43 protein-coding genes, 1 pseudogene and 4 CRISPR repeat arrays (1 of these 48 only partly in view) are annotated in these 57,671 nt (G+C 73.7%); of the genes and pseudogenes, 23 read left to right on the top strand and 21 right to left on the bottom strand.

Annotated features, from left to right (window positions below):
- From RM844_RS22690 to RM844_RS22680, 3 genes are all read left to right on the top strand, one after another.
- Nucleotides 1-836, top strand: the 3' portion of a protein-coding gene (locus RM844_RS22690; protein WP_311669184.1) for a rhamnogalacturonan acetylesterase. 235 nt of this gene lie to the left of the window's left edge; the window shows 836 of its 1,071 coding nt (coding positions 236-1,071); its start codon lies beyond the left edge, outside the window; the stop codon is at nucleotides 834-836.
- Between the two features lie 438 nt (nucleotides 837-1,274).
- The gene (locus tag RM844_RS22685) at nucleotides 1,275-1,784 is read left to right on the top strand and encodes a GNAT family N-acetyltransferase (RefSeq protein ID WP_311669224.1); all 510 of its coding nucleotides are present in this window, start codon (nucleotides 1,275-1,277) and stop codon (nucleotides 1,782-1,784) included.
- Nucleotides 1,785-1,905: 121 nt separating this feature from the next.
- Entirely contained in the window at nucleotides 1,906-2,424 is a 519-nt protein-coding gene (locus RM844_RS22680; protein ID WP_311669183.1) for an RDD family protein, read from the top strand.
- Nucleotides 2,425-2,466: 42 nt separating this feature from the next.
- Here RM844_RS22680 and RM844_RS22675 read toward each other — a convergent pair whose 3' ends face one another.
- Nucleotides 2,467-3,483, bottom strand: a complete 1,017-nt coding sequence (locus RM844_RS22675) for a LacI family DNA-binding transcriptional regulator (protein WP_311669182.1) — start codon at nucleotides 3,481-3,483, stop codon at nucleotides 2,467-2,469.
- 304 nt (nucleotides 3,484-3,787) lie between these two features.
- Here RM844_RS22675 and RM844_RS22670 point away from each other — a divergent pair, with 304 nt between their 5' ends.
- The 5 genes from RM844_RS22670 (at nucleotide 3,788) to RM844_RS22650 (ending at nucleotide 17,950) form a co-directional block, all read left to right on the top strand.
- Nucleotides 3,788-4,621, top strand: a complete 834-nt coding sequence (locus tag RM844_RS22670) for a DeoR/GlpR family DNA-binding transcription regulator (RefSeq protein WP_311669181.1) — start codon at nucleotides 3,788-3,790, stop codon at nucleotides 4,619-4,621.
- A gap of 176 nt (nucleotides 4,622-4,797) precedes the next feature.
- On the top strand, nucleotides 4,798-5,157 hold the full coding sequence (locus RM844_RS22665) for a hypothetical protein (protein ID WP_311669180.1): 360 nt from the start codon (nucleotides 4,798-4,800) through the stop codon (nucleotides 5,155-5,157).
- Between the two features lie 366 nt (nucleotides 5,158-5,523).
- Entirely contained in the window at nucleotides 5,524-6,894 is a 1,371-nt protein-coding gene (locus RM844_RS22660) for an MFS transporter (RefSeq protein ID WP_311669179.1), read from the top strand.
- The gene (locus tag RM844_RS22655) at nucleotides 6,894-10,337 is read left to right on the top strand and encodes a type I polyketide synthase (protein ID WP_311669178.1); all 3,444 of its coding nucleotides are present in this window, start codon (nucleotides 6,894-6,896) and stop codon (nucleotides 10,335-10,337) included. Before RM844_RS22660 ends, RM844_RS22655 begins: the two co-directional genes overlap by 1 nt.
- A complete protein-coding gene (locus tag RM844_RS22650) occupies nucleotides 10,334-17,950 on the top strand; it encodes a MupA/Atu3671 family FMN-dependent luciferase-like monooxygenase (protein ID WP_311669177.1) in 7,617 nt (2,538 codons plus the stop codon). The genes RM844_RS22655 and RM844_RS22650 overlap by 4 nt, the downstream gene beginning before the upstream one ends.
- A 34-nt stretch (nucleotides 17,951-17,984) precedes the next feature.
- Here the strand turns inward: RM844_RS22650 and RM844_RS22645 are convergent, their stop codons facing one another.
- On the bottom strand, nucleotides 17,985-19,211 hold the full coding sequence (locus RM844_RS22645) for a type III PLP-dependent enzyme domain-containing protein (protein ID WP_311669223.1): 1,227 nt from the start codon (nucleotides 19,209-19,211) through the stop codon (nucleotides 17,985-17,987).
- 174 nt (nucleotides 19,212-19,385) lie between these two features.
- Here RM844_RS22645 and RM844_RS22640 point away from each other — a divergent pair, with 174 nt between their 5' ends.
- The 4 genes from RM844_RS22640 to RM844_RS22625 all read left to right on the top strand — a co-directional run bounded on the left by RM844_RS22640 (nucleotide 19,386) and on the right by RM844_RS22625 (nucleotide 22,887).
- The gene (locus tag RM844_RS22640) at nucleotides 19,386-20,711 is read left to right on the top strand and encodes a D-arabinono-1,4-lactone oxidase (protein WP_311669176.1); all 1,326 of its coding nucleotides are present in this window, start codon (nucleotides 19,386-19,388) and stop codon (nucleotides 20,709-20,711) included.
- A gap of 124 nt (nucleotides 20,712-20,835) precedes the next feature.
- Nucleotides 20,836-21,129, top strand: coding sequence for a hypothetical protein (locus tag RM844_RS22635; protein WP_311669175.1), 294 nt, complete (start codon nucleotides 20,836-20,838; stop codon nucleotides 21,127-21,129).
- A 71-nt stretch (nucleotides 21,130-21,200) separates the two neighbouring features.
- Nucleotides 21,201-21,956 carry an N-acetyltransferase gene (locus tag RM844_RS22630; RefSeq protein WP_311669174.1) on the top strand — a complete coding sequence of 252 codons (756 nt, stop codon included), beginning with the start codon at nucleotides 21,201-21,203 and terminating at the stop codon, nucleotides 21,954-21,956.
- Nucleotides 21,957-22,218: 262 nt separating this feature from the next.
- On the top strand, nucleotides 22,219-22,887 hold the full coding sequence (locus RM844_RS22625) for a class I SAM-dependent methyltransferase (protein WP_311669173.1): 669 nt from the start codon (nucleotides 22,219-22,221) through the stop codon (nucleotides 22,885-22,887).
- Between the two features lie 3 nt (nucleotides 22,888-22,890).
- Here the strand turns inward: RM844_RS22625 and RM844_RS22620 are convergent, their stop codons facing one another.
- From RM844_RS22620 to RM844_RS22610, 3 genes are all read right to left on the bottom strand, one after another.
- Entirely contained in the window at nucleotides 22,891-25,455 is a 2,565-nt protein-coding gene (locus RM844_RS22620) for an NACHT domain-containing protein (protein ID WP_311669172.1), read from the bottom strand.
- A 24-nt stretch (nucleotides 25,456-25,479) separates the two neighbouring features.
- A complete protein-coding gene (locus RM844_RS22615; protein WP_311669171.1) occupies nucleotides 25,480-26,544 on the bottom strand; it encodes an AraC-like ligand-binding domain-containing protein in 1,065 nt (354 codons plus the stop codon).
- Between the two features lie 139 nt (nucleotides 26,545-26,683).
- On the bottom strand, nucleotides 26,684-27,376 hold the full coding sequence (locus RM844_RS22610; protein ID WP_311669170.1) for a GntR family transcriptional regulator: 693 nt from the start codon (nucleotides 27,374-27,376) through the stop codon (nucleotides 26,684-26,686).
- Nucleotides 27,377-27,514: 138 nt separating this feature from the next.
- On the opposite strand from RM844_RS22610, the gene RM844_RS22605 reads away from it, so the two are divergent.
- Complete coding sequence (locus tag RM844_RS22605) at nucleotides 27,515-29,254, top strand: IlvD/Edd family dehydratase (protein ID WP_311669169.1); 1,740 nt, start codon at nucleotides 27,515-27,517, stop codon at nucleotides 29,252-29,254.
- A gap of 101 nt (nucleotides 29,255-29,355) precedes the next feature.
- The gene (locus RM844_RS22600; RefSeq protein WP_311669168.1) at nucleotides 29,356-30,759 is read left to right on the top strand and encodes a GntP family permease; all 1,404 of its coding nucleotides are present in this window, start codon (nucleotides 29,356-29,358) and stop codon (nucleotides 30,757-30,759) included.
- A gap of 98 nt (nucleotides 30,760-30,857) precedes the next feature.
- Here the strand turns inward: RM844_RS22600 and RM844_RS22595 are convergent, their stop codons facing one another.
- From RM844_RS22595 to RM844_RS22575, 5 genes are all read right to left on the bottom strand, one after another.
- Nucleotides 30,858-31,808 (bottom strand): sigma-70 family RNA polymerase sigma factor, encoded by a 951-nt coding sequence (locus RM844_RS22595; RefSeq protein WP_311669167.1) that lies wholly within the window; start codon nucleotides 31,806-31,808, stop codon nucleotides 30,858-30,860.
- An 18-nt stretch (nucleotides 31,809-31,826) separates the two neighbouring features.
- The gene (locus RM844_RS22590) at nucleotides 31,827-33,038 is read right to left on the bottom strand and encodes an NAD(P)/FAD-dependent oxidoreductase (RefSeq protein WP_311669166.1); all 1,212 of its coding nucleotides are present in this window, start codon (nucleotides 33,036-33,038) and stop codon (nucleotides 31,827-31,829) included.
- Between the two features lie 321 nt (nucleotides 33,039-33,359).
- Entirely contained in the window at nucleotides 33,360-33,845 is a 486-nt protein-coding gene (locus RM844_RS22585) for an NUDIX hydrolase (RefSeq protein ID WP_311669165.1), read from the bottom strand.
- 168 nt (nucleotides 33,846-34,013) lie between these two features.
- Nucleotides 34,014-35,420 carry a S28 family serine protease gene (locus tag RM844_RS22580; RefSeq protein ID WP_311669164.1) on the bottom strand — a complete coding sequence of 469 codons (1,407 nt, stop codon included), beginning with the start codon at nucleotides 35,418-35,420 and terminating at the stop codon, nucleotides 34,014-34,016.
- Nucleotides 35,421-35,557: 137 nt separating this feature from the next.
- Nucleotides 35,558-36,241: a Rossmann-fold NAD(P)-binding domain-containing protein gene (locus tag RM844_RS22575; protein WP_311669163.1), complete on the bottom strand. Its 684-nt coding sequence runs from the start codon at nucleotides 36,239-36,241 to the stop codon at nucleotides 35,558-35,560.
- Between the two features lie 251 nt (nucleotides 36,242-36,492).
- Here RM844_RS22575 and RM844_RS22570 point away from each other — a divergent pair, with 251 nt between their 5' ends.
- The gene (locus tag RM844_RS22570; RefSeq protein WP_311669162.1) at nucleotides 36,493-37,389 is read left to right on the top strand and encodes an aminoglycoside phosphotransferase family protein; all 897 of its coding nucleotides are present in this window, start codon (nucleotides 36,493-36,495) and stop codon (nucleotides 37,387-37,389) included.
- Nucleotides 37,390-37,496: 107 nt separating this feature from the next.
- Here the strand turns inward: RM844_RS22570 and RM844_RS22565 are convergent, their stop codons facing one another.
- Entirely contained in the window at nucleotides 37,497-39,995 is a 2,499-nt protein-coding gene (locus RM844_RS22565) for an SdrD B-like domain-containing protein (protein WP_311669161.1), read from the bottom strand.
- Between the two features lie 401 nt (nucleotides 39,996-40,396).
- Between RM844_RS22565 and RM844_RS22560 the strand changes: the two genes are divergently transcribed.
- Nucleotides 40,397-41,089, top strand: a complete 693-nt coding sequence (locus RM844_RS22560) for a hypothetical protein (RefSeq protein ID WP_311669160.1) — start codon at nucleotides 40,397-40,399, stop codon at nucleotides 41,087-41,089.
- A gap of 7 nt (nucleotides 41,090-41,096) precedes the next feature.
- Here RM844_RS22560 and RM844_RS22555 read toward each other — a convergent pair whose 3' ends face one another.
- Nucleotides 41,097-42,443: a right-handed parallel beta-helix repeat-containing protein gene (locus tag RM844_RS22555; protein ID WP_311669159.1), complete on the bottom strand. Its 1,347-nt coding sequence runs from the start codon at nucleotides 42,441-42,443 to the stop codon at nucleotides 41,097-41,099.
- A 104-nt stretch (nucleotides 42,444-42,547) separates the two neighbouring features.
- Between RM844_RS22555 and RM844_RS22550 the strand changes: the two genes are divergently transcribed.
- A complete protein-coding gene (locus tag RM844_RS22550; protein ID WP_311669158.1) occupies nucleotides 42,548-43,714 on the top strand; it encodes a Dyp-type peroxidase in 1,167 nt (388 codons plus the stop codon).
- A 258-nt stretch (nucleotides 43,715-43,972) separates the two neighbouring features.
- Here RM844_RS22550 and RM844_RS22545 read toward each other — a convergent pair whose 3' ends face one another.
- Entirely contained in the window at nucleotides 43,973-44,812 is an 840-nt protein-coding gene (locus tag RM844_RS22545) for an alpha/beta fold hydrolase (protein WP_311669157.1), read from the bottom strand.
- Between the two features lie 171 nt (nucleotides 44,813-44,983).
- On the opposite strand from RM844_RS22545, the gene RM844_RS22540 reads away from it, so the two are divergent.
- The 3 genes and pseudogenes from RM844_RS22540 (at nucleotide 44,984) to RM844_RS22535 (ending at nucleotide 46,536) form a co-directional block, all read left to right on the top strand.
- A complete protein-coding gene (locus tag RM844_RS22540) occupies nucleotides 44,984-45,313 on the top strand; it encodes a GyrI-like domain-containing protein (protein ID WP_311669156.1) in 330 nt (109 codons plus the stop codon).
- A 37-nt stretch (nucleotides 45,314-45,350) separates the two neighbouring features.
- Nucleotides 45,351-45,504 (top strand): annotated as a pseudogene (locus tag RM844_RS33765) (IS1380 family transposase); the annotation flags it as partial.
- Nucleotides 45,505-45,729: 225 nt separating this feature from the next.
- Nucleotides 45,730-46,536: a class I SAM-dependent methyltransferase gene (locus RM844_RS22535; RefSeq protein ID WP_311669222.1), complete on the top strand. Its 807-nt coding sequence runs from the start codon at nucleotides 45,730-45,732 to the stop codon at nucleotides 46,534-46,536.
- A 33-nt stretch (nucleotides 46,537-46,569) separates the two neighbouring features.
- Here RM844_RS22535 and RM844_RS22530 read toward each other — a convergent pair whose 3' ends face one another.
- From RM844_RS22530 to RM844_RS22520, 3 genes are all read right to left on the bottom strand, one after another.
- Nucleotides 46,570-46,824 (bottom strand): recombinase, encoded by a 255-nt coding sequence (locus RM844_RS22530; protein ID WP_311669155.1) that lies wholly within the window; start codon nucleotides 46,822-46,824, stop codon nucleotides 46,570-46,572.
- Between the two features lie 95 nt (nucleotides 46,825-46,919).
- Nucleotides 46,920-47,414, bottom strand: coding sequence for a hypothetical protein (locus tag RM844_RS22525; RefSeq protein WP_311669154.1), 495 nt, complete (start codon nucleotides 47,412-47,414; stop codon nucleotides 46,920-46,922).
- Between the two features lie 47 nt (nucleotides 47,415-47,461).
- Nucleotides 47,462-47,923, bottom strand: coding sequence for a hypothetical protein (locus RM844_RS22520; RefSeq protein WP_311669153.1), 462 nt, complete (start codon nucleotides 47,921-47,923; stop codon nucleotides 47,462-47,464).
- Nucleotides 47,924-47,966: 43 nt separating this feature from the next.
- Here RM844_RS22520 and RM844_RS22515 point away from each other — a divergent pair, with 43 nt between their 5' ends.
- The gene (locus tag RM844_RS22515) at nucleotides 47,967-48,245 is read left to right on the top strand and encodes a hypothetical protein (RefSeq protein ID WP_311669152.1); all 279 of its coding nucleotides are present in this window, start codon (nucleotides 47,967-47,969) and stop codon (nucleotides 48,243-48,245) included.
- Here the strand turns inward: RM844_RS22515 and RM844_RS22510 are convergent.
- On the bottom strand, nucleotides 48,232-48,750 hold the full coding sequence (locus tag RM844_RS22510; protein ID WP_311669151.1) for a pyridoxamine 5'-phosphate oxidase family protein: 519 nt from the start codon (nucleotides 48,748-48,750) through the stop codon (nucleotides 48,232-48,234). The two genes, RM844_RS22515 and RM844_RS22510, sit on opposite strands and share 14 nt — an antisense overlap.
- A gap of 383 nt (nucleotides 48,751-49,133) precedes the next feature.
- Between RM844_RS22510 and RM844_RS22505 the strand changes: the two genes are divergently transcribed.
- The gene (locus RM844_RS22505) at nucleotides 49,134-49,823 is read left to right on the top strand and encodes a phosphotransferase (RefSeq protein WP_311669150.1); all 690 of its coding nucleotides are present in this window, start codon (nucleotides 49,134-49,136) and stop codon (nucleotides 49,821-49,823) included.
- Nucleotides 49,824-50,240: 417 nt separating this feature from the next.
- A CRISPR array of direct repeats spans nucleotides 50,241-50,879; the repeat unit is 29 nt; unit sequence CCGCTCCCCGCGCACGCGGGGATGTTCCC.
- Nucleotides 50,880-51,029: 150 nt separating this feature from the next.
- Here RM844_RS22505 and RM844_RS22500 read toward each other — a convergent pair.
- Nucleotides 51,030-51,701 carry a CatB-related O-acetyltransferase gene (locus RM844_RS22500; protein WP_311669149.1) on the bottom strand — a complete coding sequence of 224 codons (672 nt, stop codon included), beginning with the start codon at nucleotides 51,699-51,701 and terminating at the stop codon, nucleotides 51,030-51,032.
- Nucleotides 51,702-51,799: 98 nt separating this feature from the next.
- Here RM844_RS22500 and RM844_RS22495 point away from each other — a divergent pair, with 98 nt between their 5' ends.
- Complete coding sequence (locus tag RM844_RS22495) at nucleotides 51,800-52,426, top strand: TetR/AcrR family transcriptional regulator (protein ID WP_311669148.1); 627 nt, start codon at nucleotides 51,800-51,802, stop codon at nucleotides 52,424-52,426.
- 158 nt (nucleotides 52,427-52,584) lie between these two features.
- Here RM844_RS22495 and RM844_RS22490 read toward each other — a convergent pair whose 3' ends face one another.
- The 3 genes from RM844_RS22490 to RM844_RS22480 form a co-directional block, all read right to left on the bottom strand.
- A complete protein-coding gene (locus tag RM844_RS22490) occupies nucleotides 52,585-53,148 on the bottom strand; it encodes a CGNR zinc finger domain-containing protein (protein WP_311669147.1) in 564 nt (187 codons plus the stop codon).
- Between the two features lie 253 nt (nucleotides 53,149-53,401).
- The gene (locus tag RM844_RS22485) at nucleotides 53,402-54,298 is read right to left on the bottom strand and encodes an alpha/beta fold hydrolase (protein WP_311669146.1); all 897 of its coding nucleotides are present in this window, start codon (nucleotides 54,296-54,298) and stop codon (nucleotides 53,402-53,404) included.
- A gap of 526 nt (nucleotides 54,299-54,824) precedes the next feature.
- Nucleotides 54,825-55,097: a CRISPR direct-repeat array (repeat unit 29 nt).
- Nucleotides 55,098-55,188: 91 nt separating this feature from the next.
- Nucleotides 55,189-55,523: direct repeats of the CRISPR family, unit length 29 nt.
- A gap of 251 nt (nucleotides 55,524-55,774) precedes the next feature.
- Nucleotides 55,775-56,964: a CRISPR direct-repeat array (repeat unit 29 nt; unit sequence CTGCTCCCCGCGCGTGCGGGGGTGTTCCC).
- Nucleotides 56,965-57,220: 256 nt separating this feature from the next.
- The gene (locus tag RM844_RS22480; RefSeq protein WP_311669145.1) at nucleotides 57,221-57,589 is read right to left on the bottom strand and encodes a YciI family protein; all 369 of its coding nucleotides are present in this window, start codon (nucleotides 57,587-57,589) and stop codon (nucleotides 57,221-57,223) included.
- Between the last annotated feature and the right edge of the window lie 82 nt (nucleotides 57,590-57,671).

The raw sequence follows: 57,671 nt of genomic DNA, 5'->3' as shown, positions 1-57,671 counted from the left end.
TCTCCGCCGAGACCCGCCGCACGATGGTCCCCGAGACCGTGACCGAGCCGGGCGAGGTGGTGCGGCGCACCTTCACCGTGGACGTGCGCGACCCGCAGGGACAGCCAACCGACCCGGCCGGCGAGCACCCGGGCCTCGACCTGCGGTTCGTCGGCTCCGCGCCGCAACTCGCCGGCCTGCGCGTGACGCCCGCCCCACGCACCCCGCAGGTCCTGCTGATCGGCGACTCCACCGTCAACGACCAGCGCGCCGAGCCGTACACCGGCTGGGGGCAGGAGCTGCCCCAGTTCTTCCGGGACGGCGTCTCGGTGGCCAACCACGCCGACAGCGGCGAGAGCACCCAGAGCTTCCTGGACAACCCCCAACTGTTCGACGCCCTGGAGCCGCGCGTCGACCGCGGCGACCTGGTCCTCATCCAGCTCGCCCACAACGACAAGACGACCACCCGCGACCAGTACCGGGCCAACCTGACCGAGATGGTCGAACGCGTCCAGGCCAGGGACGGCGACGCGGTCCTCGTCACGCCCGTGGTCCGCCGCCGCTTCGACGGCGACGGCAGGCTCAACTCCGTCGCCCTGCACGTCACCGGGCAGGCCGACCTGCCCGCCGAGACACGCTCCCTGGCCCAGGAGTTGGACGTCCCGCTGATCGACCTGACGGCGCTCACCCAGGAGTTGGTCGAGGGACTGGGCGAGACCGCCTCCCGGGACCTGTACCTCACCGACGTCAACGGCGACAACACGCACACCTCCGTCCATGGTGCCCGCACCTTCGCCGGCCTGGTGCTGGACGAACTCCGGGACCAGCGGCTGGTCCCCGGCCGCGTCATCCGCTGATCCCGGCTCCGCTCCCCGGCGTTGCCGGGTGCCGGGGAGCGGACGTGTTAGCGTTGCTCAAGCAGGGACAACTGGGTCAACTGCGGGACCAGAAGGGGGAGGTGAGTCGATGTCTGCCGTGCAGGCCGCTGCCGTACGCAGCGCACGCCGGACCATCCTCACGTCCCGGGCCCCGGTCTGACCTGACGTTCATCCCCCGCCCAAGCCTCACGGCGCACGGGGGCGGAGCTTCGCGCTCGACGGGGCCCTCGTTCAAGGGTCTCTACGTTGTCTCACTCTCCATTCGATCGTGCTCAGCCGTGTGCCGACGCGCGACTGTCCGCAGCCGAGGTGCCCGAGGTGGCACCCGGCACAGACATGCTGGTCACCAGCGACATGACCGGGCAGGGCCCGGACACCCCGACGGACGTCCCGCACCGCACCACGGAGAACGAAACCATGACCACCTGGACCGCCCGCCCCGAAACCGCCGCCGACGTTCCCGCCGTCCGTGACATCCTCCTCGCGGCCTTCCCCACCCCCGCAGAGGCCGACATCGTGGACGCCCTGCGCGCCGACCCGCGGGCGTGGATCGACGGCCTGTCGGTGGTCAGCGCGGCCCCCGACAGCACCCCGGTCGGGTACGCGCTGCTCACCCGCTGCCACGTCGACGGTCAACCTGCCCTCGCCCTGGCCCCGTGCGCGGTACGGCCCTCGGCCCAGCGCGCCGGTGCTGGCTCCGCGGCCATCCGCGCCGCCCTGGCCGCCGCCCGGGCCACGGGGGAGAACCTCGTCCTCGTCCTGGGACACCCCGACTACTACCCTCGGTTCGGCTTCACCCCGGCCTCCCGCTTCGGTATCCGGGCCCCGTTCGACGTACCTGACGAGGCCATGATGGCCATGGCCCTGGACGGCACCCGCCCGGTCCCGACGGGCACCATCCGGTACCCCGCCGCGTTCGGCGTCTGACCGCTGCGGTGGCGTCCCGGGGCCCGTTCCCCGAGGCGCCACCGCCGCTCCGGGCCGCGGGACGGTGCGGTCACACCGGGGCGGCGCCCTCCGGGCCGCCGGCTGCCTCTACGATCACGCCATGACTGACTCCCGTGACCCAGCGAGACCGAAGCCGTTACCCGAACCGATACCGGTCACCGGGGACGGCTACCGCTGGCTCAGCTGGCTCTCCCCCGTCACCAAGGCCGGCCAGGAGATGCTGGCCGACTTCGGCGACCGGTGCGCCAGCTTTCTGATCGACGCCGCGTTCTTCCTGCTCCTGCTGCGCGCGCTGGCCGCCGTGGCCGACCGGGCCGACCTCCACCCGGCGGCGCACAGCGTGCTCATCGGGGTGCTGGTCCTGGTCTACTCCCCGCTGTGCACCGCGCGGTGGGGTGGCTCACCGGGGAAACTGCTGCGCGGCGCCCGGGTCGCCGACGTGCCCAAGGGCGAGAACCTGCCCTACCCGCGGGCGTTGGGGCGGCACCTGACGCACTGGGTCCTGGCCTGTGTGCCGATCCTCAACTGGGTCAACTACCTGTTCCCGCTGTGGGACAAGCCGCTGCGGCAGTGCCTGCACGACAAGGCCGTGGGCACGGTGGTGGTCATCCGGCTGTGAGGGCGCCCCTCCGGACGCTGCCGGTCCGTGCGCGGCCGGCGGTCAGGGCCGGTCGGGGTGGCCGGGCGTGGTGGTGCGGCGGGTGAGGACGGGCGTGACGAGCTGCTCGTCCGGCAGGTCGGTCCGGCCCTGGAGCCGGGCGAAGAGCGCGTCGACCGCGCGCCGGGCGAGCGGCCGGGACTCCGTGGAGACGTTGGTCACCGGCAGCCGCAGGCGCCGCGCCACGTCGTCCTCGCACATCGCGACGAGCGCGGTGTCGCGGGCCGGGTCCAGGCCCGCCTCCAGCAACAGCTGGAGGACGCGCTCGGCGACCTGCGGGGTGCGGGCGACGAGCCCGCCGCGCCGGGCACCCTCGACCAGCCGGTCGCGGACCGCCAGCACGCCGGCCCAGCCGCGTTCCGGGGGGCGCACCAACGCGACGGGCACGCCGGCGCGTTCGGCCGCCTGCCGGGCGCCGTCCTCGAAGTCCGCGATGAACCGGTGCTCCTCGCCCGGCTCGCCCACCGGCTCGCCGAGCACGATCACCTCGCGGTGACCGACCGCGACCAGCTCCTGGACCGCCAGCTCGCCGGCCCGCCGGCCGTCCAGGTCCACCCAGTGCAGGCCCAGCGGCTCGTCCGGGCGCCCGATCAGCACGGTCGGCCGGCCGAGCCGGGCCAGCGTGCCGAGCCGCGGGTCCCGCCGGGTGACGTCCATGACCAGGAACGCGTCCACGATGCCGCGCCGGGCCAGCCGTTCGAGCCCGGCGTCCCCCTCGTCGCCGGTGACCAGCACCACGTCGTACTCCCGCTCGCGGGCGGCGCCGGTGACGGTCTCGACGAAGGGCAGCACCCCGGCCAGCTCGGTGCGGGCGGTCACGTGTACGACCAGGCCGAGCACGTGCGCGCGTTGGCCGGCGAGCGCGCGGGCGCTGGCGTTGGGGTGGTAGCCGAGCTGCTCCATCGCCGCCTCGACCCGCGCCCGCGTCGCGGGTGAGATGGACCGGCTGCCGGACATCACATAGGACACGGTGCTCTGTGAGACACCGGCCAGCGCCGCCACGTCCTTACTCGTTACCACCGCGTCTCCCCGCAACGGGTGACCGACCGCTTGGGGTCCGCCCAGCTTCTCGGTGCTCGTCTTCGGCCGGGTCCGAGGATACGGGGTGGCCCACCCCGGCGGAGTCACGGGACGCGGCCGGGGCCTTCGCCGGCCGTCGTGCGGCGCTTCGAGGGCTTGGCCATCGGAAAGCAACGCGCTGGGAGTTCGGTCAACGAAACCGTGCGCAAGGCCGAACCGGGCGTTGACGGGCGCCGATGGAGCGCGGCCGGGCCGGGTTGGCAAGGAATTGACAGGGAAGGGAGGGCTGGGAAAGATCGCTGCCATGGTGGTCAACCTGGCGGGCGTACCCGCCGAGGAGCGTCGTCAGCGGATCGCGGCCACGGTCGAGGAGCGCGGTTTCGTGCACGTCGGCGACCTGGCCGAGACGTTCGGCATCTCCCGCGTCACGGTGCGCACCGACCTGGGCATCCTGGAGAAGCAGGGCCGGCTGCACCGGGTGCGTGGTGGCGCGCTGGCGCGCAACCGGGGTGGCGGGATGCCGGCGAGTCGGGCGGCCGGCGCGTTCGAGTCCTCCTTCGAGGAGGCGGTGGGCGCCGCCGGCGCGGAGAAGGCGGCGATCGGCCGGCTGGCCGCGGGGCTGGTCGGGCCCGGCGAGAGCGTCATCCTGGACGCCGGCACCACCACCCTGGCGGTGGCCAGGGCGCTGGTCGAGCGGGCTGACCTGCACGACGTGGTGCTCTTCACCAACGGCCTGGCGATCGCGCGGGAGTTGGAGCCGGCGATCCCGCGGTTCACGGTGGTCGTCACCGGCGGCACGCTCCGGCCGCTCCAGCACTCGCTGGTCAACCCGCTTGGCGCGGGCATCCTGGAGCAGGTCAACGCGGACACCGTCTTCCTCGGCTGCAACGGGGTGCACCCGCGTCGGGGCCTGACCAACCTCAACCTGCCGGAGGCGGAGCTGAAGCAGGCGATGCTGCGCTCGTCGGCGCGGTGTGTGGTGGTCGCCGACGGCTCGAAGCTGGGGCGGGTGGAGCTGGCCCCGATCTGCGGCATCAACAAGGTGGACACCCTGGTCACCGGCGCCTCCGCGGACCGGCGGGCGGTCCAGGACTGCCGGGACGCGGGCCTGGAGATCGAGGTCGCGGAGAGCGACTGACGCCGGCGGGCTTTCGCATCCCTTTCGTTTCTTGCGGTATGACAGGCCCTGGCGTCGTTCGGGCCGGGGCGTCGGCGCCGCCGTGCGATGGGTTCCCGGGAATCGCGCGCGCCGAACGCGGCGGCGTCCGTAGGGTGGCGGCCGGGCCACGGCCCGCCAGAGGGAGGGGCCCCGGGATGCGTAAGGACGGCCGACTCCGCCGCCTGGTGGTGGGCGACACGACGTGGTGGTGGTCGGTGCGCCACAAGCACCGTCCCGCCTGCCACGAGGTGCTCTCGCTGCACCGCCAGCACCACCCCGGGGGCAGGACCACCCTGCGGATCCTCTTCCCCGCCGGGCCCGGCCGGTTCGTCGCCGAGGGCCACTGGTACGCGGGCTCGGTCACCAACGGCCAGGGCGACCTGCTCAACCTTCACGAGCCGGGCGTCGTCCACCAGTTCCTCCAGGCGGCGGCCGCCCGCGGCCTCGTGCCCGAAGCCCCCGGCGAGACCCGGCTCGACGGCTGGCCCCTCTTCGACTCACTGATCGGGCGGTAGGCCCGAGACTCGGCGGCTTCAAGGCTCGCCGGCCGGCACGCGGGCGCGCGTGGTCGAACGGCGGCTTCCGGCGGAGGCGCACGGGCCGGCTCGGCGACTTCGGTCGTGGGCCGCCTCCGCGGGGGGCGTGTCGGGAGCCGGCTGGGCGGTGCCGCGCGTGGCGCGCACCGTACGTAACCGCTGTGCGGCCGGGGTTAAGCGCGCGACCGGTGGGCAGTGCTTGTGCGAGTTGGCGGGGTGTGTGGGGCGCGGGGTGCGGGGTGGTGCGGAGGGGGTGTCGGACGACGGTCCGGCGTGACGCGGTGAGCGGGGAGGGGGCGTCGGCGATCCCGAGCGTGCCCTCCTGTCGTCCAGGAAAGGGTGCGCATGAAGCACTTCCGGCTGCTCGTGCTGGGCAACGGCATCTCGGCGTACGGCAGTTACCTGAACATGGTGGCGCTGAGCGTCTTCGTCTACGACGTGACCGACAGCGCGCTGGCCGCCGGGCTCTTCATGGCGGTGCGGCTGGTCACCAGCGTCGGCGCCGGCTTCGTCGCCGGCCGGCTGGTCTCGGCGTACGACCGCAAGCGGCTGATCATCGGCGCCGACCTGTGTCAGGCGGCGGCGCTGCTGGCGCTGCTGCTGGCCCCCGAGGCGGGTCGGGTGCCGCTGCTGTACGGGCTGGCCGTGGTCACCGGCAGCTGTTCGACGCTCTCCCAGGTGGCGCTGCGCAGCAGCATCCCGGAGATCGTGGGTCCGGAGCACCGGACCCGGGCCAACAGCTGGCTGGTCACCGGCCGTTCGCTGGCGATGATCGCGGGCTTCTCGTCGGCGGGCGTCGTGGTGGCCCAGCTGGGCTACACCGCGGCGTTCCTGCTGAACGTGACCACGTTCGTGCTGTCCGCCTCGATCCTGCTGGTGCTGCCGATCCGGACCCGGGCCGCCGGCGGCGAGGCGGGCGGCGACGGTGCGGGGGACGAGGGCGCGCGCTGGTCGGTGCGGCTGCTGCTGGCCACCGCGCCGGTGCTGATGGCGATGATCGCCCTGCGGGCGGTCGACGGCCTGGGGTCCTCCTCGCACAACGTGGCGCTGCCGGTCTACTCCAGCCTCCTCGACCCCGACCATCCGGCCACCTTCGTCAGCCAGTTCTGGGCGACCTGGGCGGCCGGGGTGATCATCGCGCAGCAGGTGCTGGTGCGGTTCGCCACCCGGGACGGGCGGTCGCTGGGCGAGCGGGCCTTCGCGGTCGGCTCCATCGTGATGTCGGCGGCGTTCATCCTGGTCTTCAGCGGCCTGCCCACGGTGCCGACGCTGGCGGTGGCGTTGGTGGCCGGCGCGGCGGACGGCGTCACCGAGGTCATCTACGTGTCCCGGCTGCAGGCCGTACCGGACGAGCGACGCGGGCGGGTGTTCGGGCTGTCCGCCTCGGTGGAGAACGCCGGGTTCGGTCTCGGGATGCTGGTCAGCGGCTCGCTGTTGGAGGTCTTCGCGCCGCTGACGGTGGTCGCCGCGCTGCACGGTCTGGCCATCGTGCTCTGCCTGGGCCTGCTGGTGCTGCTGCTGGTGCGCCGGTTCCCCGACCCGTTCGCGGAGCAGCGGCCGGCGGCGGAAGGGGAACCGGAGCCGGCGCCCGCGCCGCCACCGGACCCGGCGCCCGGTGCGACGCCCGTCTCGTCCCCGGTGGAGCGGGCGGCGGATCCGGGGCCACAGGAGCGGTCGGAACGGGACGGCGACGCCGTCCGGGAGGGGCACGGCTGATGGACGGCGACGGGCTGGACCCACGGATCGCGGTGATCGGGACGGCCTTCCGGTTACCGGGTGCGAACACGCCGGACGAGCTGTGGCGGGTGGTGCACGACGCCGAGGACCGGATCACCCGCTTCACGGACGACCAACTGCGGGCGGCGGGCGTGCCGGAGGAGCTGTACCGGCGGCCGGACTTCGTGGGCGCCTCCGGAGTCCTGGACGACATCGCGGGGTTCGACGCCCGGCACTTCGGGATGACCGCCCGCGAGGCGGCGTTGACGGACCCGCAGCACCGGATGTTCCTGGAGACCGCCCAACACGCCCTGGAGAACGCCGGTTACCCGGACGAGCGGGACGGCAGCCGGATCGGTGTCTTCGCCAGCACCGGCTACCACCTCTACCAGTTGCAGTCCTACCTGTTCGGCAACGTGCTGCCGAACGAGGACCCGACCGACTGGGTGGCCGGGCTCCAGGTGGTGGTCGGCAACTTCACGGACTTCCAGGCGACCCGGGTCGCCTACCGCCTCAACCTGACCGGCCCCGCCGTCAACGTGCAGACGGCGTGCTCCAGTTCGCTGGTGGGTGTGCAGCTGGCCGCCCAGTCGTTGATCACCGGCGACTGCGACATCGCGCTCGCCGGCGCCGCCGCCGTGCACGTGCCGCAGGTGCTCGGCTACCGCCATGTGAAGGGCTCGATCCTGTCCAGGACCGGCCGGCTGCGGGCTTTCGACGCCGCCGCCGACGGCACGGTCGGCGGCACCGGCGTGGTCGCCGTGGTGTTGAAGCGGCTGAGCCGGGCGCTCGCCGACGGCGACACCGTGCACGGCGTGATCCGGGGCTGGGGTATCGGCAACGACGGGGCGGGCAAGAAGGCGTTCGCCGCGCCCAGCGCGGCGGGTCAACGCACCGCGATCCGCCGGGCGTTGGACCACGCGGGGGTCGGCGCGGAGACCATCGGCTATCTGGAGACGCACGGCACCGGGACCCGCAAGGGCGACCCGATCGAGCTGGCCGGCGCCCGCGCCGCGTACCGGGAGGACACCGACCGTGTCGGCTACTGCGCGTTGGGGGCCGTGAAGGCCAACATCGGGCACCTGGACGTGGCTTCGGGGCTGGCCGGGCTGGTGAAGGCGCTGCTGGTGCTCCAGCGCGGGGTGATCCCGCCGATCGCCGGGTTCCGCGAGCCCAACCCGCTGCTGGAGCTGGCCGACGGCCCGTTCTATGTGCCCCGCTCCCCCGCGCCGTGGCCGGCGACCGACGGCCCGCGCCGGGCGGGCCTGACCTCGCTCGGGGTGGGCGGCACCAATGTGCACCTGGTGCTGGAGCAGGCGCCCGAGCCGGCGCCCCGGGTCGCGGGGGTCGCCCCGCCGGACGTGTTCCTGGTGTCGGCGTCCAGCCCGGCGGCGCTCGCCGCCAACGCCGAGGCGATGCGGGACGCGCTGCGGGCCGGGCCCGGGCTGCCGCTGGCCGACCTGGTGACCACCGCGGCGCTGGGCCGTTCGCACGGCCGGCACCGGCTGGCCGTGCGGGGCGGGGGGCCGGCGGCGCTGGCCGACGCGCTGGACGCCTGGCTCGCCGGAGGCGGCCCGGCCGGGGCGGCCGGGGCGGCGGACGGGCCGGCCCGGACGGTCTTCCAGTTCACCGGGCAGGGCGCCCTGCGGCCCGGCGCGGCGGCGGCGCTGTACGGGCGGTTCGCGGTGGTGCGTGAGGTGCTCGACGCCTGTGACGAGCACCATCGACGGCTCACTGGGGAATCGTTCCTGCACGGCCCGCGCGGCCGGCCCGGCCTGCTCACGGCCGAGGCGGGGCCCGCGGCCTGGCCCACCGAGAGCGGGCAGCCGGCGCTCTTCGCCCTCCAGTGCGCCCTGGTGCGGCTGTGGGCGGCGGCCGGCGTCACCCCGACCGCCGTGACCGGGCACAGCGTCGGCGGCTACGCCGCGCTGTACGCGGCCGGCGCGCTCTCCCTCCTGGACGGCCTCGAACTGGTCACCGCCCGGGGCCGGTTGACCCGTGAGCTGTGCCCGCCCGGCGCCATGCTGGCGGCCCGACTGACCCGGGAGGCCGCCCTGGCACACCTGGCGGCCGAGCCGCGCCTGGAACTGGCGGTGACCAACGGGCCGCACGCCCAGGTGCTGGCCGGGCCGCCGGCGGACGTGGACCGGCTGGCCGCCCGGCTCGCCGCGCTCGGCGTCCCGCACGAACGGCTCGCGGTGGACCGGGCCTTCCACACCTCGCTGGTGGAACCGATGCTCGACGCCTTCGGCGCGGTGCTGGAGAAGACCCCCTTCGCCCCGCTGCGGGTGCCGCTGGTCAGCGCCGTCGACGGCGAGGTCCGGCCCCCCGGCTGGGTGCCGGACCCCGCGCACCTCGTCCGGCACGCCCGGCAACCGGTGCGCTACGACGCGGCGTTGCGCACCGTCGCCGAACAACGCCCGGACGTGCTGCTGGAGATCGGGCCACACACCACGCTCAGCGGCCTGGCCCGCCGGGCCCTGCCCGGCGTGCCGGCGGTGCCCTCGTCGCGCACCGGCGCCGGCCTCGACCCGCTCTTCGGTGCGGCGGCGGCACTCCACCTGGCGGGCAACGACCTCCGCTGGGAGACGTTCCTGGCCGGCACCGACGGGCGTCGCGTGCCGCTGCCCGGCTACCGCTTCCAACACCGCCCGCAATGGATCGGCCCCCCGCCCCTGCCCCTCGCACCACCCGCACCACCCGCACCCCCCGCCCTGCCGGAGCCGCCCGCACCGCCGGCCCCGGCGAGAGAGGAACGCACCATGACCACGGAGACCACCAGCGCCGCGCCGCCGTGGACCGCGCCGGCGGAGCCCGCGACACCCCCCATATCCCCGCCGACCCCCCGGACGACGGACCCGTCGTCCACTCCGGACGGCGGGCCGGTGCTGACCAGCATCCTGCGGGTGCTCGCCAGCAGCCTGGGCGAGGAGCAGGCCGCGGTGCCGGCGGACACCACCTTCTTCGAACTGGGCGCCGACTCCCTGCTGATGATCAACGTGCTCCGGGAGATCGAGCGGGAGCACCACGTCCAGGTCACCATGCGGGAGCTGTTCGAGGAGACCGGCACCCCACGGCTGCTTGCCGACCTCATCACCAGCCGACTGCCCACAACAGGGCCTACCTCGCTCACTCCTGACGTACCGCCAGCCACGCGTGTCCCCCCGCCGGCACCCCCGGGGCCGCCGCCCGCGCCACCGGTCCCGCCGGCGGTGACCGTCCCGGCCGCCGCGCCCCTCGCGGCCCCGGCGCCACTCGCCACCCCCATGCCGCCGGCGCCGCCCGCCGACGGGCAGATCAGCCGGCGGGAGTTCGAGGAGTTGGCCCAGCGGGTGCAACAGCTGGCCCAGATCCAGCTCCAGTTGATGACCCAGCTCACCCAACTGCTCGAACTCCAGAACGCCGCCGCGGCGGCCCCGCCGGTGGACGGGACCGACCGATGAGCGGCCCGGAGAGCCCGACCCAGGCCCTGGACCGGGACCTGGCCACCATGACCGGCCTCGCCCAGCGCATCACCGCGCAACTCGCCGCCGCCCAGCCCGCGCCGCCCGCCGACGCACAGGCCACCGCCCCACCACCCACCGCCCCACCACCCGCCGACGAGTCGACAACCGCCGCGCCCCGGACGCACGGCCCCCGCGTCGAGGTGGCCCCCGGCGGCGGCATGGTCCGGGCCGGCTCGCCCCGCGCGCAGCAGGCCCACCTCGACGACCTGGTGCGCCGCTATGTCGCCAGGACCGCCGCCTCCAAGCGACTCGCGCAGCGCCACCGGCGGCGGCTCGCCGACAGCCGGGCCGTGGTCGGCTTCCGGCGCTCCACCAAGGAGATGCTCTACCCGGTGGCGGCCAGCCGGGCCGCCGGAGCCCGCGTCGAGGACATCGACGGCAACGTCTACACCGACATCACCATGGGCTTCGGGGTACTGCTCTTCGGCCACGAACCGGAGTTCGTCCGGCAGGCCGTGCACGAGCACCTGGCCCGCGGCATCCGGCTGGGCCCGCGCGGCGCCGAGACCGGCGAAGCCGCCGAGCTGCTCACCGAGTTGACCGGACTGGACCGGGTCGCCTTCGCCAACTCCGGCACCGAGGCCAACGCGGCCGCCATCCGGCTGGCCAGGGCCGCCACCGGCCGGGACCGGATCGTCACCTTCCAGGGCTCCTACCACGGCCACGCCGACCAGGTGCTGGGCCGCGTCGCCGGGCACGGCGCCGAGGCGCACACCGTCCCGGTCTCCCGGGGCATCCCGGACAGCGCGGTGGCCGAGCTGACCGTCCTCAACTACGGCACCGAGGAGGCCCTGCACGCCATCGAGCGGGACGCCGGGCGGATCGCCGCGGTCGTCGTCGAGCCGGTACAGAGCCGCCACCCCGCCCTCCAGCCGGTGGAGTTCGTGCGCCGGCTCCGCGAGGTGACCAGCCGGCACGGCATCGTCCTGCTCTTCGACGAGATGCTCACCGGCTTCCGGCCGGCGCTGCGCGGCGCGCAGGAGCTGTACGGCGTCGTGCCGGACCTCGCCACCTACGGCAAGCTGCTGGGCGGCGGCTTCCCGATCGGCGCGATCGCCGGCCGCGCCGACCTGCTGGACGGGGTCGACGGCGGGTACTGGTCGTACGGCGATGACAGCGTCCCGCCCGCCGACACCACCTTCTTCGGCGGCACCTACCTCCAGCACCCGGTGTCGATGACGGCGGCCCGCGCCGTCCTCAGCCACCTCAGGGAGCAGGGCCCGGGCCTCCAGGAACGGCTCAACGCCCGCACCACGGAGCTGGCGACCGGGCTCAACGCCTTCTTCGAGGCGGAGGAGTTCCCACTGCGGATGCGCTGGTTCGGCTCGCAGTTCCGCTTCGAGCACCACGCCGACATGGAGTTGCTCTACTACCACCTGATGCTGCGCGGGGTGCACGTCTGGGAGTGGCGCAACTTCTTCCTGTCCACCGCGCACACCGACGAGGACATCGAGCGGGTGGCGGAGGCGGTCCGGGGCTCGCTGCGTGAGCTGCGGGCGGCCGGCTTCTTCCCCACCGGCCGCCGCCCGGTACCGGCGGCCGCCCCAACACCCCTCCCTGCCACGGACGTTGCCACCCCGACGCCGGTCACGGCCCCGACCGCGGCACCGACTCCCGTCCCCGCCCCGCCCGTTGGCACGCCGACGCCGACCGCGACGGCAACACCCGGCGCCGCGCCCGCCGTTGTCTCGGCCGGCGACCGGCGGGCCGACTTCGGGCTGTACTTCTTCGGCGACTACCCCGAGGACGACACCGGCCCCGGAGGCCAGGCGGCCCAGGGCGGCGGCCGGTACGAACTCCTCATGGCGGCGGCCCGGTTCGCCGACCAGCAGGGCTTCCAGTCGCTGTGGATGCCCGAGCGCCACTTCCACTCCTTCGGCGGCCTCTTCCCGAACCCGGCCGTGCTGGCCGCCGCGCTGGCCCGGGAGACCGAGCGGATCAGGCTCAACGCCGGCTCCGTGGTACTGCCGCTGCACGACCCGATCCGGGTCGCCGAGGAGTGGTCCATGGCGGACAACCTCTCCGGCGGCCGGATCGGCCTCGGCGTGGCCAGCGGCTGGAACGCAGACGACTTCGTCTTCTTCCCGGACCGCTACGGGCGGCACAAGCAGGAGATGTACGAGCGCCTCGCCCAGGTGCGGGCCCTGTGGCGGGGCGACCCGCTGCGCCGCCGGACCGGCGACGGGGAGCGGGACATCCGGCTCTTCCCGCGCCCCGTCCAGGCCATGCCGCCCTGCTACACGGCGGTGGTCGCCAACCCGGAGTCCTACGAGCTGGCCGCCCAGCACGACCTGGGCATCGTGACCAACCTGATGACCCAGGACGTCGACCAGCTCCGGGCGAACATCGCCCGCTACCGGGCGGCCCGTGCCCGTCACGGGCTGGACCCGGCCGCCGGGCGGGTGGCCGTGCTGCTCCACACCTACCTGGGCGAGGACCACGACACCGCGCGGGCCGAGGCGTTCGAGCCGATGGCCCGCTACATGCGGGCGTCCCTCGCGCTGTTCAGCGGGGTCACCAACAGCCTGGGGGTCACCGCCGACCTGCGTTCCCTCAGCGAGGACGACCTGGACGTGGTGTTCCGGCGGGCCTACGGCCGTTACTGCGACCAGCGGGCGCTGATCGGCGACGTGGACTCGGTGCTGCCGGTGGCCCAGGCGGTGGCCGACGCGGGCGCCGACGAGCTGGTCGCGCTGGTCGACTTCGGCGTCCCGGGCGAGCAACTGCGCGCCGGGCTACCCCGGTTGGCGGAGCTGCGCCGTAGGCACCGGGAGCGGCCCGTACCGCCGGTCGAGGCGCCGCTGTCGCCGGGCCAGGAGCGGATCTGGTTCCTGGAACGGCTGCTCCCGGGCCGCACCGCCTACAACGAGGTGAAGGCGATCCGGCTGCGCGGCCCGCTCGACCCGGCGGTGCTGCGGGCGGCGCTGCGCCGGCTGGTCGCCCGCCACGAGGCGCTGCGCACCGTCTTCCAGCCGGCCGGCGAGTCCGCCGTGCAACGCGTACTGGACGCGGTCGAGCCGGACTTCGCGGTGCTGGACGGCGCCGGTCGGGCCGACGAGGCCGTCCGGGAGGTGCTGGCCGAGGAGAGCGCCCGCCGCTTCGACCTGGCGCGCGGCCCGCTGTTCGTCAGCCGCCTGGTGCGCACCGGGGACGACACCCACGTGCTGGTGCTCTCCTTCCACCACCTGGTGGTGGACGCGGCGTCCGCGACCGTGCTGAGCCGGGACCTGTCCGCGTTCTACCGGGCGGCGGCCACCGGCACGCCGGCCGAACTCCCGGAGCTGGCCTGGACCTACGCCGACCACGCCCGGCGGCTGCGGGCGGCCGAGGACGAGCCGGGCACGGCGCGGGACCTGGCCCACTGGCTGCGGGTGCTCGGCGGTGAGCTGCCCGACCTGGCACTGCCCACCGACCGTCCCCGGCCGGCCCGGATGACCTCGCACGGCCGGGCGGTCTTCCACGCCCTGGACGCGGAACTGTCCGAACGCATACGCGCGTTGGGACGCACCCGACGCGCGACCCTGTTCATGACGCTGCTGGCCGGCTGGACGGCGATGCTGCACCGGGTGACCGGGCAGCAGGACGTGATCGTCGGCGTGCCGGTCTCCGAACGCCCGCCCGGGGCACGGGAGGTGGTTGGCTTCTTCGTCAACACCCTGGCCCTGCGGGTGGATCTCGCCGGCGATCCGGACTTCGCGACGCTGCTGGGGCGGGTGCGTGGTGTGGCGCTGGACGGCTACGACCACGCGGGGACGCCGTTCGAGCGGGTGGTGCGGGAGTTGGCGCCGGCGCGGCGGACGGACCGGACGCCGGTCTTCCAGACGTGCGCGGAGTTCCAGCCGGTGGAGCCGTTCCACTTCGACCTCCCCGGGATCGAGGCCGAGGCCGTGGACGCCGGCCCCGACAAGGCGCTCACGGATCTGACGGTCTACTTCACCGACCAGCCGGACGGGGTCCGTTGTCATCTGGAGTACAACGCGGACCTGTTCGACCCGGGAACGGTCGACGGCTTCTTCGCGGTCTTCCGTGAGTTGCTGGCCGCCGCCACCGAGGCCCCCGACACCCCGCTCTCCCGCCTCGCGCCGCAGCCGGCGCCCCAGCCGGCGGCGGTGCCGACGCCCCAGCCGGCGGTGGCGGCGGCGCCGCGCGAGGCGGCCACGGGGCCCGGGCCGGCCCCGGCCGGCGAGGCGGTGCCGGCCCCGCCCGTGGCCGACGCGCCGCCCGCGCTGGCCGAGGGCGACGAGGTGCCGGCGAGCTGGGAGCGTGGCCCGGCACGGCCGGTCGCGGAGACCACCGTGGCCGCCTGGGTCGCCCGGCGGGCGGCCCAGCGGCCCGGCCACCCGGCGGTGCTGGACGGGGAAACCGTGCTCACCTACGGGGAGTTGGCCGGGCGGGCCGCCCGGCTGGCCGGCGCGCTCCGCGCGCACCGGCCGGCGGACGCCGGTGTCCGGCCCGTGGTGGCGGTGTGGCTGCCGCGCTCGGCGGACCTGGTGGTGGCGCAGCTGGCGGTGCTGACGGCGGGCGCCGCGTACGTGCCGCTTGACCCGTCCCTCGGCGCCGCCCGCGCCGCGCGGGTGATCGCCGAGAGCCGGGCGCGGGCCGTGATCAGCGACCCGGCCCAGGCCGCCGCGCTGCGACTGCCGGCGACGGTTGCGGTGCTGGGGCCGGACGCCGCTCCGCCGGGCCCGGGCCCGGCGGAGCCGGACGCCGAGCCGGGCGGCAACGACCCGGCGTGCGTTGTCTACACCTCGGGCAGCACCGGCGCGCCCAAGGGCGTGGTGCTCACCCAGCGGGGTCTGGTCGACCTGTGCCAGTGGCACCAGGCGCGGTTCGCGTTCACCGACGCGGACCGGAGCGCCGTGGTCTGCGGGCAGAGCTTCGACGCCGCCCTGCTGGAGACCTGGCCGGCACTGACGGCCGGCGGCACGCTGGTGCTGGCCGGCGAGAAGATCCGGCGCGACCCGCGCGCGCTGGCCCGGTGGTTCGCGGAGCGGGAGATCACCTTCAGCATCCTGCCCACGGCCCTGGGCGAGCAGCTGATGCGACTGCCGGCGGCCGACCAACCCCCGCTGCGGCACCTGCTGTTGGGCGGCGAACAGCTGCGGGTGCGGCCCCGCCCGGAGGCCGGGTACGAGGCGGTGAACGTGTACGGCCCGACCGAGGTGACGGTGCTCTGCCTGGCCGACCCGGTGCCGCCGGCGGAGGTGGAGAACACCGGCGGCGGGAACGACGGGATCCCGCTCGGCCGCCCGGTGGACAACGTGCGGCTGCGCATGGTGGACGAGTCCGGCAAGCCGGTGCGGGTCGGCGAGGTGGGCGAGCTGCTGGTCGCCGGCCCCGGCCTGGCGGCCGGCTACCTGCACCGGCCGGACCTCACCGCGGCGGCGTTCCCGACCGACCCCGTGCCCGACGCCTCGGACGACGCCCTGGGCCCTCACTACCGGACCGGCGACCTGGTGCGCTGGACGGGGGACGGCCGCCTGGTGTTCGTGGGCCGCGCCGACGACCAGGTGAAGATCCGGGGCTTCCGGGTGGAGCCGGAGGAAGTGGCCTGGTCCCTGGGCCAGTTGCCCGGCGTGCGCCGGGCGGCCGTCGTGGGGCGGCGCCGGGAGAGCGGCGAGACGGTCCTCGACGCGTATGTGGTGCCGGAGACCCCGGTCGGCGACGACCCCGGGGAGCGGCGGGCCTGGGCCGGCCGGCTGGCCGGCGAACTGGCCGCCCGGCTGCCGGAGTACCTGGTGCCGCGCGCCTGGGCCGTCCTGGACGAGCTGCCGTTGACCGACAACGGCAAGCTGGACCGGCGCCATCTCCCGCCCGCCGACCTCCGGTTGGCGGTGGACCACACCGCCGGACCCCCTGCCGCCGCACCACCACCCCCGTCCGAAGCCGCCGCCGAGCCCGCCGAAGCCGCCGAGTCCGCCGAAGCCGTGGACGCCGCCGCCGACCTGGCGACGCGGCTACGGCGGCTGTGGGCCGCCGAGTTCGACCTGCCGGAGACGGAGGTCGACCCGGACGCCTCGCTCTTCGACCTGGGCGGGCACTCGATCACGGTGATGCGGCTGGTCAACCGGTTCCGCGAGGAGTGCGGCGTCGAGTACCCGCTCTCCCGCCTGTACCGGGAGCCGACGCTGCGCGCGGTGACCGCGTTCCTCAGCCCCGGCGAAGACCCGGCCCCGGACCCGAACTCGCAGCCGAACCAGCAGCCGGAACCGGCGCCCCCGCCAGCGGAGCGGGCGGTGGTCCGCGACGGCCCGGCCACCGAGCAGCAGACCCGGTTCGCCACCCTGCAACTGCGGCACGCCAGGCCGCAGGTCCTCAACGTGGCGCTGCGGGTCAGCCTCACCGGCCCCCTCGACGCCGACGCGCTGCGCGCCGCCCTCGACGGGGTGACGGACCGTCACGAGGCGCTGCGCACCCGGCTGGTACGCGACGAGGCGGCCGGCGCCTGGCGGCAGGAGGTGCTCGCGCCGGCCCCGTTGGAGCTGCCGCTGACCGACCTGACCGCGCTCCCGGCGGCGGAGCGCGAGGCGGAGGTGCGGCGGCTGGCGCTGGCCGCGGCGGACACCCCGCTCGACCCGTTCACCGGCGCGGTCCTCGCACCCCGGCTGCTGCGGGTCGGCACCGAGGAGTGGGTGCTGCTGCTGGTGCTGCACCACTGCACCTGCGACGGGTGGGGCCTGTCGGTGCTGTTCCGGGACCTCTCCGCGCTCTACCGGGCGGCGATAGCCGGCGGGGACGCCGGGCTGCCGCAGGACCCGCCACAGCAGGTCGAGTTCGCGCACTGGCAGGCCGAGCACGAACGCGCCACCGGCGAGCGACGGACGGACTACTGGCTGGACGAGCTGGTGGACGCGCCGTTCACCGCCGACCTGCCGCTGGACCGGCCGCGGCCGGCGGCGCTCAGCGGCCGGGGCGGGGTGGTGACCTTCACGGTGCCGGCGGAGGTGTGCGCGGCGGTGGAACGGCTGGCCGTCCAGCGCGGCACCACGCCGTTCGTGATCACCGCGGCGGCCCTCGGCCGGCTGCTGGCCGGCAAGGCGGAGCAGCCGGACGTGCTGCTGAACATCTCGTACGCGGGCCGGGAGAGCCGCGCGTTCGAGTCGCTGGTCGGCTGCCTGTCGACCGGCTTCGCGCTGCGGGTGCGGGACGCCGGGACGGGCTCGTTCGGCGAGCTGACCGACCGGGTCGCCGGCGCCGTGGTCCGGGGCATGGAGCACGCCATGCCGCCGCGCCGGGTGGCGCCGGCGATGCGGGAGCGCAGGGGCGTGACCATGCCGGACCAGCTGCCGTTCGGCCTGGCCTACGAGAGCACCCTGGACATCGGGATCGACCTGCCCGGGGTGACCGCGGTGGTGACGGACATCGCGCCGGCCGCGTCCCGGGCCGAGTTCATCGTGGTGCTCACCCCGGCCGGCGAGGTACTGGAGGGAGCGGTGGAGTACTCGGCCGATCTGTGGGACGCGGCGACCGTCGAGTCCTGGGCGGCGGAGTACGTCCACCTCCTGCGGGACGGCGCCCTGACCGCCCTCGACGAGGAGGCAAGCGGCTGACCCGCCCCCGCCGCCGGGCCGGGACCGGGCGCGGTCAGAGGAACGCCCGGCCCTCGCCCCGGTAGGTGGGCGCCTCGGCGACCAGCCGGTCGCCGTCGACCAGGTGGAACGAGTTGACGTGTTCGGCGAGTTCGCCGGCCTTGGCGTGCCGGAACCACACCAGGTCGCCGACCGCCAGGTCGCGGGCGGCGGCGCCCAGCAGCGGCGTCTGCACCTCGCCGGCGGCCTCCGCGGCGGTGTAGCGCAGGCCGCGCGGGAACGCGGGGCGGGGCAGCCGGTCGGCGCCTGGCGGGCCTGAGGCGACCCAGCCGCCGCCGAGCACGGTGGCGATGCCGGGCGCGGGCCGGCGCACCACGGGCAGCGCGAAGTAGGCGGCCGGGCGCGGCCGGAACGCGCGGTAGGCGTCGAACAGCAGCGGCCCGTACAGCCCGGAGCCGGCCGCGACCTCGGTCACGGCCGGCTCGGCGGCGGTGCGGTCGACGCTGCCGGTGCCGCCGCCGTTGACGAACTCCAGCTCCGTGACGGCCCGCACGGCGGCGACCACGGCGGCGCGGCGTTCCCGCAGCTCCGCGGCGGAGGCGCGGTGCAGCGCGCGCACGGCGAGGCCGCGCAGCGGCGCCCCGGGTGGGGCGTCGCCGACGCCGGCGATCTGCGACTCGTAGGCCATCAGGCCGACGAGCCGGAACTCCGGCCGGGCGGCCACCGCCCGGGCCAGGGCCACGGCGGCGGCCGGCGTGCGGACCGGGGAGCGGCGTGCGCCGATGTGCAGCCGGTCACCGAACAGCCGGAGTGACACGTCCAGTTCGAGGCAGAGACGGAGCGGGCGCGCCGGGCTGGGGCCGATCGCGGCGCGCAGGAAGTCGAGGTGTTCGACGGAGTCGACCATCAACGTCACCCGGCGCGCCAGCCGTTCGTCGCCGGCCAGCCGGCGCAGCGCCGTCCGGTCGGCCGTCGGGTAGCCGACCACCACGTCCCCGACGCCGTCATCGTCGTCGGCTCCGGCGGCGAGCCAGAGCGCCTCGGGCAGCGTGTAGGCGAGGACCCCGTTGAAGCCGCGCCGGTCCAACACCCGCCGGGTCAGGGCCCGGCAGCGCACCGACTTGCTGGCCAGCCGGATCGGCTTGCCCAGCGAACGGCGGGCGAGATCGGCGGCGTTGGCGTCGTAGGCGGCCAGGTCGACGACGGCGAACGGCGGTTCGAGGGAGGCGGTGGCCCGTTCCAGCCGTGCACGGGTCTCGCCGCCGACGGCGGCCTGCGGCATAGTGACGGGTGCGCGCACGGTGAACCCCCGGTCCGCCCGGCGCCCTCGGCCGGGTGCCGACCACCGTAGCGGCGCCGCCGCCCGGGGTAACCCCCCGTGCCGCACCGGAGTTCGGCCGCGTGCCGCCCCGCCCGGCGGGGGCCCGGCCGCCGCACGACGACAGGGGAAGCGGAGATGACGGCTGCGCCCACGTGGCGGAACTGGTCGGGCACGGTGACCGCGCGCCCGGCGCGGGTGGTCGCGCCGGCGACCGTCGAGGAGTTGTCGGCGGTGGTCCGCGCGGCCGGCGCCGACGGGCTGCGGGTGAAGGCGGTGGGCAGCGGCCACTCGTTCACCGGGGTGGCGGCCACCGACGGGGTGCTGCTGCGGATGGCCGCGTTGGACGCCCCGGTCCAGATCGACGCCGGCTCGGGCCTGGTCACCGTCGAGGCCGGCATGCCGCTGCACCGGCTGAACGCGGTGCTGGCGGCGCACGGCCTGGCCATGACCAACCTGGGCGACATCGACCGGCAGACCGTCTCCGGCGCCATCTCCACCGGCACCCACGGCACCGGGGCCCGCTCGGGCGGCCTGGCCGCGCAGGTGCGGGGGCTGGAGCTGGTGTGCGCGGACGGCTCGCGCCTGCGCTGCTCGGCGGCGGAGGAGCCGGAGGTGTTCGCCGCGGCCCGCGTCGGCCTCGGCGCGCTCGGGGTCCTGACGAGCGTCACCCTCCAGTGCGAGCCGGCCTTCCACCTGCGGGCCCAGGAGGGGCCGATGGGCCTGACCGAGGTGCTCGGGGAGCTGCCTCGGCTGCTGGCGGAGAACGAGCACGTGGAGTTCTACTGGTTCCCGCACACCGACCGGACGCTGACCAAGCGCAACAACCGGCTGCCGGCCGGCGAGCCGCCCCGCCCACCGCGCCGGGCCCGGGCCTGGTTCGACGACGAGTTCCTCTCCAACACCCTCTACGAGGGGGTGAACCGGCTCGCCACCGCGGTGCCCCGGGCGATCCCCCGACTGAACGCGCTCAGCAGCCGGGCGTTGGCCGCCCGCACCTACAGTCACGACTCCTACCGGGTGTTCACCTCGCCGCGCCGGGTGGTCTTCCGCGAGATGGAGTACGCGGTCCCCCGGGAGGCGGTGGCGGAGGTGCTGCTGGCGATCCGCCGCTGGGTGGCGGACAGCGGCGAGCGGGTCGCGTTCCCGGTCGAGGTGCGCTTCGCGCCGGCCGACGACGTCTGGCTCTCCACCGCCTACCGGCGCGAGTCCGCCTATGTGGCGGTCCACCAGTACCACCGGCTGCCGTACGAGCGGTACTTCCGGGCGGTCGCCGAGATCGCCGACGCGGTGGGCGGCCGGCCGCACTGGGGCAAGCTGCACTGGTTGGACGCGGCGGCGCTGCGGGAGCGCTACCCGCGGTTCGCCGACTTCCTGGCGGTGCGCGAACGGCTCGACCCGGACGGCGTCTTCGCCAACCCGTACCTGGACCGGGTGCTCGGCCCGGTGCCATCGCGCGGCTGACCGGCGCGGACCGCGCGGCCGCGCGCCGCCACGCACGTCCGGGCGCCGGCCGCCCGCCGTTTCCGGGGGGCGCGGGCCGACCAGGATCGGGGTGTCCTTGCCACCCAAACTTCGGGGGTTCTCCGTGCGCCGTCTGTTCCACTCCGCCTCGACCGCCCTCGCCGCCGGCCTGCTCGCCCTGGCCGCCGCCACCCCGGCGCAGGCCGCGCAGGGGACCCTGCACATCGGCGGGCACCAGTACGCCAACCCGAGCGGCTGCTACCCGGTGAGCTCCGGCGACCAGGTCACCAACGCGACCAACGAGCGGGCCACCATCCACGCGGGCGGCATCTGCGGCGGCGCCGCGGACGGCATCGTCGACCCCGGCGAGTCCGCCACGGTGCTGGGCAACGAGGGGCTCTCGCTGTACATCCGCTGAATCGGGCCGCCCGGCGCGGGATCGTCGGATAATCAGGTGCCCGATCCCGCGCGGATGCCTACCGTCCCGGCATGGACCTGCGCATCGTGACCCTCGCCGAACAGCCCACCCTCAAGTCCTCCTTCCCCGACGCGGCGACCGAGCCCTGGCCCGCGTTCATGGACGAGGACCCGATGGCTCCGCTGTACTACAGCGATGTCCGCACCGCGCACCCGGAGTTCGGGCTGCTCGCCTACGACGCGGCCGCCCCGGACCGGGTGATCGCCCGCGCGTACTCCGTGCCGTTCGCCTGGGACGGCGACCCGGCGCTCGGTGAACTCCCGGACGACGGCTGGGACGGGGCGATCTGGCGCTCGGCGCGGGACCGGCAGCTCGGCCGGCGGCCGAACCTGGTCTCGGCGTTGGAGATCACCATCGCCAAGGACCGGCAGGGCACCGGGCTGTCCGGCCGGATGCTGGCCGCGATGCGGGAGAACGCGGCCCGCCTCGGGTACGAGCACCTGGTCGCCCCGGTGCGGCCGAACCACAAGCACCTGGTGCCGGACCTGCCGATCGACGCGTACGCCGGGCTGGTGCGCGAGGACGGGCTGCCGCGCGATCCGTGGCTGCGCGTGCATGTCCGGGCCGGCGGCCGGATCGTGGGCACCTGCAAACGCGCGATGGTCATCCCGGGCACGCTCGCCGAGTGGCGGGCCTGGACCGGCCTGCCGTTCGACCGGTCCGGGCCGGTCCAGGTCCCGGGCGCGCTCGTGCCGGTGCACTGCGACGTCCAGCACGATGTCGCGGTCTACGTCGAGCCGGGGGTGTGGGTGCACCACCGGCTGTGAACCGGCCGGGTCCGGCCGGGCACGACGCCCGCCGTTCGCTTCCGCCATCGCCGGCGGTCCGGTGGCATACTCCGCCGGCCAGGCCACGATGGCTGCGCGCGCTGGGAGTTGCGGGCGGGGGGGCGAGAGATGCGGAGCAGACCGTCGACAACGACCGCGGCACGGGATCACCACCGCCGGCCTGCTCGTCGGCTCCCCCGCCAACCCGCGCCTGCGCAACCCCGCGGTCCTGGCCCGCGGTCGGCGGTCCTAGGGTGTGCGGATGCGCGCGCAACGTACCGCCCGGCCGGCCGATCTCGACCAGGTTCGGGAGTCCTACGACCGGGTGGCCGACAACTACGTCCACATGGTGCTGACGACGGGGATCGGCGACATCCGGCGCGACCCCTGGCTCAAGGCGTCGATCGACGCGTTCGCCGACTCCGTGGGCGAGTTGGGGCCGGTGCTGGACGTGGGCTGCGGGCCCGGCACGGTGACCGGCTACCTCGCGGAGCGCGGGCTGGAGGTGTCCGGGGTCGATCTGTCGCCCCGGATGGTCGAGAACGCCCGCCGGCTGTACCCGGAGTGCCGCTTCGAGGTCGCCTCGGCGACCGAACTCGACCTGGCGGACGCGTCGTTGGGCGGCGTGCTCGGCTGGTGGTCGCTCTTCAACCTGCCCCGCGACGTGCTTCCGGGGGTGCTCGCCAGCTTCGTGCGGGCGCTGCGGCCGGGCGGGTACTTCCTCACCGGGACGCACGTGGGCGACGGCGACCTGGCGCGGACCGAGGCCTACGGCGGCGTGCCGGTGCGCTGGACGACGTACCGGTGGCGGCCGGAACCGTATGTGGCGCTGATCGAGCGGGCCGGGCTGCGCCCGGTCGCCGAACTCCGGCTGCCCGCCGGGGAGCACACCGGCCCGGGGCTGGTCGTGATGGCCAGGAAGCCCGACTGACGGTCAGCCGGCCGGGCCCGGGCCGTCCGGCGGCGGGGTCCAGCGGGTGCCGCCGAAACGGGCCAGGGCGGCGGAGACGTCGGTGGGCAGCGCCGGCAGCACGGACAGTGGCAGCACCCAGTACCGGCCCTCGCCGGCCCGGAAGGCGCGGGGCGGCGGTGTGGCCCCGGGCCGCAGCAGCACCTGCACGGCGTAGACCCGGGTGTCCCGCCCGTATCGGGTGATCTTGCGGAAGTCGACGGCCAGCACGTCCGCCCAGGCGAGCCAGCCGTGGTGCCGCCCGAAGCGGAACGCCAACTGGTCGGCGGTCAGGTGCAGTTCGATCCGGATCGGCGGGCGGAGCAGGCCCAACAGACTGATCAGCAGCCCGATGCCGCACCAGAGGGCGGCCGCGCCCAGCGCCATGACCGGGTCGCCGTTGAGCGCCGCCCGGACCATCACCACGGCGGCGACCAGCAGTACGGGGGGCCAGTGCGCGACGGGCATCCGCCGGTCGCGGGCGGAGAGCCGGAAGGCGTGCGCGTCGTCCTGGACGACCCGCCAGCCCCGGTAGCCGGCGACGGGCCGGGCCGCCGCGGCCGTGGCCTCCTGGCGCAACGTGCGGCGGGTGGCCGGCCCGGGGAGGCCCGGGCCGCCCGGGGCGGCACCGGTGGCCGGCCCGGTGGGGGCCGGCCGGGCCAGGTGTTCCTGGAGGCGCAGGTGCCGGAAGCGGAAGACGCCGCCGCCCTGGGCGAGCAGCCCGCCGGCGTGCGCGTCGCGCAGGAACTCCATCAGCGACCAGGGCAGCACGCCGCGCAGCGCCAGCCAACCGCGCCCCAGCAGCCAGCGGCTCCACGGGCTGAGCAGGAAGAGGACGGCCGCCGCGCCGAACCAGCCCATGACGCCCCGGCCGAGGCCGGCCGCCGGGGCCACCCCGTACCAGTCGTGGGCGGCCTGGCCGACGCCGATGAGGGGCGCGACCACGGTGACCGACAACAGCGTGGCCCGGCGTTCGTCGGCGAGCAGTTGGGCCGGGGTCGCCGCGTCGACGGTGTCGGCGGGGGCGGCGATGGCGACCATGAGCAGCGGGGCGAGGACGGACCCGCAGACCATCATGATCAGGTAGGGGCGCTGGTCGAACGCGCTGGTGGAGACGAGCGCGATGGTGCCGGCCGGGTAGAGGACGGCGACCGAGGCCCACGCCACCCGGCGGGCCGAGGCGGCCCGGCTGGCGCTGCGCAGCGCGGCGTGGATGCGGAACGGGTTGGCGCGGCGGCGTGGCTCGCCCCGGCGGGCGCCGAACCAGTAGTCGGCGGCGAACCAGAGCACGGCGCCCTGCAACGCGCCCATGGAGAGGGAGAGTTCGAGGCCCAGGGTCTGGACGAAGTCGTCGGAGTACCAGCCGGTGAACGCCTCGGCGGCGCGGGCGAGGCCGAGGCTGAGGGCGAGCAGCACGCCCACGGTGAGGAACCAGCTGCCCGGCCCGCGGAGCAGTCGCCACCAGGCGAGTTCGGTGGTGCCCTCGGCGTCGAGGCGGCGGGCGAGCCAGGTCAGCCAGCCCCGGGCCCGGCGCGGGTTCCAGTGGCCGGGGGCGTGCAGCCGGTCGGGGTCGGTCGGGTCCTCGGTGAAGACGGCGGGGAAGACGGCGTCCAGCAGGTGGCGTTCGACGTCCTGGCCGTGGCGGAGTAACTCCTCCGGGTCGGGCGACCGGCTGGCCAGCCAGATCATCAGCGGGTTGCCCAGGGCCCGGGCCAGGGGCGCGTCCGGTGTCTCGGCCAGGGTGGCGGCGACCGCGTGCCACCGGTCGTGGAGCCGGGACGGGGTGGCCCGCAGCAGGTAGGCGGTGGCGTCGGCGAGCGTCACCGGCCGGGCGGTGAGGGTGGCGGCCCGGGAGATCTCGCCGCCGCTGGCGACGGTCTCCCGGTAGGCGTCCTCGCGGCAGGCGAGGATGACGGCGTCGTCCCGCCCCAGGGCGCCGTCGATGCCCTGCAGGACCTGCCGGCGGCGGTGCGGCGGGAGTTCGTCCAGCCCGTCGAGGACCGGCAGCAGCCGGTGCCGGGGGACCCGGCCGCGGGCGGCGGGCGGCAGGCCGCGGTCCAGCCAGGCGCGGAAGTGCTCCCGGGTCGGGTCGAAGCCCTCCAGGGTGAGGAGCACCGGGACGGGCGCCCCGGGGGTGGTCAGACAGCGGGCCGCCAGCTCCAGGGTGAGGTGGATCGCCAGCACCGACTTCCCGCAGCCGGGCGGGCCCAGGAGCAGCAGGCGGCGGAAGGGGAGCGCGGCGAAGGCGTCGACCAGCGCGGTCGCGTCACCGACGGCCGAACCACCGGCCGCGGCAGGTCCCCAGTCGGCCGCCCAGCGGACCGTCAGCGGCTCCCGCTCGGCCGCCACGTCGCGCGCCCGCAGCTCGGCCGCCCACTGCTGACGCACGCTCAACGCCAACTCGCGGGCGGCCTGTTCGACCGGGTCGACCGTGGTGTTGATGGTGACGTCGCCGAGCACCTGGCCGATCTGCACCACATAGTCGGCGTGCCCGCGCATCTCGTTGTGCACATGGAGGAAACCGCCGTCCCCCGGCTTCTCGTCGCCCATGCCCTCAGGGTGGCAGGTGGACGATCAGTCCGGGGTGCGAACACCGTCACGGCTCGGTACCGAACCGCGTCGCCCGCCGGCCGCACCGGGACCGGTCAGCGGTGGGTGGTGGGCGGTCCGCCGGTACTCGCTGGGCGGGACTCCCATGGCGCGGCGGAAGGCCCGGGCGAACTCGGCGTGCCCGGTGAAGCCCCAGCGGGCCGCGACCGCGCCGACCCCGAGGTGGCCCAGGCGCGGGTCGGCCAGGTCGCGGCGGCAGCGCTCCAACCGCTGCTGCCGGATCAGCGCGGCGACCGTCGCGCCGTGCCGCTGGTGGACCCGGTAGAGCTGCCGCCGGGAGACGTTCAGCGCGGCGGCGACGGCCTCCGGGGTCAGCCGCGGGTCGGCCAGGTGGCCGCGGATGAAGGCGAGGCTGCGCAGGAAGAGGGTGCGGTCGGCGGACTCCCCCGCCGGCTCCCGGCCCAACTGGTGCAGCAGCACGGTGGTCGTGAGGTCCAGGACGGTGCCGGCGAGCCGTTCGGCGTCCGCCGGCGTGCACGTGTCGAGCTCGGCTGCCAGCCCGGTGAGGAAGTCGGCGAGCAACCGCCGCACCCCGCCGTCCGCCGGCAGCGGAACGGAGGTCAGCCGCCGCAGCTCGGCCGGCCGCAGCGGCAGCAGGGTGCGGGAGAACTGGAACATCAGGCTCTCCGCCACCTGCCGGTCGAAGTCCACCCGGGTCTCGAAGGGCCGGTAGGTCTCGTTGACGACCATCTCCCCCGGGCGCAGCGCCGCGAGCCGCCCGTCCTGCTCGATCCGCTGCCGGCCCCGGACGATCAGCGCCAACTGCACCAGATCGGGGTCGTCTCGCCGGATCAGCCGGGGCGTGCGGTCGGCGTGCAGCGAGCTGTGGACGGCGGTCGAGAGGCGCGGTCCCCCCAGCTCGGCCGCCCGGACCCGGCCCACGAACCGCTCGGGGTCGGGGAACCGCATCCGGACGGGGACCACCGAGCGGGCGGTGGCCGCCTCCCACCCCGCGATCCGGTCCTCCAGCGGTAAGCGCGCGCTGTCGTACACCGTCAACATCCCCACCGACCCCCTCGGCTCCGTCACGGCCTCGTCCGTGCCGTCGTCGCGGCCCGGGCCGTGTCCCCGCAGACATGTGTACCCGGCCGGGCGCGAGCTGGCAGCCCCCGCGGGCCCCGGTTCCGGCGATCCGACCGGGACCTGACCGGAAACCGACCGGGACCGGTCAGCGCCGGGCGGAGGCGGTGTCCGGGGCGAGGGTCTCGACGCGGCGCAGGTAGGCGTCGCGGGAGGGCAGCAGGTGCTGCCGGCAGGTCTCGGCGAGCGCTTCCGGGTCGCACTCCTCCAGGGCGTGGATCATCGCCCAGTGTTCGCGCCGCGCCTGGTCCTGGACGGGGCGGGAGCCGGCGTTGACGGAGCGGATGGCGTGGGTCATCTGGGCGTGCCGGAGGATCGCCGCGACCAGCGCGTCGTTCTCGGAGAGCGCGAAGAGCGCGCGGTGGAAGGCGGTGTTGCTGTGCATGATGCCGCGGAGGTCGTCGCTGTCCACGGCGGTGTCGTGCCGGCGTTGGATGGCGACCAGCTCGGCGAGGCGCTCGGCCGGCACCGGCAGCGGGATGCCGCGGGCGCAGGCGGTCTCCAGCAGCTCCCGCACGGCGTAGATGTCGCGGACCTCCTTGGCCGTGTAGGCCCGGACGAACGCGCCGACGTGCGGCCGGCGTTCGACCAGCCCGTCGTTCTCCAGGTCCTGGAGGGCGCGGCGCACGACGTGCCGTTTGGCGGCGAACCGTGCCATCAGCTCGTCCTCGACCAGCCGCTGGTGCGGGAAGCGGAGCCCGAGGACGATCTCCTCCTCCAGCATCCCGGCGACCTGGGGCGCGGTGCCGGTCTTCGGCGCTGTCTCGTCCGTTCTCGCCACGGATCCGGCCCTCCCTCGTCGCCGTCGCGCGCCGCTCATTCTGGCACGGGTCCTGGCACGGGTCTTGTCCCGCGTCGGGGCACCGTGGTTACATGCCCGCTCATATCGACAAGATTATCAATAATGAAGTGAGCGGCTATGACGGACAGCGGAACCCCGCCCCAGGGCATGCGGGGTGGCCTGGTCAACTACGGCGACGAGGAGTTCGCGCTCTTCCTGCGCACGGCGTTCATCAAGGGCGCCGGCTACACCGACGACGCCCTGGACCGCCCGGTGATCGGCATCGTCAACACCGGCAGCGGCTTCAACCCGTGCCACGGCAACATGCCGCAGCTGGTCGAGGCGGTCAAACGCGGGGTGATGCTCTCCGGCGGGCTGCCCGTCGAGTTCCCGACGATCTCCCTGCACGAGAGCTTCTCGCACCCGACCAGCATGTTCCTGCGCAACCTCATGGCCATGGACACCGAGGAGATGATCCGCGCCCTGCCGGTGGACGCGGTGGTGCTGATCGGCGGCTGCGACAAGACGGTGCCGGCCCAGCTGATGGGCGCCGCCTCCGCCAACAAGCCGGCGATCCAGCTGGTCACCGGCTCGATGCTGACCGGCTCGCACCGCGGCCGCACCGTCGGCGCCTGCACCGACTGCCGCGCGTTCTGGGGCCGTTACCGGGCCCAGGAGATCGACGAGGCCGAGATCCGGGAGGTCAACGGCCGGCTGGTGGGCAGCGTCGGCACCTGCTCGGTCGCCGGCACCGCCTCCACCATGGCCACCGTCGCCGAGGCCGCCGGCATCGCCCTCCCCGGCAGCGCGACACCGCCGGCGGTGACCGCCGACCGGACGCGGATCGCCGAACTCACCGGCCGCCGCGCCGTCGGCCTGGCCCAGGAGGGCCTGACCATCGACCGGATCCTCACCCCCGAGGCGCTGGAGAACGCGCTGCGGGTGCTGCTCGCCGTCGGCGGCTCCACCAACGCCCTGGTCCACCTGGCCGCCGTCGCCGGCCGCCTCGGCTACCGCCTGGACCTGGACACCTTCGACCGGATGAGCCGGGAGACCCCGGTGCTGGTCAACCTCAAGCCGGCCGGCGAGCACTACATGGAGGATCTGCACCGGGCCGGCGGCGTGCCCCGGCTGCTGCACGAACTGCGCGACCTGCTGCACCTGGACGCGCCCACCGTCACCGGCCGCACCCTCGGCGAGGAGCTGGCCGAGGCGCCCGAGCCGTTCCCGCAGGACGTGATCCGCCCACTGGACCGGCCGATCTACCCGAGCGGCGGCCTCGCCGTGCTGCGCGGCAACCTGGCGCCGGACGGCGCCGTCATCAAGCAGGCCGCGGCCAGCCCCCGCCTGCTCGAACACTACGGCCGGGCCGTGGTGTTCGAGGACGCCGCCGACCTGGCCGCCCGGATCGACGACGAGGACCTCGACGTCCACCCGGACGACGTGCTGGTGCTGCGGAACATCGGCCCGGTCGGCGCCCCCGGCATGCCGGAGGCCGGCTACATCCCCATCCCCAGGAAGCTGGCCCGGCAGGGCGTCCGCGACATGGTCCGGGTCTCCGACGGCCGGATGTCCGGCACCGCGGCCGGCACCATCGTGCTGCACGTCGCGCCGGAGGCCGCCGTCGGCGGCACCCTCGGCCTGGTCCGCACCGGGGACCCAATCCGGCTCAGCGTCGCCGACCGTCTCCTCCAGCTGGACATCCCCGAGGAGGAACTGGCCGAACGCGCCCGCACCGCCCCCGCCCCCGCACGGCCCAAGCCGGGCCGTGGCTACGGCCGGCTCTTCACCGAACAGGTCAACCAGGCACCCGAGGGCTGCGACTTCGCGTTCCTGCGCGCCGAGGAGGAACGCGGCGCCGTCCCCCGTCCCCACTGACCCCCGCGGGCCACCGGCCCCCGCTCCGCCCCCCACCCACCCCTGACCGCCGCCCCTCCCCCGGCGGCACCGCTCACACCCCGCATCAACGGAGATGTTCGATGGACAACACGACGTGGACCCTGGTCGCCGCGCTGGCGGCGGTCGGGCTCCTCCTGCTGATGGTGATCAGATGGAAGTTCCAGGAGTTCCTGGCGCTGCTGGTGACCACCATCGTCTTCGGCCTGGCCGTCGGCACCAGCCCGACCGAACTGGTGGAACTGGTCGTCGAGGAGATGGGCGGGTCGCTCGGCCAACTCGCCCTGGTGATCAGCCTGGGCGCCGTCTTCGGCACCATCCTGCAACGTGCCGGCGCGGCCGAACGGATAGCCACCACCCTGGTCGGCAAGTTCTCCGACAAGAACATCGCCTGGGGCCTCGGCGTGGCCGGCTTCCTGGTGTCGATCTCGGTCTACATCGACGTCGCGATCGTCATCCTGGTGCCGATGCTGTACGGCATCGCCCAGCGCACCGGCAAGTCCCTGCTGTACTACGGCATTCCGATGTGCGCCGGGCTGAGCTGCGCCTACACCTTCATGCCGCCGGCCCCCGGTCCGCTGGCCGCGGCCGGCATCATGGACGCCGAGCTGGGCCTGGTCATCCTCTTCGGCGTGCTGTGCGGCATCCCGGCGGTGACCGTCGCGGGGCCGCTGTTCGGCCGCTACATCGCCAAGCGGATCTTCGTGCCGGTGCCCACCCAGCTGCACGCCGAGGCCACCGGCATCGGCGGGACGGCGGGCGGCGGCACTAGCTCGGACGCCGCCGGCGTGGAGTCGCCGCGGGGCGCCTCGCTGCCCAGTTTCCGGTCCGTGGTCGGGGCGTTGCTGCTGCCGCTGGCCCTGATCGTGCTGGGCACCGTCGGCAAGCAGGCCCTCCAGGAGGGCACCGCCCCGGCCAACACCCTGATGTTCATCGGCCACCCGGTGATCGCGCTGCTGCTGACCTGCCTCTACACCATGTACTTCTTCGGCGTGCGGCGCGGCGCCACCGGCGAGGAGCTGCGCGAGCTGGCCTCCTCCGCGCTGGGCCCGGCCGGCCAGATCATCCTGATCACGGGCGCCGGCGGCGCCTTCGGCGGGGTGCTGGTCGCCTCCGGCCTCGGCGAGGTGCTGGCCGAGGCGATGGAGGACGCCAGCGTGCCGCTGGTGGTCTTCGGCTTCCTCACCGCCTCGGTGATCCGCATCTGCCAGGGCTCCGGCATGATCGCGATGATCACCGGCGCCACGTTCACCGCGCCGCTGGCCCAGGCGCTGGGCGCCGGCCCGACCGAGACCGCGCTCACCACCATCGCCATCGCCTGCGGCGGCGCCGCGTTCTCCCACGTCAACGACTCCGGCTTCTGGATGGCCAACCGCTACTTCGGGATGTCCGTGGCCGACACCCTCAGGTCCTGGACGGTCATGAAGACCACCGTCGGCGTCACCGGCTTCGCCGCCGTGCTGGCCCTCAGCGCCTTCACCAGCTGACCGACCGCCCGGCCAGCCCCACCGCGCGAGGTCTCCGGCACCACCACCGGAGACCTCGCGCCCCCCGAGGAGCGAGGTCTCCGGCGCGCGCCGGCGCCTCACCACCGGGCGATCAGCGGCGGCCCCGGCTCATGACGCCGCCACGCCTCGCTGAGACGGCCGAGCCGGGCGGGCGTCGCGATGCCCCGCACGGTCGCGATCCGGCCGCCGGCGAGGTCGAACGTCACGGAGCCCACGACCCGGTCGTCGAGCACGGCGAGGACGGCGGGCGAGCCGTTGACGAACGCGAAGTGCATGGCGGGCGTGCCGCCGGCCAGCCGCCGTTTCGCCGGCGTGGGCCTGAAGCCGGCCCGGGCGACGGCGGCGATACGCCGTGGCGTGTCGTACCGCAGCAGCCGCTCGGTCAGGCCGGCGCCGTCGGAGATCGCGGTCGCGTCGTCGGTGAGCAGCGCCACCAGCCGTTCGGTCTGGCCCGACGAGGTGGCGGCGAGGAACTCCGCGACGATCCCACGGGCGGCCGCCGGGTCGACCTCGCCGCCGCGCCGAGCGGCACCGACGCGGCGCCGGGCCCGGTGCAGATGCTGCTGGCTGGCGGCCTCGGTGATGTCGAGGATCTCGGCGATCTCGGCGTGGGGGTAGGAGAACGCCTCCCGCAGCACATAGACGGCCCGTTCCCGCGCCGACAGGCGCTCCATCAGGGTCAGCACGGCCAGCGAGACCGATTCGCGCTGCTCGAAGGTGTCGGCCGGGTCGAGCATCGGGTCGCCGTCGAGGAGCGGCTCGGGCAGCCAGGCTCCGACGGCGCGCTCCCGGCGGGCGGCCGCCGAACGGAGCCGGTCCAGGCACAGGTTGGTGACGACCTTGGTCAGCCAGGCCTCCGGCGTCCTCAGCTGCCGCCGGTCGGCGGCCTGCCAGCGCAGGTAGGCGTCCTGGACGGCGTCCTCGGCGTCGGCCGCCGAGCCGAGCAACCGGTACGCCAGGGAGGCCAGCCGGTGCCGACTGGCCTCGAACCGACCGGTGTCGAAGCGATCAGTGGTGGTGCTGTCCACGCGGACCTCCCTGGGTGGCTACGCGGCCGGGTTCTCGGCGGGCCGACCCGTGGACGTCGGCAGCGCGACGGCCAGCCGGCGCCGGCGCCTGGGCAGGCCGAGGGTGGGATGCGCGGTGGCCCACAGCGCGCCCCGGAGGATGCCCGCCTTGATCCGCGCGGCCTTCCGGCCGCCCACGTACCTCGGCTTCGCCCGCGCCTGGTCGTCGACCGGCTGCAGCAGCCCGTCCCGCCGGCCCAGGCTGATGTGGTTGAGCACGTACACGAGCTTGGCACGGGGGACCTCGCGGCCGGTCAACCGCGCGACGATCGCCTCGATCGCCTGCTTGCCGGTGGCGCCGGCCGAGGCGCAGGACATCGGCAGTGGCCGGCCGTTGTCGCCGATCGCGTGGGCGCTGTCGCCGACGGCGTAGACGTCCGGGTGGGAGACCGACCGCATGGTGCGGTCGACGACGAGCTGGCCGCCCTCGGTGACATCGAGGCCGCCGGCCGCGGCGAGCGGGCTGACCGCGAACCCGGCGGTCCACACCGTCGCGTCGGCGGCCAGGACGGTGCCGTCGGCGCACCGTACCCGGGTGGCTTCGACGGCTTCGACCTCGGTGTGCTCCAGGACGGTGACGCCCAGCCGGTCGCAGGCCCGGCGCAGGTGCGTGCGGGCGCCGGCGGAGAGGGCGGCGCCCAGCTCGCCGCGGGCGACCAGCGTCACCGACAGGCCGGGCCGGGCCTCGGCGATCTCGGGTGCGGTCTCGATGCCGGTCAGCCCGTCGCCGACGACCAGCACCCGGCCCCCCTCACCCGCCTCGTCCAGGGCGTCCAGGCGCTCGCGCAGGCGCTGCGCCGAGGGCCGGCCGGCGACGTCGAAGGCGTGCTCGGCCACGCCGGGCACGCCCTGGTCGGCGACCCGGCTGCCGAGCGCGTAGACGAGCGTGTCGTAGCCGAGTTCGACGCCACCCGCGGCGTCGGCCACGGCGACGACGCGGCGTTCGGGATCGACGGCGGTGACCCGGGCCACGCGCAGCCGGATCCCGGTGCCCGCGAAGACCTCGGCGAGCCCGGGCGTCTCGATCGCGTGACCGGCCGCGAACTGGTGCAGCCGCATCCGCTGGACGAAGTCCGGCTCGGCGTTGACCACGGTGATGTCGATGTCCGCCGGGGACAGCCGGCGGGCCAGGTTCCCGGCCACGTGGGCCCCGGCGTAGCCGGCGCCGAGGACGACGATGCGATGTTTCATGGGGCGCTCCTGTCTGTTCGTCCGCTCCCTCGGTGACTTGAGCGAAACGACGCCCCGATTGCTGACAGGAATTGTCTGTGACGTGGGTAACAGGCCGACCGGCGGGCGGTGGTGCGAACCCGGTGGCTGGCGGGTGGGCCCAGCGGGGCCGGGGCGGCCGGACGCCCTTCGATCCCCCCGATCAGTACCCGCGGTTGCTCGTCGAGGCCACGCGGCTCGGGGTGGTCCCGGGCGAGCCCGGTCGGGTGGCCGCAGACCACGATCCCCTGTTCCGGACCACTTCGGCCACGGGCGGGGGCCGCTCCTGCCCCTGGGGCGCCGTCAGTCGGAGTGCGGCTGGGCTCGCCGCGCCCACGGGCCGTCCGGTGCCAGGGCGTCCAACACGGCCAGCAGCCGCGGCGGTTCGACCGGGTCGGGCAGCATGTCCAGCGCCGACCACTCGATCCAGGTGTGCGCGTCCAGGTTGACCCGCTCGTCGGGGAGCAGCCCGGTCCGCAGCAGAGCCGGCCGCTCCTCGCCGAACCGGGCGAGGAAGAAGGGCTCCACGCCGACGTACCGCCGCCCGTTCCACCGCACGTCGCGGTCGACGGGCACCGACCGGTCGAGGACGGCGGCCGGGTCGAGGCCGGTCTCCTCGGCGAGTTCGCGGCGCGCCGCCGCCAGGGGTGTCTCGCCGGGCTCGATGCCGCCGCCGGGCGGCTCCCAGAGCAGGGCGCCGTCGAACGGGTCCCGCCAGCGCAGCAGCAGGACGCGGTGGGCGGCGTCCAGGCAGATCACCCGGGCGGCGGGCCGGTATGTGGTCTCCACCGTCTCGACGGTAGGCGGCCGGGGGAACGCCGCTCAAGGCCGCGTCGGCCGACGTGCGGGCCGCACGCCGACGCGGCGGGCCCCGGCCGGTTGGCCAGGACCCGCCGCGTGGCGTGGCGTTCGCGTCGCGTCAACCCCGCGCGGCGGTCGCAGCGCCGCGCCTTGGCCTCACGGGTGGAGCAGCTCGCGCGGCTCCGGGTGGTCCAGCGCCGGGTCGTAGGCGTTGCCGGCCGCCGCCCGGGACTGGGCCTCCGCCGGGAGACCGGCCCAGGCGCGCACCGACTCGACCGCGAGGTCACGGTCGGCCGCCCCGAGCAGGCTGATGCCCGCGCTGTGGTTGGCCCCCGGGGCCACCAGGCGGTACGTCTCCCGGTCGGCGGAGTCCGCGGTGAACGGCTTGGCGCTCCACGGGTCGGCCTCGCCGTCCACGAACAGCATCTCGGTGCCCAGGTGCGTCACCCAGCCGTCGACCCAGGTCATCGCCCGGTTGTCGAACGCCGGCAGCTCGATCTCCGGCGGCACGAAGGCACCGGAGTACTTCAGCTCCGGGTACTCCAGCAGGTCGTCGATGTGCCCCGTGGAGTACAGCGGGTTCCCCAGCTGGGTGGCGGCCTGGTAGTAGTACGGCACGGTGGCGGCCAGCTCGTGGTCCGCGCCCCAGCCCACCATCTGGTCCACGTAGTCGTACAGCTCCTGGGTGGAGGCGGTCGGCTCGGGCACCGCGGCACAGTCCTCGGCCGAGCCGTAGTACTGCCAGAAGGTCCACCGCAGGTTCAGCGGGCCGACCTCGAAGGACTGTTCCACGCCGCCGACGTTGGTGAAGGTGGCGCCGACCTCCTCGGCCCACGCCTCGTGCAGCGGCACCATCTCGTCGCGCCGCAGCAGGAGTTCGCGCTCCACGTCCTCCAACGCCGAGCGGCACTCCTCGGTGCCGACGCTGGACAGGAACGCGTCGTAGGGCGCGGTGTCCTCGCGGTCGGTGCTGCTGGGCGCGACGTAGGCGACCGTCCCGTCCATGTCCTCCGGGTAGTAGTAGCGGTAGTAGGCCGCGGTCATGCCGCCCTTGCTCCGCCCGTGGGAGATCCAGTTCTCGTCGTAGATCGCCGACAGCGCCTCGTGGACGCGGTGCTGGTCGCTGGCCGCCTGGTAGATGTCCAGGTGCGTCCAGTCCTCGACCTCGGGGACCGACTCACCGAAGAACCGGTGCTCCAGACCGACCTCGTTGGCGTCCAGCAGCTGGGTGGGCTCGCTGTAGGCCGGGTTGGGGTTGAGCCAGTAGCCGTTGGTGTGGAACACCGTGGGCCGGTCCTCGCCCGTGTGCAGCACGGATATGCGCTGCTCGAACGTGCCCGAGCCGGGCCGGCGGTGGTCCACCGGCTGCTCGAAGCTCAGCAGGAGGAACCGGTCGCCGTTCGCGGCGGGCTTCTCCTCGATCAGCGTCATGCCGGGGATCGCGGCGATGCGCTCCGCGATGTCCTGTTCCTGAGCCTGAGCGACGCCCGTCGCCGCTCCCCCCACCGTGGCTGTCCCGGCCAGTACGGCCACCGAGACGAGCCACCCCGTGGTCTTCCGCATGCACCTACTCCTCACGTCGGCAGGATTTCCTGCACCGCCATCAAACCATAGCTTTCGCAAATAACTTGTGGTGAAAAGCGGTTGAAGTTGAGCAGGCGTCAGCGGAGGCCGGGGCGGCCCGGGGCGCCGGCCCGGTCTCAGGCGCCCGGGTCGGCGGTGGCCAGGGCCACGATGTCGCGGTTCTCCCAGACCCGCCGCTCATGACCGTGCCGGGCCAGGTGCAGGCCCACCCGCCCGAGCTGGGCGGTGTCGGTCACGGCCGCGCCGGAGAGCCGGCGCAGCAGCGGGGCGAACGGGATGACCGCCGCGGTCCCCCACCGGTAGACCCGCGTCTTCGACCGCTTCGCGTGCGCGGGCAGCACGAAGGCGGGCCGCAGGGCGTAGCCGCGCGGGAAGGCCCCGATCACCGCGTTCTCCGTCCGGCCCTTGACCCGGGCCCACCGGCTCCGCCCCCGCTCGGTACCGTCGGTCCCGGCGCCGGAGAGATAGACGAAGGTCAGGCCGGGGTTGACCGCGGCGAGCGTGCGGACGGCGGCCACCGTGTAGTCGTGGGTGACGCGTTCGTAGTCCGCCGGGCTCATGCCCATCGACGTCACCCCCAACGCCCAGAAACAGGCATCGACGCCCGCCAACTCCCCGCTGAGCGCGTCGAAGTCGAGGAAGTCACCATGCACGAGGTGCCGGTGCTTGGGGTGCGTCGCGGCCAGCGGTCCACGACCGACGGTGACCACCTCGGTGACATCCTCGGCCCGCAGACTCTCCCGCACGAACCCGTCACCGATCAACCCACTGGGGCCGAAGACCACTACCTTCACGCGCACCACTTCCTCGCTGGACAGGGGCCACCGCCCCAGGCAGGCTGCCACACCCACCGGGCCAGGCGCACGCGAGGCTGCTCCCCCGCCGTCCACCGCGCGCGGCAGGGGACTTCGCCGCACGAACCGCCCCCCCGGGGCGGCCCGGGGCGGACACCCCGGCGGGGCAGGTGCGGAACCGCCCGGCGGTGGCCTGCTCCTGCGCCTGCGGGGCGCTCCGTCCCGTTCCGCGCGCCGCCTCACTACCGTTGGTCCACATGACCGACGCCCAGACCGAGATCGACGAAGACCTGGTCCGCGACCTGCTGCGGGAGCAGCATCCGGACCTCGCCGGGCTGGCCATCCGCGAGGTCGCGGGCGGCTGGGGCAACCAGATGTGGCGGCTCGGGGACGAGTTGGCCGTGCGCATGCAACGCATGGACCCCACCCCCGAGTTGCAGCTCAAGGAGCGGCGGTGGCTGCCCGTGCTGGCCCCGCGGCTGCCGCTGGCGGTGCCGACCCCGGTGCGGTTCGGCGAACCGTCCGCGCGCTTCCCCAAGCACTGGACGGTGATGACCTGGGTCCCCGGCGAGCCGCTGGACCACGGCGCGATCAGCCGTGGCGCCCACGCGGCCGACGCGTTGGCGGGCTTCCTCCGGGCCCTCCATGTGCCGGCGCCCGCCGAGGCGCCGATCGCCGCGGACCGCGGCGCCCACCCCAGGGACTGCGGGGACGGCTTCGAGCACTTCTTCCGCGCCGTCGCCCCCGACGACATCGCCGCCGAGGTCCGGGCGGTGTGGGACGACGCCGTCGCGGCCCCCGCCTGGGAGGGCCCGCCGGTGTGGGTGCACGGCGACCTGCATCCGGCGAACGTCGTCGTCTCGGCAGGCACCCTCTCGGGCATCGTGGACTTCGGCGACATGTTCGCCGGCGACCCGGCGTGGGACCTCGCCGCCGCGTGGGTGCTGCTGCCGGCGGGCACGGCGGCACGGTTCTTCGACGCCTACGCGCACGCCGACGCGGCGACGATCCGGCGGGCCCGCGGGCTGGCCGCCATGAAGGGCCTCTTCCTGGTGCTGATGGGCCAGAACGGCGACCGGGGTCTTCCCGGTGGCAAACCGCACTGGGGGCCGGCGGGCCGGGCCGCGCTGGAACGGGTGCTGGCCGGCGTCTGATCCGCGCCGCTTCAGCCGCGCGGGCACCGGCCGTCCCCCGCCCGCCGGTCAGGCCGACGGGCCGGTGCGGTGCACCGGCCCGTCGGGTGTTGCGGGTGTTGCGGGTGTCAGTGGTGTCGTGCGCGCCGCTGACGGGTGATGAGGACCGCCGCCGTGCCCGCGCCGAGCAGCACGGCGGTGAGGGCGAGCATGCCACCGAGTCCGGACGTGCCGGTCTGGGCGAGACTGCCGCCCGGTCCGGGTCCCGGTCGGTCCGGTCCCGGGGCCTGGGGCTCCGGAGCGTTGGGCTCCGGCTCCACGGGCTCGGCCGGGGGGTCCACCGGTTCCGCCGGGGGCGGGTCCGTCGGCTCCACCGGGGGTTCCGGCTCCGGGATGTGCACGCCGGCGTCGATCGTGTGATCGACCCCTCCCGGGGTGGCCGGCGCGGTGACCGGGGCGTAGCCGTCGCAGAGCCGGCCGGAGGTCGGCGGCGTCACGTTGGAGTCGTGGACCGGGTCGTCACCGGCGCGCGGCAGGGTGAACCGCAGGTCGGCGGCGGCCGGTTGGCCCGGTACCTCGCTGGTGTCCGCCGTGCAGACGTCGAACTGCACGGTGTACTCGGCGCCCGGTGTCAGCTCGTACTCCGCGCCGACCCCGCCGAAGTAGTACTCGCCGGCGGCATCGGTCGTGGTCGTGGCGACCTGCTCGCCGTCGGCGTCCAGGAGGTTGATCGTCGCGCCCGGCAGCAGCACGTGCCCCGGGTCCTGGAGGCCGTTGCGGTCGCCGTCGAACCAGACCACGTTGCCGATCTGGATCGGTGCGTTCTCGGCGGCGTACGCGATGTCACCGAGGCCGCCGGCCTTGCCGAACCCGTTCTGGTTCGGGCCGACGAACTCGTACGCGTTGTGCACCGGGTCGTTGCCGGGGCCGAGGCCCGTGGCGACGTCGTAGTAGCCGGTGCCGCTGGTGACGACCCGGCCGGTCGGGTCCATCTGGGTGCTGACGACCCACTGCTGCTGCGGGATGTAGGCGACGGATCCCAGGGCGGACTCCTGGTGCGGCCCTGGCTGGGTCGCGGAGCCGCCGTTCGGGAAGAAGTCACCCGGGAAGTACTCGACCACGCTGCCGGGCTGGACCCCGGTGCGGGTCGGGTCCGTCGCGTGGTCGGGGCAGCTTCCGGTGCCTTCCCAGTCGTACCCGCCGTCGGGCCTGGCGCAGGCCATGTTGATGTCGCCGCCGGACATCCCGTTCTGCGGGGTGTCGATGCCCGGCCTCGGGTCGAGACCGCCCCAGCTGACGACGTCCATGAACCGGTCTCGGAAGCCGAGGACCAGCGAGCCGTCGCGGGTGAAGGCGATGCTGGCCAGCGAGGGCTGCGGATTGATCATCGCGCCGCCCAGCTGGAAGGAGTCCCAGTTCGCCAGGCCGGTGTGCCACGGGTTCCAGTGGTTGCCCTGGCCGTTGCCGGAGTTGCCGACGTGCACGTTGCCGCGCTCGAAGTCCAGCGGCTGGGACAGCACGGTGGTGAACGCCTCGCCGTCATAGGTGGCGACGACGGCCCGCAGGTCCGCACGGTCCTGGGTGCTCTCGGCGCTGCACACGCCCCCGACATACAGCTTGCCGTCGTGGGCGGCCACGCTGAACGGACGCCAGTCCCCGGCCGAGGCGCAGCCCGGGTCGGGGATCGCCACGGTCTCCTCGGGCGACGAGGCGGTGGGCCCCGTCGCGTCGAAGCTGACCAGGCTACGGGTGAGCAGGTTCACCGCGTACAGGGTCGAGCCGTCCTCCGACAGGGCCAGGCCGCCGATGCTCTCGGTGCCCGGCGCGTCGGTGAACCCGGCGTCCTTGATCAGGTTGTCGGTGTCGTGCGCCGTCTCGACGGCGTCGGGCACCGTCGCGAACAGCGTCGGGGCACCGCCGTCGGTCGGCTGGGCGTAGATCGCGCCGCCGCCCTCCGGCCCGTACTCGGTGTACCGCCGGGCGAACGCCGACTGGAACAGCTGGTCGCGGTACCGGTCGTAGGCGAGCCCGTAGGTCGTGCCCACCTGGTCCTGGGTGTTGAGGACCTCCGGGCACGCCGCCTGGTCGGGGCAGGTGCCCCGGGCGTCCGTCCCGAAGGCCACCAGGGCCCGGGTGTCCGTCCCGCCCGCGCCGCTCTGGATCGGCACGAAGTAGCGGGATTCGGGCAGTGCGTAGTCGGCGGGGTTCCAGACCCCGGTGGTCACCGAGTCGTCCTGGCCGTCCGAGACGTCCACGAACGAGGTGAAGCTGTCGAAGTGGTTCTCCGCGGTCGAGGCGGGCGCCGCCCGCAGGTAGTCCGCGTAGGGTGCCGGGACAGTGACGTCGACCCGGTACCGGCCGCCGGTCAGCTCGCCCGACGGCGGCACGACGACCCTGCCGGTGACGTCCGTGACCCCGGTGACGCGATTGCCCTCGGGGTCGGTGACATCGACCTGGATTCCCCGCTGGGGCACGTCCATGGTCGCGTTGATCACGCCCGTGCCGAAGAAGTCCCGCAGTACCTCGACGGTCAGGGTGCCGTCGGAGGTCGCGGCCACGGCCGGCCCGGCGCCGGTCAGGAGTGTCCCCATGCCGCCCCCTACCAGGAGCACACCGGATAACCCCATCCGCAGCCGTACACCTAAGCGCATAGCGCTCCCTTCATCCTGAGCTCACGCGAAGGCCAGTGATTTGGCGCGCAAAGACTACAAGTTGATGACCCGTTGCATCCGGCCAATCACGGAGTTCGAGGCCGGGTCGGTAGGAACTGTTATGCTCGCGCCGCGTGCGGAGCATGCGGAGTAGCGGAGCCCGGGACGCCGGCGGGCGGGGCGGCAAGGGGCGCGGCAGCGGCGCGCGGGGCGGTAGGGCGCGCGGAGGTGGCGCGCGAGGCGCCGGCGCGCGCCAGCAGGGTCGCCGGTGGCCCCGGTTACGTTGGCCAGCGGCGGCCCTCATCTGTGTCGCGGCGGCGGCGACCAGCGCCCTGGTCCTCCTCGGGGACGACGAAGGGCCCACCGCCCCGCGGGCGTTGACCTCGGACGAGGTGGACCGGCTGGCGGTCACGCGGTTCCTCAACTACCAGGCCGGGGGCCGGGCGGTGACGATCGACGTGCCGAACGTGGACGGTGGGCTGGTCATCACCGCGTCGGTCGACTACCGCACCCACACCGGCTACGGGGTGGTGCGCGGGACCGGGCGCGACGCGTCCAGCGACGGGCTGATCCAGTGGACGGGCACCACCGTCCTCGTCCACCCCATGGCCAACCCTCCGGAAGTCGCCCCGGAGTCGCCGCCCGCGTCCGGGTGGCACAGCCGTCCGCTGCTGACCTCCGGCATGACCCTGGACAGCGCGCTGGCGATCGTGCTCGACCTCGGCAGCGACCGGCCGGACAACGCCGCGCTGCTGCCGCAGAACGGCGCCACCTGGGTCGGCCGGGAGGAGGTGCGCGGCCAGCGCACCGACATCATGAACGGGCCGCGCGCCCAGGCCGATTCCGGCGCCGAACCCACAGCTGGCCCCGCGTCAGATGCCGAGGCCCCGGAGGGTGGCGACGCCGACACCGGCGGGTCGGGGACCGTGCGTTACTGGCTCGACGCGGACGGCACCATGCACCGGGTCGAGGTCGGTATCACCACCGCGCCCGAGCCCGTGGTCCTGGACTTCGACACCCACGCGTATATCCCCGTCCCGCCGCTGCCCGAAGCCGCCCCGACGCCGTAGCCGCGGCTCACGAGGTCGTCGCTACCCGCGCGCCATCGGCGAGCAGGGCCGGCGACGGCAGCACGATGTCCGCGACGACCGGCAGTTCGGGAACGTCCGGCACGACCGTGGCGCCGACCGTGCCGGCGTCCGGGAACTCCGGCTGCGGGCCTGGCGCGGCCACCTCGGTGAACGGAATCCCCGCGGGCGCCGGCGGAGCGCTCCAACTGCCGGTCGGCGTCGGGGAGTCGGCAGACAGCGGGCAGGACGCGACGGCGGCGAGGTCCGCGGGCACGGTCGTCCCAAGCTCGTTCCCCGCCAGGCAGTTGCCCTGTCCCTGGGTGGCGGTGGGGAAGGTCCAGCCGACGTCCAGGCCGTTCCCGGCGAAGGCGTTCTCCGTGATCTGGTTGCCGTCCGCCGTCAGATCGGCGGTGGCGGTGATCACGAGACCGGCGTTGACGTGGCCCGTGACCAGGTTGCGGACGAACCGGTTGTCGCTGCCGCCGTCGACGCCGATGCCGATGCCCCAGCCGCCGTCGGCCTGTTCCGGGGTCTGCGGCTGCTGGTTGTCCGCGATCAGGTTGCCCGCGATGACGGCGTCGCGCTGCGGGAGCAGCTTCTCCTGGTGGTCGGAGTTGGTGGTCAGGCCGACGCGGTTGCCGACCAGGCGGTTGCCGACCACATACATGTCACCACTGGCGTTGGTGTTCTCAAAACCGACCGCGTTGAGTTCGGAGATGTTGTCCCGCACCACGATCCGGCACGGTCTGCACTGGCCGACGTAGATCCCCGAGTCCGCCCCGCCCGAGGTGTAGGAGTGCTCGATGACACCGTTCCGCGCGGAGAACGCGTAGATGCCGTAGAGGCCGTTACGGGTCGCCGTCACGTGCGAGACCAGGAACGACTCCAGGAGGACGACGGGTTCGTCGCCGGTGTCGTAGCCACCGCTGCCCGGCAGCGCCTCGACCGCCGCCGCCGAACCGGTGACCAGTACCCCGTTGTGCGTGTTGTTCCGCACGGTCAGGTTCTCCACGGCCACCCCGGGCGCCGTGACGACCACCCCGTGCGGCCGCCGCACCTGCCCGTCGATGACCACCTCCGCCCGGGACTCGCCCCGCAGGGTGACGCGCTCCGTGTCGATCCGCACCGACTCGTGGTAGACGCCCGGCGCCACCAGCACCAGGTCGCCTGGCTGGGCCAGGGACACCGCGTCCGAGACGGTCGGAGCGTCGGCGGGCACCCGGATCGTCACCTCCGCGCCGTCCGGCCGCCGCCCTTCCACGGCCGATCCGTCGTCACCGCTCCCGCCGCAGCCGGTCACCAGCGCCAGTGCGCCCAGGGCAGCCGCCAGCACGCGGCAAGCCAGTCGAGACATGCGCCCAGTCTTTCACGGCGCCACCCCATCGGAACGTCGAACTCCCGCTCGTAATAGGGCCGTTGGACGGCAGCCCACGCGCCGGGTGTGGCATCGTACGCAGCATGCACCGCGCCGACCGTCCCCCGTCACGCCGCGCGTTCCTCGATGTCACGGGCGCCACGGTGGCCGCCGGCCTCCTCGCCGGCTGCTCGGGGGACTCCGCCCGGTCCGACGATCCCGCCCCGCCCGCCTCCTCCGCCCCGACCACGCCCCCGCCGGTCGCGGTGACGGGCCGGCACCAGGCGGGGGTGACGCTGCCCCGGACGGCCCAGCCCCACCTGCTGGCCCTGGTGGCCGACCTCGACGACGCGGTGCCGCCCGGCCCACTGCTGGCCGAACTCGGCGAGACCATCCAGACCCTCGCCGCCGGGTCCGACCCACGCCTGCTGGGCCTGTCCCCCGGCGATGTGACCGTGACCGTCGGCGTGGGCCCGCGGCTGGTGCGGACCGCCGGTGACACCCTGCCCGGCGCGGCCGACCTCCCGGAGTTCTCCCACGAGCGGGTCGCCGCACGAGACCGGGACGGGGATCTACTGCTCCAGATCTGCGCCGGCGACCCTCTGCTGCTGCCGGTCACCGCCGCCGCGCTCCTGGACCAGGCCGGCGACCGCCTCCAGGAGCGCTGGCGGCAGTTCGGCCGCCGCGGCGCGGAGGTGCCGGTGGCCGAAGACCGCTCCGCACCGCGCAACCTGCTCGGCTTCATCGACGGCATCGTGGGCCCGCACACCACCGCCGAGCAGGAACGCGACCTGTGGCTGGCCGACCCCCCTGCGGTCGCCGACGGCACCCTGGCCGTCCTGCGGCGCATGGAGATCGACCTGACGCGGTTCGCCGCCCTGTCCGTCGGCGAGCAGGAGGCGGTCTTCGGTCGGCGCCGGGCCAGCGGCGAGCCCCTCTCCGGCGGCGGCGTCGACTCGGCCCCCGGACTCAACGCCAAGACACCCGAGGGGCGCTATCTCATCCCCGTGGACGCCCACGTGCGCAGGTCGAACCCCACCGTGGTCGGCGTCGGCCACATGCTCCGCCGCTCCTACAGCATCGACGCCCCCGCCCCCGGTCTGCTCTTCATCAGCTTCCAGAACGACCTGCGGACCTTCACGGCCACGCTCGCCCGGATGGACACCTCCGACGCGCTGCTGCCCTTCACCACCACGACCGCCAGCGCGACCTTCCTGATCCTCCCCGGCTACACCCCGCAACGCCCGCTCGGCTCCACCCTGTTCGGCTGAGCCCTGGGCTGGTTCCTGGTTCCTGGTTCCTGGTTCGGCCGGCTTCCTCGGCTGCCGCACGGGGCGGTGCGTGACCGATCGTGCCGGGTGGTGCCCCGGGCCAGCACCGGGCGACGGCTCGCCCTCCCGCCCACGCGCGGCGGGCGAGCGGGCGGTGCACGACGACACCGGCCCGCCCGAGACCTGTCCGCCGCGAGTACGGCCGTCCGGTGGCCGGGGCCAGACGCCACCCGAGCGCCCCCGGACCGGACGGCACGTTCATCCCTTGAGGAACGCCGCGATCCGCGGGGCGACCTTCTTCGGCGCCATCACGACGGCGCCGTGGTTGAGGCCGGGCACGGTGCGGTGGTCGGCCCGCGGCAGGATCTCGCAGATCGCGCGGGCGGCACGTTGGAAGGCCGCCGGGCTCTTGCCACCGGTCAGCACGAGGGTGGGCGCGGCCACCCCGTCCCACTCCCCCGCGTCCAGCGGCCGGCCCCGCTGGGTGTCGCCCATGACCGCGATGTCGTAGGGCAGCGTGCGGGCCAGCGCGGTGAGACTGGCCCACGTCTTCGGCATGAGCCTCATGAGCGACACCGCGATCCCGGGCATGCCCTGCACCCTGGTCATGAAGTACCTGACGGCATCGCTGTGCCGGCCCTCCGCGAGCAACATGGCGACCCGCCGCGCGAGATCCGCCGGCGGCCCGTCGTCCCCCTCGGCGACCACGAACGGCGGCTCGTACAGCGCCAGCCGTTCGATGTGCACGCCGGCGGCGGCCGCCCGCAGGGCGAGCACCGCCCCCGACGACGAGCCGAACAGCGACGCGAAGCCGCCGACATGCTCGACCAGGGCGGCGATGTCCTCGACCTCGCGAGCCACGGCGTAGGCGTCGGCGTCACCGCTGGCCCCCCGTCCGCGCCGGTCGTAGTTGATCACGGTGAAGTGCTCGGCGAGTAGCCCCGCGAGCTTGGCGGTGTCGGACCGGTCAGCCAACGCCGAGGCCACCAGCACGACGGCCGGCCCACTGCCCGACCGCTCGAACGCGATCTCCGTACCGTCGGCGGACACCACGCGGTCCTCGGCGCTGGCCGACTGCTGGCCACGGGATATTGACATGTCGATCTCTCCGGTTCGGATAGAGGCCGCCCGCCACAGCGGCACGCGTCACCGCCGGTGAGACTCGGACGGAGCGCAGAACTCATCGCCGCCCGGGCGTTGACCCCGCACTGCGCGGCCCGCCGAACCGGCATCGATGCGACACGCCTGGAGGCGGCCGTCGGCGCCGCCGTGACCGGACCACCGGGCGGCAGCTACGACGACGCCCTCTTCGCGCGGGAGCGCGGCCACGCGGTCGTCCACCTGCCGACCGCTGCGCCACCTCGCACCGGACGCGTGCACCCCATGACTCTGCCGGCCGCGGAACTGGCCGTCACCACCCATGTCGGTGAGCACGACGGCATCGAGGTCACGTACGGCGAACTCGGTACCTGGGTGGTGGAGAACGCGATGTCGGTGGCCGGGCCGGTGCGGAGGGTCTACGTTGTCGGCCCCCGTGACACCAGCGATCCCACGGCGTGGCGCACCGAGATCGGCTGGCCGGTCTTTCGGGTCGCCTGATGACGCGATCAGTGCGGTGCGGATGGCCCAGCTACCGAAACTGCGGTTCCCCCTGTTTAACCGCGGCCGGACAGCTCGTGACCACCGGCCGTCGGTGAACTCTCCGCCTTGCCCGGCACTGGACCTGGACCTGGACCTGGCACATAACCGAAGCCCTCGACCAGCTCACTGAGCTACCCGACCCTAACTGACCGGCGGATTTCCCTGTCCCGTCGACAGCACCCCAACGCCCGGAGCAGTGGATATCCGGCGCCACCCGAGGCGACACTCGGGTCTTCGGCCTGCACAGCCTCAGCCCACAGCAGGAAAGCGGTCCACCGACTCCGTCGGCGGACCGTCACGAACCTTCGAGGTTAGCGTCGGGGCTTCCTGAGAAGTGAGTTCCTTGGGATGGCTCTGGGGAGGGACGTATGACGGTGACGGCGTTTGACGAGTCCGAGCGTCGAGCGTGGGCTGGGCAGGCGGATGCATATGCGAGCAGCTTCGCCAAGCTCTGTGCGTATCCGGTGCCCCGATTGCTCGACGCCGTCGGGATCAAGGCGGGAATGCGTGTGCTCGACGTGGGGACGGGCAGTGGCACTGTCGCCGCGGCTGCGTGTGGACGAGGAGCGAAGGTGGCGGCGGTCGACGCCGAACCCAGCATGATCGCTATTGCCGCCCGGGCAGCGCCAGCAGCTGATGTGCGCCTCGCGACCCTGCCTGACCTCCCTTTCGCGGACGATGAGTTCGACGCTGTGGTCGGAAACTTCGTGCTCAACCACGTCGGACGGCCTCGGACAGCCCTGGCGGAGCTGCGCCGGGTGACGCGGCCCGGCGGGCGGATAGCTGTCACCATCTGGCCAGCCCCCGCAGCCGCCGGGCAGGCTCTTCTTGGAAGAGCCGTTCAGGCGGCGGGTGTCGGCCGTCCCGCTCACTTGCCTGCTTTGGAGCCCGGCGACGACTTTCCTCGTACTGAACATGGTTTCGCCGCCTTGCTGGGAGCCGCCGCCTTGATGAACGTCGTCTGCGACACCCTGCTGTGGGACCACCGGACGACCCCGGAGGAGTGGTGGAGCGGCCCGGCCGCCGGAGTGGCGACGATCGGGCAGATCGTGAGGAGCCAGTCCACAGAAGTCATCGAGGCGATCAAGGGACACTTCGATGCGCTGTGTGCAGAGTTCATCGATGCGAACGGTGTTTTGGTGCTGCCTCATGCGGCCTTGATGGCGCATGGCCAGGTATGACTTCGGGCTTGGCAGCTGGTGGCTCAGTGCACTTCAACGGAATCTGTGGTGATGTCCTTCGTCAGAAGCTCTCCGGAGTTGACGGAGTTTCGGGATGCCCAGGACAACTGCCGGACGCCGGGCCTGGCGCTCGGTCTCCTCGCGCTTTGCGCGGAAGAAGGTGAGAGTGAGGTTGATGCCTTCGGCCTCGCCGAGCCAGCTCTTCTCTTCGGCCCGCCGCAGGCGGACGAGGAGGTCGGTGCCAAGTTCTGCGAGACGGCCGAGCATCTTCGGGTTGCCGTGCGGCATGGGGCAGCGGATGCGGGCTGCGCTGAACTATCGCTTAATTCCCGCCGAATGAGCTGTCCAGCTCATCCATGCCGGTAGGCCCGGGCCGCACGACGTCAGCACATCTTCCCGATCTTCAACGCTCGCGCCCGCTCTCCACTGTTCTCCGGGCGGATGCGCTCGGCCAGGCAGTGCCGGTGGGAGATGATCGTGTGGCTCCCTGGACCGTCGCTGCTGCGAGAGTCCAGGACGAGGGCGTCTCCACCTGGGCCCAACGTGGTCGGTTCACCACAGAAGTCGCAGCTCCAGCGCAGCGATTCCAGGTCGGCGGGTCGGATGGTGAGCCGCACTGATACCGGCGGATGCCAGCGGTGGATTTGCTCGATCACTGCGTCGATCTGTGAACCGATGGGTGGAAAGAGCGCGCGTAGTTCGTCGTAGCTGCTAGTGGTCTGGGAGAACTGCTGGATCATGTCGATAGAGGCCGACAGACCAGCGTTCTCGTAACCAACGATCTCCACGAGCACACCCCATGAGTGATGGCTGAGGACGCTGGCCCGCACCTTCTGGCCAGGCATGAGCGCCAGACTCTCCGTCTCGAATCTTTCCATGGACCGCTTCCCCATCCCTTAGCCCAACAAGCCGCACCTGGTGGCGCTCATGCGCGCGTGTCGTTGACGTCGGAGCCGATCACCGAGCTCAGGGCTTGCAGAGCGTCATCGTAGGGGTGACGGTCGAACTGGAACGGACCGAATGCCACATAGTCGCGGGCCTCGCGATGCGGTTGCTCAAAGGCGTCCCAGGTCACGAGGTCAGCCGTCGCGGTGATGCGGGCCATGAGGGGCCAGCATCCCCACTCGCCGCATGCACAACCGAGAACGGGTGTCTTCGGCCCCATCGCGTTGGTGGACCGTCCGAGGAAGTGATCCCGCATCGGGCCGAACCGGAAGAACTCCGGGATCAGACCGCCGTAGGCGTTGCCTGCGGGCCGCATCCCGGCGGCGATCTCGAACCCGTCGATCAGCTCGGTGAGTGGTGCTCCGTCGATGCGGGGGACGATCACGAGCGGCCCGCCGTCGCCACGGTGTTGCCAGTCGAACCGGATGTCATGGCTGGTCATCCAGTGATTGTGTCAGCGAAGCCGGGCCCTCCGCCTCGGTGGGTTGAGCTGCGGCTATGCGCGGCATGCCGAGGTCGATCGCCGTACCCCAGGAAACTCGTCGGTCCATCTGAGCAAGCTCGGCTTCGGCTCCAGCCAGGCTGACCCGGGGCCCTTCGACCTCTCCGAGCCAGCCTTCGCGCTCGGCGTCGGCGATGCGGGCGACGCGATCGAGAACGCCTCGGTGCTGGCGGTACGCGACGGCGCGCCGTCGACCGGCCGCGCACCCACGTACGCGCGGGTGCGGACCCTCGTCAACGGGCCCGGCGTCATGGGCCGGTGAGCTTGTCGAGGTCGGGCGCGTAGACGGTCATCCAGTGCGGGTTCAGCCGGTAGTAGACGACCTCGCGGTTCCAGTCGAAGTCGTCGTCGCCGTAGAAGTCCTTCAAGTAGGCGAGGAGTTCCTGCCAGTCGGCCGTGGTCTCGGCGTCCTCGGGGTTCAGCTCCTCCACCGTGCCGTGGGTGAACACGCCCAGGTCCTCGCCGCGCAGGTGCGCGACGCTGGCGGCCGGACGGGCCGCGAGATGACGGGCCTTGGCGGCGTTGCGCGCCGTGCCGAAGTGCCACCGGCCGTGCAGGAAGTGCCCGTCGGCGCCGCTGATCCGCGGTTCGCCCTTCGCGGTCACCGTGGAGAGGGCGAGCGTGCACATGCCGGTGATGACCCCGGTGAGCTGCGCCGCCGTAATGGTGCGGCTCTCGACGATCGAGCGGAGGTGTGCGGTCGAGCCGGAGAGGGAGGAATCGAGGAGGGACTGGAGCTTGTTGAGTTCTTCTGGGGTTTCGCGCATACGTCCATCGTCGGCCGTAAACCCGACACCTTCTGTCGTCATTGATCTTCTGTCGTCATTGATGAAGCAGCGGTGAGGTCGCTCCGCGCGGGTTGGGAGGCCGCCCCTACTTCGCGGCCGGCGGAACCTGGCGCCGATACGCCCCCGGCCGCCCTCCTCAACCCGGCGTGGTCCCCACGCACGCGGGGGTGTTCCCCCTCCCGGGCGCAGGCCGCCTACCGGTGAGCCTCTTCCCGGTGCACACGAGACGCCCCGGGTGGCTCCGCCACGAGAACGCACCGCAGGTGGCAAGGGTTCGGGCGGGAGGAAGGACTGGGCAGCGACTCGCACTCTCCGTGTGTGCGGACAGCACCCATCGATAAGAAGTAGCCACGATGCTGTCGGTGGCTGATGATCAGCGGATGCGTCCACTGCGGCACGGCTACACCAACCGCACCGTCAGCGACGGTGCGGTCGTGGAGAAGACCTACGAGGGTCCCGACGCCGAACTCAGGCTGCGGCGCGAACGCACACTCCTGACCCGCCTCCAGGGCCAGTTGCCCGTGCCGCCGGTACACGGAGCGACCACGAACACCCTGACGCTCGGCTTCGTCACTGGCACGCCCGGCCAGGAACTCCTGGCCGCCGGTCGCCCCGAAGAGGTCCTGGCAAGCTGCGGAAACCTGCTACGCCGCATCCACACAACCGCGCCAGCCGAACTACCCACGGACGCGCTCGGCGCGGGCAACGTGCTCGTGCACGGTGACTTCGGCCCCAACAACGTGCTGCTCGACCCCAACACCTGCGATATCACGGCAGTGGTCGACTGGGAGTTCGCCCACCTCGGAGATCCGGTCGAGGACCTGGCCTGGTGCGAGTGGATCGTGCGGACGCACCACCCCGAGTGCCGCCATGCGCTCGGCCACTTCTTCCGGGCCTATGGCGAGCCGGTGCCGCCCTGGCCGGCCCGCAGGGCCGCCATGCTCACCCGGTGCGAGGAACTGCGCCAGTTCTGCGACCGCTGGGAGCCCAACGGCCCGGGCGTGCGGCAGTGGCGGGAACGCGGCACGACGACCGCGGGCTGGCAGGAGTAACGGCGCCCACGCCACCGGCCGAGCGGCACCGGGACTGGAGTTGCCACTGGCACTGGCACTGGCACTGGCACGCACAACCGCGCCTCGCAGCACTGGCGTTGCTCATGGAGATCGAGCATCACCTGATGTGGATGCCTTCCGAAACCCGAAGCAGCCGCGTAGGAGGCTTGCGAGCAGCAGCGGTTGGGGGTCCCACGCTGGTAGGCCGGTGGGCGAACTACTCACATCTCCGCAGCGACGCGAGAGCACGGTTGGCGTGCGGCAAAATACGTCTGTCGACTCGCCGAAGAGCCGAGGGACCATGCGCCCGAGATGTACAACTCACCCCGAGATACTTGCGTTTCACCAACTATGCCGGTCTCAAGCAAAGCTAACGAAAACCCCACCCCTACCGAATAAACCCGCAGGTCATCTCCTCCGCTCCCCGCGCACGCGGGGATGTTCCCTCGGCGAACGCGTCGAGCAACTGGGCATGAAACCGCTCCCCGCGCACGCGGGGATGTTCCCCGCCGACCCCCGGGGGAGGAGTTCCCCCCCAACCGCTCCCCGCGCACGCGGGGATGTTCCCAAGGCGGACGCCTACGCCATCACCCGCCGGGCCCGCTCCCCGCGCACGCGGGGATGTTCCCGGTACGCCGAGATCCGCCAGCTCAATGCCGAGCCGCTCCCCGCGCACGCGGGGATGTTCCCAGGCCGCCCTCGTACGACGGGAGGCCGGCCAACCGCTCCCCGCGCACGCGGGGATGTTCCCTCCCCCAAGGCCCGCTCGTCCCAGCCGTCGGCCCGCTCCCCGCGCACGCGGGGGTGTTCCCGCTGGCGCCGATACCGTGCCCGAGCGCCCCGGCTGCTCCCCGCGCACGCGGGGGTGTTCCCGTCCGCCGGATGCTGCTGCGGCGCGGCTGGGGCTGCTCCCCGCGCACGCGGGGGTGTTCCCGGCAACCGCATCTTCATGACCGGCCACACGCCCTGCTCCCCGCGAACGCGGGGGTGTTCCCGACTGAGGGCGGCAGCCGAAGCCCTTGCCCGGGTGCTCCCCGCGAACGCGGGGGTGTTCCCTCCTGCTCAACCGCCGCGCCGGCCGGCTCGTCCTGCTCCCCACGCACGCGGGGTCTTCCCACGAACATCCCCGTACCAGTCGCCAACACCCGGCCGCTCCCCGGTTCTGGTGCGGAACGGGCGCAGGGCCGCGTGGCGGGGCGCAACGCCTCAGGGCTGGTCGATCTGGGCGGCGGCCGCTTCCAGGTCGGCGATGGTGCCCGACATGATCGTCCGGACGTGGCTGGTGATGTGCTGCACGGGCCAGTCCCACCACGCCACCGCGAGGAGTCGGCCGACGTCCGCGGCGTCGTAGCGAGTTCGGATGAGGCGGGCGGGGTTGCCGCCGGCGATGCCGTAGTCGGGGACGTCGCTGGTGACCACGGCGCCGGCGGCGATGATCGCGCCGTGGCCGATGCGGACGCCGGGCATGACCGTGGCGCCGTGGCCGAACCACACGTCGTTGCCGACGACGGTGTCGCCCCGGCCGGGGAGGCCGGTGATCAGGTCGAAGTGCTCCGCCCAGGAGCCACCCATGGTGGGGAAGGGGAAGGTGGAGGGGCCGTCCATGCGGTGGTTGGCGCCGTTCATGAGGAACCTGGTCCCCGTCCCGAGCGCGCAGTACTTGCCGATGATCAGCCGCTCGGGACCGTAGTGGTACAGGACGTTGCGGGTCTCGAACGCGGTCGGGTCGTCGGGGTCGTCGTAGTAGGTGAAGTCGCCGACCTCGACCAGCGGTGAGGTCACCAGCGGCTTGAGCAGGACCACCCGCGGGTGTTCGGGCATCGGGTGGAGCACGGTGGGGTCGGCGGGAACAGCGGGAACGGCGGGGACGGGGGGCATCGCGAGGGCGGTTCCTCTCCAGGGGGCTACTGCGACAACCGTCGCGTTAGGATGTTGACACAGCCCTGCCACCTTGATCAACCGGATACCGATTGCCGATGACAGACCCACCCGACACGACCACAGGCCGCCGCCCGGGCGGGCGCACCGCCCGCGTCCGCGCCCAGGTCCTCGACGCGGTGCGCGCCGAACTCGCCGAAGGCGGGCACGAAGGACTCACCATGGAGGGGGTCGCGACGCGGTCCGGAGTGCACCGCGCCACGGTCTACCGACGGTGGCGCGACGTCGGCGGCCTGCTCGCCGACCTGATCGACGCCGCCGGCGAGATCGACTGGCAGCCACCGGACACCGGCTCGCTGCGTGGCGATCTGACGGCCCTCAACCGGGAGATTCAGGAATCCCTGGTCGTGCGGCCGTCGTTCGCCATCGCCCTGATGGCCGCCTCGTTCCACTCCGAACAGGCCGCGCGAGCCCAGACGCGGCTGTGGGCGGACCGGTACGCCCAGTGCGAGATCCTCGTCGAGCGCGCCAGCGCACGCGGTGAACTCCCCGCCCACCACACCGACGCGCGCCGCCTGCTGATCGCCGCCACCGCACCGCTCTACCACCAGCTGGTGCTCCTGCGCGCCGAACCGAACCCGCGACTCCCGGAACAGGCCGCGGCGACCGCGGTCCTGGCGGCCACCGCGGGCGCCTTCTCCGTCCGTCGAGAGGAGAGCGGGTGAACGACGAGACCGGGAGCGGACGCGCGCACCCTCAAGGGCACGACACGACCCGGAGCACGGACCGGTAGCCCCGGTCCGGACACCGGGGGGCGGCGAGCCGCGTGGCCAGCCGCTGAGAACGCACCCACAACGCGGGGGTCGGGGTCGGGGTGCGCTCGTCACGGACGGGCAGAACGGTGGCGGGCGACCTTGGCCTGGTTGCCGCAGGTCTTCATGCTGCACCAGCGACGCCGACGGCCGCGGGAGGAGTCGATGAAGAACCAGCCGCACCGGTCGCAGGCGCGCACCCCCCGCGGGGGCGGGTTGAGCACGAGCATGATGCCGGCCAGCGTCACAACGGCGAGCGCCCCCCGCGGCGTGTGCGCGCTGGTGGACCCGTCGGGACGAAGGGTCAGGTCGGTGACGGAGTGCCGGGCGGTGTCGAGCAGGCCAGCGAAGGCGTCGGTGGGAAGGGGGCGACGACCGTCCCGGTGCACGTCGAGGACCGTCCACAGCAGTGCGCGCAGCGTGCGGGCCTCGGTCAGGGTGGTCTCGGTCACCCGAGCGCGGGCGCTGTTGTCCGGAAGCACACCTGCTCGGGCGAACCAGGCGGCGAGTGCGTCGGTGTCGGTGAACAGGTCGGCGCCGGTCTCTGGCCAGCGGCGGTAGACGGTGTTGGCGAAGTCGAGGGCCAGGTGCCCGGCGATGAAGTGGTCCTCGCCCCACTCGGTGGCGGTCGTCATGACGGCTGACGCCTCATCACCGGCCGGACGCGCTGGCGCCGGTCAACCTCCGTGCACCCGACGGCGGTTGTCCGACGCGCAGCGCCAACCCGCCCCCCTCGTCCCCGCCCCGGTGCGCCGGCCACGCGTCGATGCTCGGCCGCCCGTGCACGACCCCAGCGGCCACGAGCCCGGTCGCCCCGCAGGCCGCTGACGGTCGCGCGGTCGCTCCGCGTCGCCGGTATCAGAGTCCTGGCCCTCAGCGTCGCCGCCCTCATACCGCGACCCTCGCCCGCTCGATAGCGTCGCGCGTGAAGGTGACGAGCAGGTCCGCGACCTCGGCGGCGTGGGTCTCCAACAGGAAGTGCCCGCCGTCGAAGATGTGCGCCTCGAAGGTGGCGAGCGCCTGGTGGTAGGCGAGGACTTCGGCGATGTCGAACGCCGGGTCGTGGCGGCCCCACAGCACCATGCACGGTGGTTGCCACCTGGCGTGGTAGTCGGCGATCTCCCCGAAGCGGGCCACGTGCTTGCGGTAGTCGTAGAAGAACTGAAAGTACACCTCGGTGTTGCCCGGCCGCGACAGGCGTTCCCAGTCCAGATGCCACGACTCCGGCGGGTGCAACTCCGCCACCTCCGCCGGCAACCCGGCGAGGTAGGTGTCCCGGGTGCCCTCGAAGGTCAGCCACTGTGGCAGCGCGGCCCGGTTCTCCTCGGTCGGATCGGCCCAGAACCGCCGAGCGGAGTCCCACGCCGGGCCCAGGCCGGCATCGTGCGCGTTGCCGTTCTGCACCACCAGGCCCAGCACCCGTTCCGGGCGGCGGGTGGCCAGGAAGTAGCCCACCGGCGTGCTGTAGTCCGTCACGAACAACACGTACCTGGTCACGCCCAGCTCGTCGAGCAGGGCCTCGATCACGCGGGAGAGGCCCTCGTACGTGTACGCGTACTCCGCCACCGGCGGGGCCTCGGAGAACCCGAACCCCGGGATGTCCGGCGCGACCACGTAGGCGTGCTCCCCCAGGACCGGCAGCACCTCGCGGAAGGAGTAGGACGAGCTGGGCGCTCCGTGCAGCAGCACGACGGCGGTCGACGACGGGGTCCCCGCTTCGCGGTAACGCACCCGCAACCCCTCCACCTGACGGTCCCGGTGCCTCGTCTTGGCTGCGCGCTTCACGGTCGGACTCCTCGTCGTCGCTCGCTGGTGACGGCCTCATCGTAACCATATTGGGCTTGTTTAACGGTTACTGGTGGGGTGGGTCGGAGGCCACGAGCGATCGCGGCCAGTTGGGCCGCGGCGACTGGGAGCGGCCGCCGAGCGGCAAGGAAAACGACGAGGCCGCGCACCGCCGCGACGCGGCGAGGCCGCGGTGAAGCCGGAAGGCATGCCTCCCCGTGAACAGGACCGGAGCGATTCGCCTTTCGTCTCGCCGACCACGCCGGACGGAGACCCGCAGCAGGCACCCGTCCAGAACCACCCGAGACCGGGCAACCGCGCTCCCGCACCTGCCACTTACCCGCACCCAGCACCGACTTCCCGAGGCGCAGGCGACACTTGGAATACGGCAGAATGCACCTGCCCGCGTGGTGGAGAGGTGAGGAGCGAAACAGACCGTGATGTACATGTTTCGGCGACTATGCCGGCCTCAAGCAAAGTAAGTAAAAACCCCACCCCAGCCGGATAAACCCGCAGGTCACCTCCTCTCTTCCCCGCGCACGCGGGGGTGTCCCCAGCAGCGGCACCTCGTGCTCGGGGGCGGTGAGCTCTTCCCCGCGCACGCGGGGGTGTCCCCGGCGAGAGAGCCGTGCCGTGCGGTGACCGCAGCTCTTCCCCGCGCACGCGGGGGTGTCCCCATGTGCTCGCCGGAAAGCAACGTCTGCGCGAGCTCTTCCCCGCGCACGCGGGGGTGTCCCCGGCTCCACGGCGGAGACCGTGGTGCAGGCCGGCTCTTCCCCGCGCACGCGGGGGTGTCCCCTGCGGCGTCCGATGGGTCGAGGAATGGACCCTCTCTTCCCCGCGCACGCGGGGGTGTCCCAGTATGTGTGGGTCCGCCCGACGTTGGCAGCGCTCTTCCCCGCGCACGCGGGGGTGTCCCCGGACCGCACTTCACCGGGCTCTGGACCCCGACCTCTTCCCCGCGCACGCGGGGGTGTCCCCGCCGCCAGAACCGGCCTGCGGGCCCCTGACAACTCTTCCCCGCGCACGCGGGGGTGTCCCCCTGATCAACGTCATCAACGCCGAGCTGTCCCGCTCTTCCCCGCGCACGCGGGGGTGTCCCCGTCAGCGGCGGATGAGGGTCTTGGGGGTGCCGCTCTTCCCCGCGCACGCGGGGGTGTCCCCACCCACGTCTCGCGGGCCAGCGCGGCGTTCAGCTGCTCCCCGCGCACGCGGGGGTGTTCCCTGGCGTCGCGGGCGGACCGTGTCGCCGCCGCGGGCGACACCGACTCACACGACCCACAGGGCCCTCGCAGGGGCGCGCGTCAGGGCCGCATGTACGGCAGAATGTGTCTGCCCACTCGACGGAGCAACAAGGAACACTACGCCCGCTATGGCCGACTCACCCCGTGGTGCGCACATTTCACTGGATATGCCGGCCTCAAGCAAAGTAAGTAAAAACCCCGCCCCGGCCGGATAAACCCGCAGGTCATCTCCTCTGCTCCCCGCGCGTGCGGGGGTGTTCCCGTCCGTCTCCGCACGCCTCATCAACAACAACTCTGCTCCCCGCGCGTGCGGGGGTGTTCCCGTGCACGGGCAACCGGTCGGAGGAAGAGGAGTCTGCTCCCCGCGCGTGCGGGGGTGTTCCCTGCTCCCGGACCCACGGCCCGGTGACTGGTTCCTGCTCCCCGCGCGTGCGGGGGTGTTCCCTTGGAATCCATGAGCGCCTATCTCTATCAGGACTGCTCCCCGCGCGTGCGGGGGTGTTCCCGAGTGCGCCCGGGCGGGCCGTCCTTGGCAGTGCTGCTCCCCGCGCGTGCGGGGGTGTTCCCAGGTCGTTGGTGGCGCCCAGGCCCGGCTTGTACTGCTCCCCGCGCGTGCGGGGGTGTTCCCTGGAGGCTGAGCAGGCGCAGCGGGACCGACAGCTGCTCCCCGCGCGTGCGGGGGTGTTCCCCGCCCCCCGACCGGGCCCCCGAGGTGCACCCGCTGCTCCCCGCGCGTGCGGGGGTGTTCCCGGAGAGCCCATCATGCCCCTGCCCCGCTTCCCCTGCTCCCCGCGCGTGCGGGGGTGTTCCCCATGAGGGGGTCTCCGTTCGGGGATGTGCGCGCTGCTCCCCGCGCGTGCGGGGGTGTTCCCTCTCTCTGCGAGAAACGTGGGTTGATCACCAGCTGCTCCCCGCGCGTGCGGGGGTGTTCCCGTGGGCCCGCCGGGGCCGGCCGGGCCGCCGGGCTGCTCCCCGCGCGTGCGGGGGTGTTCCCGTCCTGGTCGTGGACGAGGCGTCCATGGTCGACTGCTCCCCGCGCGTGCGGGGGTGTTCCCGCCGAGTCGAACCCCGTCCTGAACGGGCTGGACTGCTCCCCGCGCGTGCGGGGGTGTTCCCGTCATGCACCAGTCCGTCATCGCTCTGCTCGCCTGCTCCCCGCGCGTGCGGGGGTGTTCCCGGCCAGAGGATCTGTCCCACCACGGCGGCGCCCTGCTCCCCGCGCGTGCGGGGGTGTTCCCGAGGGCGCCCGAGGTAGGCACAACCTAACCCGCTGCTCCCCGCGCATGCGGGAGTGTTCCCCAGGTGTTGCCCTGCGGGTCCGTCACCGCGGTGCTGCTCCCCGCGCGTGCGGGGGTGTTCCCAGGGTTGTTGCTCTGGTCGGTGGTGGCCGTACCTGCTCCCCGCGCGTGCGGAGGTGTTTCCGCTTTACGGCGTAAAGACCGGCCCACGTGGCGCTGCTCCCCGCGCACGCGGGGCTCCCCCGCGCCCACCGCCCCCGGGTCGTCGTCTCCCGCAACTCCGTTGCCGCCGGCGCCCGGTGGCGAGCATCGTGCAGGGCGTCACCGTGGCGCCCCCCCCGCCCCGGGGGTAGGCGGACCTCGCGGTCGGCCGCGGCCTCGGGGATCGCGGGCTCGGCCGTCGGCGGCCGCGCCCCCGGCGGGGTCGGTGCCGCGCGGTGTCAGGCCGCGGGCTGCTCCTGGAGGGCGCGCACCTCGACCCGGCTGCGCAGGGCCCGCGAGGCCTGCTTGGCCCATTCGATCGCCACGTCGTCGTTCTCGGCCTCGATGATCCAGAAGCCGCCGAGGTACTCGTCGGCCTCGACGAACGGGCCCGGGGTGAGTACGGGGCTGTCGCCGGAGTAGTCCACCGTGGTGGCGCTCGACGGTGGCTGGAGGCCGCCGGCGGTCACGAACGCGCCCGCCTCCTGGATGGCGGTGTTGAACGCGCCGACCGCGGCGATGACCTCCTGCAGCTCCGCGGGGTCCATGCTCTCCATCGTCGGCTCCTCGGCGGAGTCGTGCGGGAGGCTCAGGAAGTACTGCGTCATGGCCGTCTCCTCGTTCTTCGGGCTTCGTCCTTCGGGCTTCGGCCGACTGCCGCTGCCTTCATGACGGAAACGTTAGGCGCGG

This window comes from Streptomyces chisholmiae (assembly GCF_031845445.1).
In the GTDB taxonomy this organism is placed as follows: Bacteria; Actinomycetota; Actinomycetes; order Streptomycetales; family Streptomycetaceae; genus Streptomyces; species Streptomyces chisholmiae.
Note: the sequence above shows the minus strand (reverse complement) of the source record. Positions and strands in the feature narration are given on the sequence as shown.

Excerpts from the sequence above, each read along its gene's own strand:
- RM844_RS22685 (WP_311669224.1), top strand. The coding sequence starts at position 1,275 with ATGACCACCTGGACCGCCCGCCCCGAAACCGCCGCCGACGTTCCCGCC.
- RM844_RS22680 (WP_311669183.1), top strand. The coding sequence starts at position 1,906 with ATGACTGACTCCCGTGACCCAGCGAGACCGAAGCCGTTACCCGAACCG.
- RM844_RS22670 (WP_311669181.1), top strand. The coding sequence starts at position 3,788 with ATGGTGGTCAACCTGGCGGGCGTACCCGCCGAGGAGCGTCGTCAGCGG.
- RM844_RS22665 (WP_311669180.1), top strand. The coding sequence starts at position 4,798 with ATGCGTAAGGACGGCCGACTCCGCCGCCTGGTGGTGGGCGACACGACG.
- RM844_RS22660 (WP_311669179.1), top strand. The coding sequence starts at position 5,524 with ATGAAGCACTTCCGGCTGCTCGTGCTGGGCAACGGCATCTCGGCGTAC.
- RM844_RS22655 (WP_311669178.1), top strand. The coding sequence starts at position 6,894 with ATGGACGGCGACGGGCTGGACCCACGGATCGCGGTGATCGGGACGGCC.
- RM844_RS22650 (WP_311669177.1), top strand. The coding sequence starts at position 10,334 with ATGAGCGGCCCGGAGAGCCCGACCCAGGCCCTGGACCGGGACCTGGCC.
- RM844_RS22645 (WP_311669223.1), bottom strand. The coding sequence starts at position 19,211 with ATGCCGCAGGCCGCCGTCGGCGGCGAGACCCGTGCACGGCTGGAACGG.
- RM844_RS22640 (WP_311669176.1), top strand. The coding sequence starts at position 19,386 with ATGACGGCTGCGCCCACGTGGCGGAACTGGTCGGGCACGGTGACCGCG.
- RM844_RS22630 (WP_311669174.1), top strand. The coding sequence starts at position 21,201 with ATGGACCTGCGCATCGTGACCCTCGCCGAACAGCCCACCCTCAAGTCC.
- RM844_RS22625 (WP_311669173.1), top strand. The coding sequence starts at position 22,219 with ATGCGCGCGCAACGTACCGCCCGGCCGGCCGATCTCGACCAGGTTCGG.
- RM844_RS22620 (WP_311669172.1), bottom strand. The coding sequence starts at position 25,455 with ATGGGCGACGAGAAGCCGGGGGACGGCGGTTTCCTCCATGTGCACAAC.
- RM844_RS22605 (WP_311669169.1), top strand. The coding sequence starts at position 27,515 with ATGACGGACAGCGGAACCCCGCCCCAGGGCATGCGGGGTGGCCTGGTC.
- RM844_RS22600 (WP_311669168.1), top strand. The coding sequence starts at position 29,356 with ATGGACAACACGACGTGGACCCTGGTCGCCGCGCTGGCGGCGGTCGGG.
- RM844_RS22590 (WP_311669166.1), bottom strand. The coding sequence starts at position 33,038 with ATGAAACATCGCATCGTCGTCCTCGGCGCCGGCTACGCCGGGGCCCAC.
- RM844_RS22580 (WP_311669164.1), bottom strand. The coding sequence starts at position 35,420 with ATGCGGAAGACCACGGGGTGGCTCGTCTCGGTGGCCGTACTGGCCGGG.
- RM844_RS22570 (WP_311669162.1), top strand. The coding sequence starts at position 36,493 with ATGACCGACGCCCAGACCGAGATCGACGAAGACCTGGTCCGCGACCTG.
- RM844_RS22565 (WP_311669161.1), bottom strand. The coding sequence starts at position 39,995 with ATGGGGTTATCCGGTGTGCTCCTGGTAGGGGGCGGCATGGGGACACTC.
- RM844_RS22555 (WP_311669159.1), bottom strand. The coding sequence starts at position 42,443 with ATGTCTCGACTGGCTTGCCGCGTGCTGGCGGCTGCCCTGGGCGCACTG.
- RM844_RS22550 (WP_311669158.1), top strand. The coding sequence starts at position 42,548 with ATGCACCGCGCCGACCGTCCCCCGTCACGCCGCGCGTTCCTCGATGTC.
- RM844_RS22545 (WP_311669157.1), bottom strand. The coding sequence starts at position 44,812 with ATGTCAATATCCCGTGGCCAGCAGTCGGCCAGCGCCGAGGACCGCGTG.
- RM844_RS22530 (WP_311669155.1), bottom strand. The coding sequence starts at position 46,824 with ATGCCGCACGGCAACCCGAAGATGCTCGGCCGTCTCGCAGAACTTGGC.
- RM844_RS22525 (WP_311669154.1), bottom strand. The coding sequence starts at position 47,414 with ATGGAAAGATTCGAGACGGAGAGTCTGGCGCTCATGCCTGGCCAGAAG.
- RM844_RS22520 (WP_311669153.1), bottom strand. The coding sequence starts at position 47,923 with ATGACCAGCCATGACATCCGGTTCGACTGGCAACACCGTGGCGACGGC.
- RM844_RS22510 (WP_311669151.1), bottom strand. The coding sequence starts at position 48,750 with ATGCGCGAAACCCCAGAAGAACTCAACAAGCTCCAGTCCCTCCTCGAT.
- RM844_RS22500 (WP_311669149.1), bottom strand. The coding sequence starts at position 51,701 with ATGCCCCCCGTCCCCGCCGTTCCCGCTGTTCCCGCCGACCCCACCGTG.
- RM844_RS22495 (WP_311669148.1), top strand. The coding sequence starts at position 51,800 with ATGACAGACCCACCCGACACGACCACAGGCCGCCGCCCGGGCGGGCGC.
- RM844_RS22490 (WP_311669147.1), bottom strand. The coding sequence starts at position 53,148 with ATGACGACCGCCACCGAGTGGGGCGAGGACCACTTCATCGCCGGGCAC.
- RM844_RS22480 (WP_311669145.1), bottom strand. The coding sequence starts at position 57,589 with ATGACGCAGTACTTCCTGAGCCTCCCGCACGACTCCGCCGAGGAGCCG.